The sequence below is a fragment of the Dehalococcoidia bacterium genome (assembly GCA_035310145.1).
Classification (GTDB): Bacteria; Chloroflexota; Dehalococcoidia; order CAUJGQ01; family CAUJGQ01; genus CALFMN01.
Genome location: DATGEL010000077.1, coordinates 1 through 54,837, shown reverse-complemented (window position 1 = coordinate 54,837; position 54,837 = coordinate 1). Strand labels below are relative to the sequence as shown.

Below are 54,837 nucleotides of genomic sequence, written 5' to 3'. Positions count from 1 at the left end.
CGGACCTCGATCTCCTCGCGCTTGCGTGCGTCCTCGGCCGCGTGCTGCTCGGCCTCGCGCTGCAGCCGCTCGACCTCGTCCTTGGAAAGGCCCGAAGACGCGGTGATGGTGATCTTCTGCTGCTTGCCTGTGCCCTTGTCGTGGGCCGAGACGTTGACGATGCCGTTGGCGTCGAGGTCGAAGCTGACCTCGATCTGGGGCACGCCGCGCGGCGCCGGCAGGATGCCGTCAAGGATGAAGCGGCCCAGCGACTTGTTGTCCGCCGCCATCGGCCGCTCGCCCTGCAGCACGTGGATCTCCACGCTGTTCTGGCCGTCCGAAGCGGTCGAGAAGACCTGGCTCTTGCTGGTCGGGATCGTGGTGTTGCGCGGAATCAGCGGCGTGGAGACGCCGCCCAGCGTCTCGATGCCCAGCGTCAGCGGCGTCACATCGAGCAGCAGCACGTCCTTGACTTCGCCGCGCAGCACGCCCGCCTGGATCGCCGCGCCCACCGCCACGACCTCGTCCGGATTGACGCCCTTGTGCGGTTCCTTGCCGAAGAAGTTCTTGACCGTCTCCTGCACTTTGGGCATGCGGGTTTGGCCACCGACCAGCACGATCTCGTCGATCTTGCTCGCCTGCACGCTCGCGTCATCGAGCGCCTTGCGGCAAGGGCCGAGCGTCTTCTCGATCAGGTCGCCGGTGAGCTGTTCCAGCCTGGCGCGGGTGATGTTGATCACCAGGTGCTTCGGCCCGTTCTGGTCGGCGGTGATGAAGGGCAGGTTGACCTCCGTCGACTGCGTGGTCGAAAGCTCGATCTTCGCCTTCTCCGCCGCCTCGCGCAGCCGCTGCAGCGCCGGGCGGTCGTTGCGCAGGTCGATGCCCTGATCCTTCTTGAACTCGTCGATCAGGAAGTTGATCACCGCCTGGTCGAAGTCGTCGCCGCCCAGGTGTGTGTCGCCGTTCGTCGACTTCACCTGGAAGGTGCCGTCGCCGATCTCGAGGATCGAGATGTCGAAGGTGCCGCCGCCGAGGTCGTAGACGCCGATCGTCTCGTCGCTCTTCTTGTCGAGGCCGTAGGCGAGCGAGGCCGCCGTCGGCTCGTTGACGATGCGCAGCACCTCGAGGCCGGCGATCTTGCCCGCGTCCTTGGTCGCGTTGCGCTGGCTGTCGTTGAAGTAGGCCGGCACGGTGATGACGGCTTCCGTCACCTTCTCGCCCAGGTACGCCTCGGCGTCGGCCTTCAGCTTCTGCAGGATCATCGCCGAGATCTCGGGCGGCGAGTAGGCGCGGCCACCCATCTCGACGTGCGCATCGCCGTTATTCGCGCGCACGATCTTGTACGGCACCATCTTGATGCTGCGCTGCACCTCGGCGTCGTCGTACTTGCGGCCCATCAGGCGCTTGACGGAGAAGATCGTGTTCTCCGGATTGGTCACGGCCTGGCGCTTGGCCACCTGGCCGACCAGCCGCTCGCCGCTCTTATTGATCGCCACCATCGACGGCGTAATCCGGCCGCCCTCGGCGTTCGGAATGATCGTCGGCTCACCGCCTTCCATTACGGCGACGGCGCTGTTGGTGGTGCCCAGGTCGATACCGATCACTCTGCTCATGGGTTACTTCCCCTCCGGATCCGCCGGACTGCCGCCGCCGGTCCCTGTCTCTTGGATTGCTTAGTTGTTGCCGTGTTGCGGCCCGTCCGTACCGTCTGCGCCGGTTTGCTCCGCCGGCTGCCCGTTGCCGACCACGACCATCGCCGGCCGCAGCACGCGGCTGCCGAGCCGATAGCCGCGCCGGACTTCGGCGATGACTTTGTCGTGCTCGCCGGGACCCTGGCTGACGGCCTCGTGCACGTTCGGGTCGAACGGCTCGCCGTCGGCGGGAATCTCACTCACGCCGGAAGCTTCCAGAGCGCCGTGCAGCTTGCGCTGAATCGCCTCGAAGCCTTCGAGCCAGCCGGCGCCGGCGTTCTGCTGCTCGGCCTGCTCGATCGCGCGGTCGAGGTCATCGATCGCGGGCAACAGGTTGATGAGCAGGGCGCGGTTGGCGAGCAGGGCGTACTCTTCGCGCTCCTGCTCCGTGCGGCGCTTGTAGTTCTGGAAGTCGGCGGCGGTACGCTGCCAGCTTGCCAGGTACGTGTTTGATTTTTCGAGCGCGTCGTCGAGCTGTTGCTGCAGGTTCGCTGCGTTCTCTCCCGCGCCGTTGGCGTTTGGCGTTGTACCCTCTGCGGACTCGCCAGCCCCCGGCTGCCGCGGGCCGCGATGATGTGATGACTGTGGCATTGCTGCTCCTGACCGCCGGGGTTCCGGACGGCGCGTGAATTATTCGTAGGCCTGAGAGAGCAGCCCGCTCATCAGCGAGCCGACGTAGCGGACGGTGGCGATCGCGCGGGAGTAGGGCAGCCGCGTGGGGCCGACCACCGCGATCGTGCCGCCGGGGCCGTCGGCCTCGCCGTAGCGGCCGATCACCAGGCTGCAGCCGCGCATGATGTTCTCGCGGTTCTCGGCGCCGATAATCACGACCACGTCGTTGCTCTTCACGTCTGTCTGCGGGATCGTGCGCGAGATGTTGCGCCCGTCCAGCGCTTCGAGGATGTCCAGCATGCGCTCGCTGTGCGAGAACTCGGGCTGCGAGAGCACGTTGCGGATACCATCAAGATGCGGGTCGGGGAACTCGTCCACATCCTCTGCCTGGACGATCTCGGCCGTGGCGAGCGCGATCTGCTGCTCAAGTCCCCCCAGATCGCCGGCGGCGGCGCGAATCGCTGCAGCGCCCAGGCCGGTGAACTGCTGGCTGAGCTGCCGCGCCAGCCGGTTGAGGTCGTCCTGCGTCGCGGCTTCGCCGAAAGCGAGCTGCTGCTGGCGCACCTTCACGTCCTGCAAGACCACGACCAGCAGCGCCGAGTGATCGTGCAGGCTGACGAGTTGCAGTTGCTTCAGCCGCGCCAGGCTGGCGCGCGGACCGGAAACCACCGCCATGTTGTTGAGGGTCTGCGCCAGCACGGAGGCGGCAAGCTGCAGCCACTCGCCGAGCTGGGCCGTGGACTGATGAAACTGGTGCAGAATGCGCCGCTGCTCGTCTGTGCTGACGTTGGGCTCGCCCATCAGCATCTCGACGAAGTAGCGGTAGCCCAGGTCGGAGGGCACGCGGCCGGCGGAGGTGTGCGGGTGCGAGATGTACCCATCCTCTTCCAGCCTGGCCATCTCGTTGCGGATCGTGGCGGGCGAGATTTCAAGGGCGTGCCGCTTGACGATCTGCTCGGAGCCGACCGGGGTTGCAGTCTCGATATAGTCCGATACGATAAGGCGCAAAACCTGCGCGCGGCGTTCCGTGAGCATTCGTGTACCTCTGCCGGCCGGCGGCAGATGGACTCGGCGTGTCCTTCCCTGATTAGCACTCTCACATGGAGAGTGCTAACACCGAAAGTGTAGCGGTTGAGTGTGTCATTGTCAAGTATAATGGTGTCAACTAACCCGGCCGGGCGAGGCTGGCCACGGCCCCGCCCGCGGAGCCGCGGATGACGACGGCCTCCCCCTCGGACTCGGATACCGTGCTGGTGGAACGCGCCCGCGACGACCGCGCCGCCTTCGGCGCGCTCTACGAACGCTACGTCGATCGCGTCTACCGCTACCTCTACTACCGCACGGCGTCGGCCGCCGACGCCGAGGACCTTACCGCGCGCGTTTTCTTCCAGGCGATCAGTCATCTCGACGGCTTCGAGGAGCGTGGCCTGCCCTTCGGCGCCTGGCTGATGACGATCGCGCACAATCTGCTCGCCAACTATCACCGCGACCGCTCGCGCCGGCCCACCGCGCCGCTAGAGAGCGCCCCGGAGCCGGAGGGCCCCTCCCCGATCGCCGAGGCCGAGGACGCGCAGGCGATGCGCGAGCTGATCGCCAACCTGCCGCCGGAACGCCAGCACCTGATCCTGCTAAAATACGGTGAGGAGCTGAGCAACGCCGAGATCGCCCGCGCCATGAACCGCAGCGAGGGCGCGATCAAGAGCCTGCTCAGACGCACGCTGGATACGCTGCGCCGCGATCTGGAAGCGCGCGGCGATCTCAACGATTAGCAGAGGGCGGGAGCCCGAGCCGGAGCCGCTGTGATGAAGCCAGAGCCCGACCAACCGATCGCCTGCCAGCTCTGCAACACGGGCCAGCTCGTGCGGCGCGCCCTCCCGCCCGTGCCCTGCCCGCAGCGCTTCCGCGAAGACCTGCGCCAGAAGCTGGTCGGCGCGCCGCCGCCCGGCGCCCGGCCGGAAGCGCAATCGCAGGCCCGCCTCAGCGGTCACGCCTGCTGAGTTTCGATCCGCTCCGTCAGCGGGGACGTGAGGTTGGATGCTTCCGCCGAACCACGCCGCCATCGTGGCGACGCAAACCGCTCCGGCCGGATCAAGGCGCCAACTGCCGGTACACGAGGAGCCGTCTTGGAGATCACCTGGCTTGGCCATGCCTGCTTTCGTCTGAAGAACCGTGAAACCACGATCGTGATCGATCCGTTCGGCGCGGAGACGGGCTACAACCCCCGCGCGATCGGCGAGGCCGACGTCGTGATCGTCAGCCACGATCACCCGGCGCACAACAACGCCGGCGCCGTCACGGGCAAGCCCAGGGTCATTCAAGGCCCCGGCGAGTTTGAGGTCGGCGGCGTGCTGATCACCGGCGTGCGCACCTATCACGACGGCAGCAAGGGTACGAAGCTGGGCCGCAACACGGCCTACGTCGTCGAGATGGATGAGGTGCGCGTCTGTCACCTCGGCGACCTGGGCCACATTCCCACGCCGGACCAGGCGGAGGCGCTGAACGGCGCCGAAGTGCTGCTGGTGCCCGTGGGCGGCGGCACCACACTCGACGCCGAGGCGGCGGCCGAGGTGATCAGTCTGCTGGAGCCGCGCATCGTCGTGCCGATGCACTACCAGACGCCGAACGCCACGGCGAAGCTCGATTCGCTCGACGCCTTCTGCAAGCAGATGGGCCTGGCCGAGCCGCAGCCCACCGCGAGGCTGAACGTCACCAAGACGAGCCTGCCGCTGGAAACGACCGTGACCGTGCTGGAATACAAGCGGTAGCCGTGCGGCGTGACGGCCCGCTCACAGCCCATCCCTTGACGCGGCCGGGTAGCCGCCCCGGCTCCTTCACGTGCGCCTGGGGCAGGGCCACGACGCCTGCCACGCACACGCTGCCGCGCGTATAGTCTGGGCCGGCTGGCGTTGTGACTACGGTAAGAAGTTCAGCGGGTTAAGCACCTGCCCGTTCAGGTGAATCTCGAAGTGCAGGTGCGGGCCGGTGCTGTAGCCGGTGCTGCCCGCGTAGCAGATCGTCTGCCCCTGTGCCACGTGCTGGCCGACGGAGACGACCGGCCAGCTGCGGCAGTGGCCGTAGCGCGAGCTCCAGCCGCCGCCGTGGTCGATGTCCACGTAGTAGCCGTAGCTGCAGCATGGGTCGCCGCCGGCGAAGGTGACGGTGCCGGCCTTGGCGGCGTGGATCGGCTGGCCGCCCGTGCCCTGGCCGATGTCGATGCCCAGCGGATGGCTGGGGCCGAAGTAGCTGGTAATCGGCCCGATCGCCGGCCAGGCCCAGCCGCTGCTCGAGACCTGCGGCGCTGGCGGTGCGGCCGGCGCGGGCGGTGGCGCGGCTGGTGCAGCCGGAGCCGCCGCCGTTGCCGGCGGTTGCGCCGTTGGCTGCGGAGTCGGCGCTGGCGAGGGGGTCGGGGGCGGCGGGGGCGGGGGCGGTGGTGGAGGCGGCTCGCCGCCGACCAGCAGGATCGTCTGCCCCTCGCGGATGGCGCCGCCGCTGGGCACACCGTTCGCCGCCAGCGCGATCACGTCGCTCGGCTTCACCTTGTAGGTGTCTGCAATATCGGAGAGCGTGTCGTCGAGATGCACGTTGTAGAGCACGCCGTCTGTGGTGGGCACCCGGATCGTTTGCCCCACGAACAGCGCGTCGCGGTCGGTGATCAGCGGGTTGTTCCACAGCACCGTGCTGGTGGAGACGCCGTAGCGCGCGGCGATCGTCGAGACGGTGTCACCCGGCTGCACCACGTGGTCGTAGTAGAGCGGCCGGTTGGGATCGTTCGTCGCGTACTGGCGCAGGCTGTTGTCCGGCGTGGGTGTCGGCGCCGGCGGCGTCGCCGCGGCCGGTTGGCCGTTCTGCGGGCCGCCGGCCGCAGGTGTCGGGCTCGCCTCGGCACCGCCGCTGCCGCCGTCGTCAGGCACGTTGGGCCGGTGCGGTGTATCGCCGGCGAAGCCGATCGACGGCGTCGGCGGCGGAGTGGCCGTCGCGGTTGGGCCGGCTTCCGCTGCTGCGGTGGCCGTCGCCATGGCGCTTGCCGGAGCGGCGTTGGCCGCGGGTTGGCCGCCGGCCGGCCGGTTCGCGCTGCCGGCGATGCTGTTCGCCTGCACGGGCAGCCCGGTGGTGTGCGCCTGGTTCACGCCGTCCAGCACCAGCGGCGCCCGCAGATACTGGATCTCGCCGGCAACGCGGACGGCGCCGGCGGCACTGTCCGCGGGGCCGGGCGCGAACAGCGGCGGCCGCGGTGGAATGTAGGCGGCGGCGGCGTGCGGCGAGCCGAGGTGCGCGCGGCCGCGCAGCGGCACCAGGGCGAAGGCCACGGCAGCGAAGAGCAGGATGATGGCCGCGTGGATGCGGAAACGGCGGCGGCGCCGGGCGCGTTCGCGGGCCAGCCGCTCGGGATTGATCAGGTGGTAATCGTACAGCGGGCCGCGCCTGAGCCGTTGCGTGCCGTCGATGCGCGCGCTCTCCCTCTCCGGCCAAAGCGCCGGCGGATTCGCCCCTCAGCATACACAGCTTAGCCGTTATGCGTAACGGCTTTATGGAAAACCCTACCGCCGTGCTCGACTTTACGTAACAGCGGCCACTCTGGCAAGTGCCCGGGTGTCAATACGGTTTCAGCGTCCAGCGCTGCGCCGCGTCGGCGCGCAGGCGAGCGCTAAGCCGCGCGGGATAGGCGACGCAGGCCGGGTCGCCGTCGCTGACGTAGCGGTCGTCGGGGTGCTGATCGAACCAGGTGAGCCAGTAGCTAAGCAACTGTTCGCCCGCCTGCACGCGCGGCAAGATCAGGGGATTGAAGGCAGCGCTGGCGGGCGCCGGCGCGGGCTCGGAGCCAACCTGCAGGATCGCCTGAAAGCGATATGCCGCCGTGCCGTCTGTGCCCGCCTGCGCCAGAGTGCGGTCGCGCGGCCAGTTGCCGTAGGGCAACGCCATGGTTTGCATGTCGTAGCCGCCCAGCGCCTGCCGCACGAAGGCCTGCTCCTGGCCCAGCTCGCGCTGTACGCTGGCCGGAGTGCCGCGGCTGAGATCGGCATGGCTGAGCGTATGGTTCCCCAGCTCGAAGCCATGATCGACAAGAAAGCGCAGCCGGTCCGTGCGCTGCGCTCCGGGGCCGCCGAACAGCGTGTTCCAGGTGACGTAGAAGACGCCGTGCAGGCCGAAGTCGGGGTGATCTGCGGCGAAGCGCTGCATGATGCCCACGGCGCTGTCGGCGGCCGGCGTGCCGTCCGCCGTGAACCAGAGCTGGCTCACGTAACTGTCGTCGAAGGTGAAGACCACGGGCGAGGCGCCCAGCGGCAGATCGATACGGTTGGCGAGGACGTCGTGCAGTGAGACGGAACGGAAGCCCGCCGCGTACAGCCGCTCGAGGTCGCGCCGGAACCCCGCGGTCGAGCGCTGCCAGGGTCCGTCCGGGTTCCAGATGCGGTGGTACTCCAGGATCAGCACGCGCCCCAGTTCGTTCGGCGCGCGGCCGCTGACATCAACGCGTGCCGAGGCCGGGGATGGCGCGCCGCTGCCGCCGTCCGCGACCCACACCCGCGGCACCGTGTGTGGAAACGTGTGTACAGATGAGAACGTGGCGGGCAAGGCGCGGGCGGCGGCCACTGGCGCGGGCGGTCGGGCAAGGCCGACGCCCAGGGCTGCGAGCACAAGGCAAGCGAAACAGGCGAGCCGGGCGGGCGGCATCGCGGCACGCAAACGTGAACCCCCCATCATCTCCCGGCGCTCGACGGGCCGGGGCGTCTCAGCGCGCCAGCCGCAGCAGGCTCTCGTGGTCGCGAAACGGCGGCCGGCCGGCTTGCACCAGGCTGCGCAGCTCCTGCACCGCGTCCTGCGCCCGCTGCACGACATCGGGCGGATAGCTCATGGCGGCGGCGTTGCGGCGGAAGTCGTCTTCGCCTTCAAGGCGAGCGCTGAGGCCATCGGTGACGGCCAGCTCGAGATCCAGGTCGACGTAGCTGACCTCGTTCTCGTTGAAGGCGGCAGGCATCGCCACGTTGCAGGAGTAGAAGTAGGGCGTGCCGTCGCGCAGGGCGGCGCGGATGTTGTACCAGCGGTCGCTCCAATAGAACTGCAGCGTGTCGGCCGGCCAGGGATACTGGCGCTCGCCGGAGACGACCGGATCGCCGGCGGCCGAGTGCACGATCAGCAGACTCGGCGCCCGCCCCACGAACTCGGCGTCCCAGTGCCAGCTGATCTGCCTGTCGAAGCTGCGCGACTCCACCCGGTAGGTTCGCGGAACCGCCATCGATCCTCCCGCCGTGCCGCGTGCCTCGCCGGCCACAGTATAAACGAACTGTTGCGCTGCCGGCGCAGGAGCATGACGTAATCCCGCCGGGCCGGCATGCGGGTATGCGGAAGTACCGTGCCATGCCTTCGTGGCTCCTTCAGTGAAGCGGTATCCAACCACTGGTCGGCCGCCACCGATGCAGCGTATCCACCAGCGCTCCGGCCGGCTGCGCAATCTCGACCAGCCGCCTTGCCGCGTCTTCGGCCGTCATTGGCTGGTGGAGCACCAGTCAGACCGCGTTTGCGCGCAGGCGATTGTCGATCAGGCACTTATGCCGGCGATAGTAGGCCATGGCTGCCTCGACCGCCTCGGACGGGACATCGAAGTCGCGCGCCAGCTGGGCAACGCCGATGTCGGGCTCCTGGAGTTCGCCCGCGATCGCCCAGATCGGGATCGCGTAGCGCTTCAGACGAGCTTCATCCTTGCCGCCTTTATGCGGATTGGGCTCGATCCAGCGCGATCAGTTCGTCGTCGGACATGGTTCGGCTCCTGAGACAAGTATAGCGGTGCATACGCTCAGAGAGTCGTGTGCCGCGCGTCAGAAGCCCCAGTGCGTCCACCGCGCGATCGGCTTGTCCGGGGTGATCACCAGCAGCACGCGCTGCTCGCGCGCCAGGCGTTCAAGGATCGTCTGGTCGTCCGGCGCCGCGCCGCGGTGCTTGAGCGTGATCCGGCGGAAGAAGGGCAGGCCGCGCTGGTGATCCTCCCAGATTTCGACCGTGCCGTCACAGACGATGCACTGAAAGCCCGTGGGATCGTCGAAGGCGAGCTGGACGCGCGGGTCCCTGCGGAAGTTCTTGTATTTGTGGCGCGTCTTCGTGGTCGAGATGTAGAAGCGGCTGCCGTCCCAGAGAAACCAGTTGGGAGTCATCTGAGGCCGGCCGTCGCGCCGGATCGCCGCGACCATCACGTTGCGCGGCTGCGCCAGGAACGCTTCGAGCTGGGCCCGGGTCGAATCGGCGGTCGTCATCGTTCCCTCATTTCGCGCTTCAGTGTGTGCGATCCCGCGGAGACGCACCAGCGCGGGTACGCGAGTCGGTGAAGCGTGCCCGGCAGGGAAGGCGCCCGGAGGATCGGCTACGCTGGCGCTGCGCGCTGGCCACGGCCAGCCGCACAACCAGGCCGTTCGCGACTATACTGCGTCTGATAGTCAATGACTGGCGGCGTCCCGCCGGTCTGCGGGCGGCCCTGCGATGACCTCACCGTCCGTGCCTCGTGTCGGCGGCTTCTTCGGCCGCGAGGTTGAGCTGGCGGCGCTCGATGCCGGGCTGGAAGCGGCCATCGCCGGCGTTGGACACCTGGCGTGGATCGCCGGGGAGCCGGGGATCGGCAAGACGCGCCTGGCCGCCGCGCTGGCCATGCGAGCCGGTCTGCAAGGCGTCCGCGCGCTCTGGGGCCGCTGTTCGGAAGACGCGGGGGCGCCGGCCTTCTGGCCGTGGATCCAGATCATCCGCGGCTACGTTCGCGATCACGAGCCGCATACGGTGCTGGCGCAGATGGGCGCCGGCGCAGCGGATATCGCCCAGGTCGTGCCGCAGGTGCGAGAGTGGCTGCCAGATCTGCCCGCTCCGCCGCCGCTTGAGCCCGAGCAGGCGCGGTTTCGCTTCTTCGACTCCGTGGCGGCCTTTCTCCACAACGCGGCCCGGGTCCAGCCGCTGCTGCTCGTGCTCGACGACCTGCACTGGGCCGATCGGCCGTCCTTGCTCCTGCTGGAGTTTCTCGGCTGGGAGTTGCACCGGAGCCGCCTGCTGGTGGTGGGAACCTATCGCGGCGTCGATGTGGACCGCGAGCAGCCCCTCGCCCGGACGATCGCCGTACTGATGCGGGCGCACCTGCACGAGCGGCACGTGCTTGGCGGGCTGGCCGAGGCCGATGTGGTGCGGTGCCTTGCGGAGATCACCGGCGTCGAGCCGCCGGCGGAGCTGGTCGCGGCGGTGCTGCTTGAAACCGCCGGTAATCCGTTCTTTGTCACCGAGATCGCGCGCCGCCTGGCGGCCGAAGCGCGGAGCGGTGGCGGTGCCCCCACCGCCATGCCCGGCAGCCGGGGCGATGCGCACGGGCCGCTGCAACTGCTCGAGTACCGGCTGAGCCGGCTGCCGCCCGCCTGCCGCCGCGTGCTGACGATCGCGGCCGTAATCGGCCGTGAGTTCGGCGTGCGCGAGCTTGAGCGGGTGACGGAGCTTGCCGGCGACGCGCCGCTGGAGCTGCTGGAACACGCGGAGGTCGCTCGCCTGATCGCCGCCATGCCCGGCGCTGCGGGCCGCTATCGCTTCAGCCACGCGCTGATCCGGGAGGCGCTCTACGAAGAGCTGCCGACCACGCGCCGCATGCGGCTGCACCGTCAGGTCGCGGAGGCGCTGGAGGCGGTGTACGGGGAAGCGGCCCATCCGCACCAGGGGCAGTTGGCGCACCACTTCGTGCAGGCCGCTGCCGGCGGCGACGCCGATAAGGCCGTGGCCTACGCGCGGCTGGCCGGGGAAAGCGCGCTGGCGTCCCTGGCCTACGAGGAAGCCGCGCGCTATTTCATCATGGCGCTGCAGGCGCTCGACCTGCTGCCGCGGCCAGACGAAGCGCGGCGTTGCGCGCTCCTGCTCTCGCTCGGCGTGGCGCAGAACTGGTCCGGCGAGGTGGAGGCGGCGCGGCAGACCTTTCAGAACGCGGCGGCGATCGCCCGGCGGCTCGGCGATGCCGAAGGGATGGCGCGCGCCGCGCTCGGCTACGGTGCCGTGGCCGATGCCGGCCCCGTGGACCATGTCCGGGTGGTGCTGTTGGAGCAGGCGCTGGCAGCGCTGGGCGAGCGCGACGACGCGCTGCGCGTGATGGTGCTGGCCGGGCTGTCGGCCGCGCTGTACTGGTCCGAGCAGGCGGAGCCGAGCATCGCCCTGAGCCGGCAGGCGCTGGACGTTGCCACCCGGCTCGAAGACCCGGCCGCGCTCGCCCACGCGCTCAACGCCCGGCGAGAGGCGCTCTGGCGGCCGCAGCACCTGCGAGAGCGCTTCGCCGCCGGCGAGGCGATGCGCAAGGCGGCGGCGGCGTCCGGCGACCAGGAGTTGATGCTGGCCGCCAGCCGCTGGCTGGTCGCCGACTTGCTGGAACTGGGCGACGGCGCGGCGCTTGACAAGGAGATCGCGGCGCATGCCATGCTCGCCGACAGCCTGCGGCAGCCGCTGCACCTCTGGCGCGCCGCGCGCTGGCGGGCGATGCGCGCCCTGCTGTTCGGGCGCTTTGCCGAGGCCGAGGAGCTGGTTCAGCGGGCGCTCGCCCTCGGACGCCGGACGCAGCGCCGCGACGCAACCCCCTTGTTCATCGTGCAGTGGGGCGCCTTGCGACGCCTCCAGGGCCGCGCGGCCGAGCTTGAGCCGTGGCTGCGTGAACTGGTGGAACGGTTCCCGGATACGCCGGTGTGGCGTGCCGCGCTCGCCACGGTCCGCGCGGAGCAGGGCGAGGCGGACGCCGCGCGCGGCGAGTTCGAACGCCTGGCGCGCGGGGGCTTCGAGGGCATTGCGCGCGATGCGAACTGGCTGGTTGCGCTGACCTCACTCGCCGAGGTGTGCGCCTGCCTCGGGGACGGCGAACGCGCCGCAGTCTTGTACGACCTCTTGCTTCCCTACGCCGAGCAACTCGTCGTGGCCGGAGCCGCGGTGGTCTGCCTCGGTGCGGTTGCGCACTACCTGGGCCTGCTGGCCGCGTTGCTGGCCCGCTGGGACGCGGCGGAGGGCCACTTCGCGCGCGCCCAGGCGCTGCACGCCAGGCTGGGTGCGAAGCCGTGGCTCGCCACCACGCACTACGAGCACGCCGCCATGCTGCTCGCCCGCGGCGATCCCGGCGAGCGTGCGCGGGCGCTGGAGCTCGTGGCCGAGGCGCTGACCATCGCGCAAGATCTCGGCATGGCCCGGCTCGTGGAACGGGCGCTGAACCTGCAGCAGCGCGACGCGGCGGGCCAGCGCGAAGTTGGATTCCAGGGCACGGCGCCCGCGACAGCCGGAGCCGCAGCGCCCGCCGGCGCGCGAACGGCGGCAGGGGCGCCCGCGGCGTCGCGCCCCCGCGCGGGTACGCGGCGCAGCCGCACACTCACGGCACGGGAGCAGGAGGTCGCACGGCTGCTCGCCCGCGGCCTCAGCAACCGCCAGATCGCCGCTGCGCTGGTGATCTCCGAGCGCACGGCGGATGCCCACGTCGCCAACATCTTCGACAAGCTGGGCCTGCACAAGCGCGCCCAGGTCGCCGCCTGGGCCACCGCGCACGGCCTGCATTCCCCCGCCGCCGACGCCTGACCGGAATCCCCGGCCGCTCCCGCTCGGTACCACGCGGCAAAAGATAGGTACCGTTCCTCCGCTGTTCTACCGATGTTGTGCCGGGCGTCGCACGCCATGCTGAAGCTGAGCCCGTCGAGCGGCGGGCGTTTGCTCGCAAACACAGGAGATGAAAGATGCGTGGTAAAGATACGGCCCGAATGATGCTGCCCGGCGGCGGAGTGGCCGGCCTGGGCGCCGTGCTGCCCGTCGTGCCGACGCTTGCGATCGGCGAGGAGATCCCCCAGCTCGGCGCGCGGCCGGTCCCGTTCGGCGGGCGTGTCACCAGCAGCGACTTCTAGGCGACTACCCGCTGCCCGCCGGCCGGCGGGCGGCGAACAATCCTGACGACCACAATAAACAATACGAGGAGTTCAGCCATGACCACCGAGCAGATCTGCGAGCCGTTGACCGCGGCGGAGCTGCAGGGCTTCGCGACCAAGCTCCAGGACCTGTGGGGTCAGCTCAGCGCCAAGGAACGCGCGTTCTTCGGCCGGCTCATTGCCCCGGCGGCAGAGCAGCAGGGCGAGGATGTCGAGGGCTACGGGTATGTCGAATACGGCCAGAGCAGCCTCGGCTTCATCTGGATGGTGATCCAGAACACGCCGAACCCCTTCGTCCCGCAGCCCGTTCCGGCGCCGACGCCGGTGCCCGCGGCCTCCAGCGGCACGACCGCCGGCTCCTACAACGGGCCAAGCAGCACGACGCGGCTCAACTGAGCGCCCGCCGACGGCGAGGGTGCCCCGCCGGGCTGCGGGGCCGACGATGCCGGCGCTGCCGACGGATTGCCCCCGGCGGCCTCCGGCGGCGCACCCGCCCCGGCTCGCCGGGGGCGGCGAAGCGATATGGACGCTGAAGGGAGAGAACGGATGACGACTCAACCGGCCGATACGGCGCCGCTCGACGCGGCAGTCCAGGCCTTCATCGCGGACAACCGCGAGTGGTGGAACCAGTTGAGCGCGGGGGAACGGGCGACCTTCCGGGAACTTGCCGCAGCGCTGGACCGCTCGGACGACGATGTCCGGGGCTACGAGTACGGCTTCCTGGCGGATGTCATCGCGAACCTGCCGTGCACCTTTCCCAGCCTCTACCCCCACGCGGCGACGCCGGTGCCGTCCGCGACCGGCGGCGCGACGATCGGCGGCGGGACTGCCCCGATCCGGCGGCTGAGCTGATTCCGATCCGAATAGCCGTGTTCCTCTCCAGGCGCGGCGCCGCTCCTCCCCGCGGCGCCGCGCCTTTCTCGTTGCCCGGCGTGCGAGCATGCACGCGTGCAGAGAGGGACGCCGCTTGCCGGGGTGGGCGCTTTGTGCTACTATTCTATTGTTCCAGAGTGATGGAATTAGACAACCGAGGCACGCGGGGACGGGCAGCAGCCCGCCTCGACGGGAGGGTTCCATGATCGAAGATCTGTATTTCCAGGCACGCCTGCGCGACCTATCGCGCGACGTTGCCCGCATCGCCGGCGAGCGCCGGGCGCTGGCTGCCCTGAAGGCGAACGCCGCTGGGCAGCGCATGAGCCGCGGCGCCGCCGCGCCCGCCGGGCCCGACGCCGTCGAATCCCTGGCGGCGTAGCGACAGCGGCCGAGCCGATCGCCCGCGCCGCGTTGGACAGCCGGTCGCACCGCCCGTCACGAATCGACGCCCCGCTCCGATGCCTTTCTCGTCGCCCTCACTTTTGACCCTCTGGGAGGAGGTAGCTCCATGACCGACATGGAATTTATTCGCATGCGCCAGGCCGAAGGCCGCGGTGAACGGCCCAAAGTTTCGGCGACCCTGCCGCGCCCGGCGCCCCGGCTCGCCGCGCTGATGCGCCTTGCGCGACAACCCGCCGGCCCGCGCCCCGCCGGCGACCGGCGCCGCCAGGCATAGACCGGCGACGGCAGCCCGCCGTCCGGGCTTCTTTTCCGCTGGCGATCACCCGCATCCAGCAACCACTCGCCGGCAGCATCCGGCAGAACGGCACACGTTCGTGAACACGACGAAATCAACCCTCCATCCAACCTACGGCCCGGCACGGGTCCAGTGCGCCTGCGGCAACAGCTTCGAGACGCGCTCGACCCGGCCGGAGCTTCGCACCGAGGTCTGCTCGGCCTGTCACCCCTTCTACACGGGTCAGCCGCGCAGCCTCGCCGCGGACAGCCGCATCGAGCGCTTCACCCGCCGCTGGCGTCCCGCCGTGGCGGCGAGCGCCTGATCCGCCCCGTTTCCACGTCCCTTCGTCGCCCGAGAACGCGACGGAGGGACGTTTTTTGTATCCTCCAACCGGACCGAACGCGGCGAACGGGAGCCCGCGCGGTTTGCGCGGCTGAGCCAGCCGGGCGCCCACGAAGGGGCAGGAGCATGCGAGCGCTTGTCGCCACGCCCGGCGCGGATGTCCCCGTCGCCATGGGGGACGTTGCCGAGCCGGAGCCGCACCGCGCCGAGGCGCTGATCGCCGTGCAGGCGATCTCGCTCAACCGCGGCGAGGTGCGCGGACTCAGCGGCTCGGCCGCGGGCGCGCGGCCGGGCTGGGACGTGGCCGGGGTGGTTGCACGCGCAGCCGCGGACGGCAGCGGGCCGGCGGCGGGGGTGCGCGTCGTCGGCCTGGCGCGTGGCGGCGGTTGGGCCGAGCGTGTCGCCGTGCCCACGGGGCAACTGGCGGCGCTGCCCGAGGCGGTCGGCTTCGCGCAGGCGGCGACGCTGCCGGTCGCCGGGCTGACGGCGTTCTTCGCGCTGCGCCTGGGCGGGCTGCTGCTCGGCCGGCGTGTGCTGGTGACGGGCGCGGCCGGCGGTGTGGGCCGCTTCGCCGTGCAACTGGCCGCGCTCGCTGGGGCGCGGGTGACGGGGGTTGCGGCGAACGCCGGCCGCGCGGCGGGGCTGCGCGAGTTGGGGGCGAGCGAGGTGATGACCAGCTTCGAGCGCGAGGGCGCGGAGTTCGATCTGCTGCTTGAGTCGGTGGGCGGCGCCTCGCTGGCCGCCGCCTGCGCCCGCGCGGCGCAGGACGGCCTGATCGTCTCCTTCGGCGACTCCTCGCGTGAGCCGCTGCAGATCACGGCGAACGAGATGCGCCGCCGGCCAGGGGTGCGCTTGTACGGATTCAATCTCTTCCACGAGTTGCAGCGCGAACCCGGCGCCGGGTCACGGGCGCTCGCCTACCTGGCGGAGCTGATCGCCGCCGGCAAACTCGATCCGCAGATCGCCCTGGAGGCCGACTGGCGCGAGCCTGGTCCCGCCCTCGCCGCGCTGATGGACCGACAGATCGCCGGCAAAGCCGTGTTGCACATCGCCTGAGCCTGCGTGCCGCGGTTCAGCCTGCGCCGATCACGTCCTGGCCCTCGCGCTCCGTGCCGGGCGCAAACAGCCGTACGAGCGTCTCGATCTCGGCCAGGTGTGCGCTCACCAGGCTCGGCGCGATAGCGGGCGGCGCATAGACGACGAACAGCGCCCGGCTTGTGGCGGTCGAAACGCTGCCACGCGCCGCCTGGCCGTGGATCACGGTGCAGACCGTGCCCGCCGCGTCAGCCATCAGCATGTCTCCGGCCTTCGCTTCGGCAACCTGGCCGCCGAGCGCGGCGTAGCGCTCCGTGCCGTCCGCCGCCGCGAGGCGCAGCGGCGCCGCCAGCATGTCGAGATCGTGCGTTGCTGTGAGCAGCAGGTTGTGCAGCTCGGCCATGAATGCGGTCTCCACCAGCGGGCCGGGACCGGCGATCGGGCGGCCTTTGAAGGCGACCGATTCGAGCTGCAGCAGTACGTGGTAGGTCTTCTTGAAGCGGCGATAGTAGTCGGCATACGCCCGCAGGGCCGGCAGCTCGGCCAGCAGATCGGCGCGGCTTTTGCCGGCCAAGCGTTGCCGCAACTCCTCTGCGAGCGCCGCCCGGCGCGCGGCGAACGGCCGCTGGTCGCCGGGTTCGATCGCGCCCAGCGCCAGCAGCCCGATGATCGCGCCCGGATGCGCCGCGCGCCAGGACGCGTCAACGGCAAGGTCGCTCAGCCGCGCCAATCTCGAATCCTCGCTGTGCGGGTCACCCGGCGACGGGGCCACCCCTATCATGATTGCCGCCACGGAGGCAGGGCACAACGCGCCGGCCCGCGAACGTCGCCGTTTTGTCGCTGGTCAGTTCAGTACAAATGTTCTATACTGGACTGAATCGGGCTGCTGCTGAAACCGGCGTGGACCGATGCTCGAAGGTACGGCGCAGCGGTTCGCCGAGCGCGTGGGAGGCACGAACGATGGCGGCGGTGACGGTACACGACGAGACGGCCACCGGGCAGTGCACGCGCACGTTTAGCCTGGCCTTTCTCACCGCGCAGATCACGGTCGCCGAGTTAATCAGCAAACGGGTGTGCGAAGAGGTGGACGAATATAACCGCAACGCCGGCGAGCTGTTTCAGGGGCTGGTGCAGCCGCTGGGCGCCGAGCGCACCGCCCGCGGCTACCGCATGACGGCGCCACGCCCGATCGATGCGGAAGCGCAGGCGCTGCGGGCGCTGGAGGCCTTCACGCGCAACGGCTTCATCGTGATCGTGGACGATCGCCAGGTGGAGCGGCTGGACGAGGAGATCGAGCTTCGCAGCGGCACGGAGATCAGCTTCTTGAAGCTCGTGCCGTTGGTCGGCGGGTAGCAGACGGAGGCGGGCGATGGTCACGAGCGAGGATGCGGCCCAACCCTCCTCAGACGACGGCGACGCGCTCGCCGCAGAGGCTGATCTACTGATCGACCGGCTGCCGGAGGCCGCGTTTGCCCCGCAGGCGTGCGCCTGGCGGCGCCTATACGACAGGGATTTGTACACCGATGGGTTCTTGCCCGGCCCGGAGGGCCATGCGGTCCTCTTTGCCGATCCTGGCCTGCGCGCCGAGGTCGCCCGACGGGCGCTGCTGCGCTGGGGCGAGCGCGGCGGCGCGGCGGTTGAGCGTGCAGGCAGCGAAGCCGCGAGAGTCGAGCTGACGGTACTGCATCGAGCCGGTGTGGGCCTCCTACACACCTTGCCAGCGGTTTCTGCGGAGATGATCGAGCCGTTCTTCGGTGCGGATTGGCCCGTGCCCTCTCAAGACGAGTACTGGCTGGCGTTGCTCAACCTGGTGGAGCGGCATGATCGGGTCTTCGGCCGCAGCGATTCGCTGTTCGAGGCGATTCGCCGGGTGTGGGACCGCATCGGGCAGAACGTGAACGGCTACCACCCCGGCCCAGCGGCGTTCCGCGAAGCGCTGGGCGAGGCGCCCTCGCTGCCCAGGGCCGTGCGCGCCCATATCGCCACCCTGCCGGAGGGGGAGAGCGAAGCCTGGCGGGCGTTGCTGATCCACATGAGCGAGGCGGCGCAGGCTCGCCCGTCACGGGCGTGGCTGCGCGAGGCCCGCGCGCTGCTGGACGGCGTGGGGGAGCAGGTGTTCGCCGCGCAGGCGATCGGCTGGCTGGCACTGTTGGAGCCGCCGCTGGCGCAGATCCTTTCGCCGGCGCATGCGCAGACGGTGCGCGGCTGCGCCTGGGTCTGCTCGCTGACCGAAAACGCCGAGCTGGCCCGCGCCGTGGCCCGTGCGGCCGAGGCGCTGCACCGCAAGTATGCCTACGCCACCGCGCGCTCGATCCTCGCCGCCAACGCCTGCATCTACGCACTTGGCCAGATGCCGGGCAGTGAGCCGGCCGTGCAGTTGCTGCAGCTCTCGCGCCGGCTGAAGGACGGCAACCAGCGGCCCGCGATTGAACGGGCGCTCGCGGAAGCCACGCGGCGGCTGGGCATCGCCCGCGACGAGCTTGAGGAGCAGACCGTGTCTGAGGTCGGCTTCGACGACGACGGCTGCCTGCGGCGCGAGATCGGCGCGTTCGCGGCCGAGCTGGCGATCGCCGGCTCGCGGCCGGGCGAATGGCGCTGGCGCGACGCCTCCGGTAGGCAGTACAAGTCGCCGCCCGCGACGCTCAAGGCCGAGCACGCCGAGGCGTTGAAGGCGCTGCGCCGCGAGCGCGACGAGCTGGGCAAGGCACTGACCGCGCAACGCGACCGCATCGAGCGCTTGCTGTTGGGCGAACGCGTCCTGTCTGCGGTCGCGTGGCGCGAACGGTATCTCGACCACCCGCTCGTGCGCCACATCGCCCGCCGCCTGGTCTGGCAGGTCGAAGCGAACGGCCACACGGAGACCGTGATCTGGCACGATGAGGGCCTGGTCAACGCGCAAGGCGAGCCGGTTGCCTGGCCCGGCGAAGGCGCCCTGGTTCGCCTCTGGCACCCGCTGAATACGTCGCCGGAGGTTGCGGCCGCCTGGCGTGAGTGGCTCGAGGCGCACGCCGTGGCCCAGCCCTTCAAGCAGGCGCATCGCGAGCTGTACCTGCTCACCGACGCCGAGCGTGCGACCGGCGCCTACTCCAACCGCTTCGCCGCGCACATCCTGCGACAGCACCAGTTCAAGCGGCTCTGCGACGAGCGCGGCTGGCGCTACGCGATGGTGACCATCTACGATGCGCCGCTCACCACCCGCGCCACACGTGCTCTGCCGGGCGGCGGCCGCGTCGAGTTTTGGATCGAGGCGCAGGGATTGGACGACGGCACTGCCTCGGGCGTGCTGCTCTACTGCTCGACCGACCAGGTGCGCTTCTGTGCCCGGCGGGGCGGGCCATTGCCGCTCACAGAGATTCGGCCGCTGCTCTTTTCCGAGGTCATGCGCGAGGTCGACCTGTTCGTCGGCGTCGCCAGCATCGGCAACGACCCGCAGTGGCAGGATCGCGGCGCAGGCCCGCTCGGTCAGCAGTACGGCGTCTACTGGCACGAGTACGCCTTCGGCGAGCTGAACGCCTCAGCGCTCACGCGGCGCGAGGTGCTGGCGCGGCTGCTGCCGCGGCTGAAGATCGCAGGACGCTGCACGCTGGAGGAGCGTTACCTGCTGGTGCGCGGCGAACTGCACACGTACCGTATCCACCTGGGCAGCGGCAACATCTTGATCGAGCCGGACGGCCGCTACCTGTGTATTGTGCCCTCGGCCCGCTCGCGTGGCGCGGACCCGGCCGGCGGCCTCGCGCTGCCCTTCGAAGGCGACGGCGTGCTCTCGATCATTCTGAGCAAGGCCTTCCTGCTTGCCGCCGACACCCACATCAGCGACCCGACGATCTTGAGCCAGCTACGGCGAGCATAGCGGCGGGCGGTAAAGCGCGCGGGAGCGTCCATCACCCAGGTGTTGGCGAGTCGCCTGGCTGCGCTGCGAGCGTGCGCTGAAGCTCCGCCGCGACCGCCAACCCGAGATCGATCGCCTGCTCGACCGACAGCGCCTCGCCGGCGGCCCACTCCGCCGCGAACGCCTCCTCGCCGAGCGCGGACCGCACCCGCGTGACCGCCGCCTGCTGCGCGGCCGGCAAGCCGAGCAGCTCGCCGGCGAACATTCGCCGCAGCGCGTCAACGCACGCGAGCAACCTGGCGCTCACAAGCAGCAGGCCATCGCGCTCGGCCGCCTGCGCGAGCACGTTGAGGGTTGTTGGCAGGTTGCGCGACGAACCAACCTTGCGATGAATTGTAAGGCTCTCGACGCAAGCAGCCACGGCTGCCGGGGCATCCCCTTGCCGCAACATCACCCGCGCGAGGATGGTAAGCCCCATAAGTCTGTGTGGGCTTTCCTCAACCTGCTTAGCCCCGATACTCTGAACGACCTCCTCAAGCAATGCTCGCGCCTGGGCGTCGTCACCGTGTGCCTCTGCCAGCCAGGTCTCGACCAGCAGCGGTAGCGACAAAGCATTCCGGGGGATAGGCCGGATTGCCGCGATCAGGCTTTCGGCAGTCGCAACGTCTCCGCGAGCCAACGCTGCTTCGGTGAGTTGTATCCGCGACGCCATGACTATCGGGCCGGACCCAGCTTCAAGAGCGAGGGCGAGCGCTTCTTCGGCCAGCGGCGGCACGGCATCGTACCTGCCCTGAATTGAGCGGAGCACAGCGAGAAGCGACAGCGCCTGCTCCAGGCAGCGTCGTTCCCCCAGCTCCCGGCTCAAGGCGATTGCCTCTTCAAGACCAGCCGCGCCGTGCTCCTGCTCGGCAGCGGAGAGGCCGTAAGTCAGCGAAGAGATCATGAGGAGCCACGCCCGCGACAGGTTCGGCCGCACCGCTTCCGGCAGCGCCAGCAGCCGTCGGCGCCACAGATCGTCCTCTTTGCTGAGTCCACGGTTGATCAGGTAATCCCGTAGCGCCCGCCACAGCCGCACGCCGAGGCCGAGTTCCGCTTCAGCAATGCACCAGCCCAGCACCGACCGCGCATTGGCAAGATCGGCATCCAGCCATGGCCAGTCGAGCATCATCGCGCAGCGCCGGGCGAACTGCAGCATCTGCACGGCGAGCCGGCGGCGAATGGCCTCCGCGTCGCCGCTCGTCTCCAACTCCGCTAGCGCGAACTCGCGGATCGTCTCCAGCATCGCGTAGCGCGGCTCGCCGTCCGCGCCGGTGTTCTCCCGCAGCAGGCTCTTCTCCATCAGCGAGGCGATGGTGTCGAGGATCGCATCTTTGGTAAGGGCCGGTAGGGGCGGTTCGGGAACCGCCCGCGCTGCGTTCGCGAGTGTAGGGGACAGATTCGTTGGTTGAGGGTTCGCGGAGGCCGTTGCTCGCGGCTGCGCCGCGACGGGCCGTTCACGAACGGCCCCTATCGAAGCTTGGTCGTCCGCTTGGGGTGGGCTTTGGTCGTCGGCGCAGACGGCTTCGGCGAGGTCCAGCGTGCAGCCGCCGGCGAAGACGGCGAGGCGGCGGAACAGCGCCTGCTCGGCGGATGTGAGCAGGGCGTGGCTCCAGGCGATCGCGTCGCGTAGCGTTTGCTGGCGCGCGGGCGCATCGCGCGGGCCGCCGGTGAGCAGCGGCAGCCGCTGTTCGAGCCGGGCCAGCAGCGCCGCCGGCGCCAGCGCCCGCACGCGCGCTGCAGCCAGCTCGATCGCCAACGGCAGCCCGTCCAGCCGGGCGCAGATCGCCGAAACAGACGCGGTGTTCTCCTCCGTCAGGCCGAAATCCGGGCGGACCTCGCGCGCCCGCATCACGAATAGCGCCACCGCCGGGTTGCCGGCCGTTTGCGCTGGCGTCAGCCGTTCGGACTGCGGCAGCGGCAGCGGCGCGACGGGATACTCGCGTTCGCCGCGCAGCCGCAGCGGCGCGCGGCTCGTCACCAGCGCCGTCAGTGCCGGCGCCGCCTGGAGCAACACGCCTACAAGTCCCGCGGCCTCGAGCAGATGCTCGAAGTTGTCGAGCAGCAGTAGCAGGCGCTTCTGGCGCAGCGCGTAGCCCAGGCTCTGCTGCGCCGGCACGCCGGGCTGTTCCTGCACGCCCAGCGCCTGCGCGATCGCCGAAGGCACCAGGGCCAGATCGGCGAGCGGCGCCAGATCGACGAAGAAGACGCCGTCTGGGAACGCGTCCAGTGCCTCGGCGGCTGCCTGCAAGGCCAGCCGCGTCTTGCCCGTGCCACCGGGGCCGGTCAGCGTGACCAGCCGCTGCTCGCGCAGCAGACCCGTGACCTCGGCCAGCTCGCGTTCGCGGCCCACGAAGCTGGTGAGCTGGAGCGGCAGATTGTTAGGGCGGGCATCGAATGTCGCCAGCGGCGGAAAGGTGTCCGGCAGGCCCGGCTCACTGAGCTGGTGGATCAGCTCCGGCTCGCGCAGATCGCGCAGGCGGTGGCGGCCCAGCTCGGTGAGCGTTGCGCCGGCGGGCAGCGTGCCGCGCACCAGGTCGGCAGTGGTCTGGGAGAGAAGGATTTGGCCCCCATGCCCGGCGCCGCGGATACGGGCGGTGCGATTGACGGCACTGCCGTAGTAGTCGCCCTCGCGCAGGTCCGCTTCGCCCGTGTGCAGGCCCATCCGCACCCGCAGCGGCCCAATCGCGCCCCAGTCCTCGGCGGCGAGCGCCCGCTGCCCCGCCAGCGCCGCCGCTGCGGCGTCGGAGGCGCGCACGAAGACGGCGAACAGCGAGTCGCCCTCGCCGCGCGGGCGCACGACCACGCCCTCGTGCCGCTCGAAGACTGCTGTCAGCAGCGCGTCGTGGCGGGTCATGGCCCGGCGCATGGCGGCGGGATGCTCCTCCCAGGCGCGGGAGGAACCCTCCACGTCCGTGAAGAGGAAGGTGATCGTGCCGGTGGGCAGCTCGGGCATGGCCGCCTCACGCGCTGGCGCCGAACGGTTCGGCTCATTCTAGCAAGCCAGCGATCACGGTGCGCACACCGCCATCCACGATGCCGGCGCTCCCTTTGGCGCGTGCGCAAGCGTGGGTGCGGCTCCGCCGTGCCGGCGCGGTATATCATCGATGCGCACGGACCGGCTCGACCCGAGATACGGTCAGCCGTCGGAGGAAGCCATCATGGCCGCCGATCTGAGCGACGCGGCGCTGATCGTCGTCGACGTGCAGAACGACTTCTGTCCGGGCGGCTCGCTGGCCGTGGCCGAGGGCGATGCCGTCGTGCCGGTGCTGAACGAGTACGCGAGCCGCTTCGCCGCGGCCGGCCGGCCGGTGTTCGCCACGCGCGACTGGCACCCGGCGCGCACCACGCACTTCCAGGCGTTTGGCGGCGTCTGGCCGCCGCACTGCGTGCAGGAGACTCAAGGCGGCGCCTTCCATCCCGATTTGAAACTGCCGGCCGGCACACAGATCGTTTCGAAGGGTATGGGCGCGGAGGAGGACGCCTACTCCGGCTTCCAGGCGCGTCTTGCGGACGGTACGGGGCTGGCGGCGCTGCTGCGGGCGGCCGGCGTGCGGCGCGTCTGCGTCGGAGGGCTTGCCACCGACTACTGCGCGAAGGCCACGGTGCTGGACGCGCTGGCAGAGGGCTTCGCCGCCACACTGCTGCTCGACGCCAGCCGTGGCGTCAACCTGCAGGCCCACGACGCCGAGCTGGCGATTGAGCAGATGGTCGCGGCCGGCGCCGAGACGGCCACGCTGGCGCGGCTCGCGGGCTGAGCCGGCGCGATGGCTGAGGACGAGCCGCTGATCCGCCTCGCGCGCTGGGCCGGGCCGTGGCCGGAAGACGACCCCGACGCCAACTTCAAGCACGAGGTAGCGCTCTACTCCCTGGTCGAGCCGCTGAGCACGCTGCGGACGCTGAGCCGCAACACCGGCATTCCGCTCGGCGCGCTGTGCCGCTACGTGCTGGCCCGCTGGGCCGCCGGCGGCAGCGAGGGGCTGCTGGAGCTTGGCCCGTCCACCGTTGGCCGCATGTGGCAGGCGTGCGTCGCGGCCGAAGCCGAGGGCAGCGACGCCGCCCGCCTGCGGGCGTATGAACAGATCCGGCAGATGCTGGGCTGGCTGCGGGCCGGCCTTGATCAGGAGCCGCCATGAGCATCGAGTATCGCCAGCCGCGGCCGGACGAAATGGCCCGCGTGCTCTACACCCGCCAGCTCGGCTTCGGCAACTCGACGGCGCAGGCGGAGATCGACAGGCGGCTCGGCGACGCGGGCTGGTATCCGGCGGACGCACACCTGGCGGCGTTCGCTGGAGATGAGGTGGCGGCGAGGCTCACCGTGCGTCCCTTCACCGTCGTCTGGGGCCGGCGTGAGATCGCCTGTGGCGGACTGACCGGTGTGGTCACCTCGCCGGCGCACCGCCGCCGCGGCCACCTGCGGGAACTGTTGCGCCGCGCCTTCCAGCGCCAGCGCGAGCAGGAGCAGGCGCTCTCCATGCTCTGGGCGAGTATGGCCGCGATCTACCAGCGCTTCGGTTACGGCCTGGGTTACGCCTGCCAGATGCCGGCGTTCGATGCCCGCCGCCTGGCCTTCGTGGACGAGGTCGCCACGCCGGGCCGCGTACGCCTCGTGCCGCATGCTGAGGTGATGGACCGCATCGCCCCCGCGTACGAACGCTTCGCCACGCCGCGCACGCTGATGCTGCGCCGCAGCAGTCACTGGTGGCTCGGCGGCCTGCTGCGGCAATGGGATCCGGATGATGCCCCGGAGTTGATCGCCGCCTACGAGGAGGCGGGCGAGGTGCGGGGCTATCTGCTTTACCACGTAGAGCAGGCGCCGGCCGAGCACGGCAGCGGCAACGTCAAGATCGAGGTGCGCGACCTCGTCTGGCACAGCCCCGCGGCGCACCGGGCGCTGATCCAGTATCTCGCCGCCTACGACCGTGCCCACACGGTGCTGTTCAACGCGCTGCCGGCCGACGATCCGCTCTTCTGCAGTGTGCAGGAACCCCGCGATCTGCACACGCGGGCAGTCGATGGATCCTGGCTGCGACTGGTCGATCTTCCGGCCGCGCTGGAAGGCCGCGGTTACGCTGCCGACGGGCGGCTGCGCTTCGCCGTCGATGACGAGCTGTGCCCCTGGAACAGCGGCGTTTGGGAGCTTGCGGTCGAAGGCGGGGCGGCGCGGGTGCGGCGCAGCGGACACGAGCCGGAACTCACCCTCTCGCCGCGGGCGCTGGCGATGCTGTCCTGCGGCAGCGCGACGGCCACGCTGCTCGCCCGCCTCGGCCTGCTGCACGGCGCCGTCGTTCCGCGGACGCTGGCAACCGCGGACGCGCTCTTCCGCGGCGACTTCCTGCCCTACTGTATGGATCACTTCTGAGTGGGACCAATGTTGCCCACATCAGCGAGCCGTGGGTCGCGGCTGCGGCCGGCCGTTGGCTTGGAAGTCTCCGACGGTTGCGCCGCGCTCCGGCGGCCGCGCTCGAACGGGTGCACAGGCTCCGCAGCACACCTCGCCAGGTGATGGCGGTTCATCCTCACTCTTGGTGAGAGTCAGTCCGCCGCTCCTCACAGCAGGCCAACCGGGTGTACAAAGCGCGGCACCGGGTGGTAGAGCGAGCGTTTTCCTGGAGCAACCGACCTTCGCCGGCTGCTGGTCTACTTTGAGCAGCTAACTGCCACACACGACGCGCTGCTCCGCCTTGATTGCGCCTGCCACACCTTCAAACGCGCCGATCTTCTGTGAACAGACTCTCAGTCACGGCTGAATCGGGCAGAGGAAGTCTGCCGCCGGAGCGCGGGTCACCGTCACGTCGCCTTTCGACAGCGCACTCTGCACCGCTGCTGCAGAGGTCAGCAGATAAGGAACGACCCCCACATGAAAGCTGACGGTACTGACTGCCCAGTGACCGCCGTGGTAGCCAGGGCTCCCTGGGGCCACCCCCGCGACACCAAGTTGGCCGGCGACGCCGTTTGTCACCTTGTAAAAAGGATCCGTTCCTTCACCCGGGATGCTGACAGGAGTAACAACTGTGCCCACTATGTTTCCGTCGAAGAACAAATTGCCCTTTGTGACAGAGGCCGACGCATGTGGCGCGGACACCCCCAAAACTTGGGCGCTGAATGCCACAACCGCTACAAGACTGACGGCCAGAAGAACGCGTTTCACTTTCAATCCTCGTTCTTGCTTATCATTCGACCAAGCAGACCATAGGCAAACTTTCTTACGAAACGATTACGTCGCTTACAGAGCTGGTAACCACACCTCGCCAGATGGTGGTGGCTCTCCCTTACACTTGGTGAGAGCCAGGTCAGCATGGTCACCAGTGGGTGTCAGGGTCGTCGCTTGCCCCCACAGAGGCGCGGCACGACCCGCACCCACGGCTGCTGACGGTCGTTCGCCGGCGCGAACACCGGACGTCGCGCTCAGGGTGGTGCGGTACCAAGCCCCGGCCGACCGTCGTCAGCAAAAGTGAGGGTGAACCACCATCACCTGGCGAGGTGTGCTCCGCAGCGGCCAGCCGGCCATCGGCGCGCTACTCGTCGATCCAGAGGGGGCGAGGTCGATCGACGCTGTGCCAGCTCGTGGTGATGTCGTCGCTCTCGGCCATGCGGCGTACGAGCAGATCCGGCGCGTTGATCAGGCGCGCCTGCATGTCGATGCGCGGCTCCTCGGCGCCGCGCTGCGGGCGGCGGTAGATACCGTCCGGCCCCAGCAGCGTGGCCTGCACGTTGTCATGCAGGTAGCCGTTGAGCACGTCGTCGACCAGGTAGCGCTTGATGCCCGCGTCTTCGACCGGCGCCAGCGTCTCCACGCGGTAGTCGAGGTTGCGCGGCATCAGGTCGGCGCTGCCCAGCAGCAGCTCCTCTTCGCCGCCGCCGCCGTTGTGGAAGTAGTAGAGACGGCTGTGCTCCAGCAGGCGGCCGACGATGCTGACCACGCGGATGGTCTCGCTCAGGCCAGGCGCGCCGGGCCGCAGGCAGCAGATGCCGCGCACGATCAGATCCACCTGCACACCCGCGGCCGAAGCGCGGTAAAGCGCGTCGATCATCTCCGGGTCCACCAGGGCGTTCATCTTGAAGATCAGGCGGGCATGGCCGCCGCGGCGGGCGTGGCCGATCTCGCGGTCGATGCGGCGCAGCAGCTCGTGCCGCATGTTCACGGGCGCGACTAAGAGCCGCCGGTACTCGGTCTGGCGCGAGTAGCCGGTGAGGTAGTTGAAGATCTCGGAGACGTCGGCGCCGATCTCCGGCCGGCAGGTGAGCAGCCCCAGGTCGGTGTAGGCGCGGGCGGTGGCGGCGTTGTAGTTGCCTGTGCCGATGTGCACGTAGCGGCGCAACCCCTCGCGCTCGCGCCGTACCACCAGGGCCAGCTTGCAGTGCACCTTGAGGCCGAGCAGACCGTAGACGACGTGCACGCCCGCCTGCTCCAACCGCCTGGCCCAGTCGATGTTGTGCTCTTCGTCGAAGCGCGCCTTCAGCTCGACCAGGACCGTGACCTGCTTCTCCCACTCCGCCGCCTCCAGCAGCGCCTCGACGATCGGCGAGTTCTGGCCGACCCGGTAGAGCGTCTGCTTGATCGCGACCACGCCGGGGTCCAGCGCCGCCTTGCGGATGAACTCGACCACGGGGTCGAAGCTGTCGAAGGGATGGTGCAGCAGCACGTCCTGCTGGCGGATCGCCTCGAACATATCCTCGTGGCCCGTCAGCTCGATCGGCGTACGCGGCACGAAGGGCGCGTCTTTGAGGTCGGGGCGTGGCAGCGCCGTCAGCTCCATCAACGAGCTGAGCCCGGGCACGCCGTCGATCACGTAGAGATCCTGCTGCTCGACCTCGATGGATTCGAGCAAAAGCGTGCGCAGCGCGGCCGGCATCGAGGGCTGCACCTGCAGCGCCGTCACTTCGCCGAAGCGCCGCTGCTGCACGCCGCTCTCCACCAGCTCCAGCAGGTCGGCGGCCTCAAGCTCCTGGATCGCCAGCTCGGCCTGGCGCAGCACACGGAATGGATGCGCCTCCTCGATCGCGACGCCGGGGAAGAAGGCGCCCAGGTGCGCCGCCAGCAGATCGTCGAGCCAGATGAAGGTGTGCTGCTGCGGCAGGGCCGCGCTCAGCGGCGTGGCCTCGGCGTCCGGCGGCACCTCCACCAGGCGCGGCAACACGGTGGGAATCTTGACGCGGGCGAAGCGGCGGCCCAGTTCCGGGTCGAGCAGCAGCACCGCGAGGTTGGTGCTCTGGTTGGAAATGAAGGGGAAGGGGTGGGCCGGGTCGAAGCCGAGCGGCGTGCAGACGGGGAAGACGTCCTGCTCAAAGTAGTCGCGCAGCGCCGCCTGCTGGCGCGGGTTCAGATCGGCGTGGCGCACGAGCAGCACACCCTGCTCGGCAAGGGCCGGAATCAGCACTTCGCGCAGCAGCCGCGCCGCGTTCTCAAGGCAGCGGGCGACGATGGCGCGCAGCTCGGCCAGCAGGCGCGAGGGTGGAATGCCGTCGGGCCCCGGCTCGGAGACGCCGGCCTTGACCTTGCTGCGCAGGGCGGGCAGGCGCACCATCATAAACTCGTCGAGGTTGGAGCCGTAGATCGCTAAAAACTTGATGCGCTCCAGCAACGGCCGCGCCGGGTTCTCCGCCTCGGCGAAGACACGCTGGTTAAAGTCGATCCAGCTCAGCTCGCGGTTGGTAAAGCGGGCGCTGCCGGCCGCTTCCGGGACACCGCGCAGGTTCGAGGGCAGCGGCGCGGCCACCGCGGCCGCCGCCATGCCCACCGCTCGCGCCTCGGCCGCGGCGGCGGAGCTGCTCGCCGGCGCCGCGGCGGCGCTGGCTTCCGGCGACCACGCCGCGCTGCTGCCGTTCAGCCCGGGCGCCGCGCCGCCCTCGTTGTGCAGCGCCATGGCTGCTGCGGGCGGCGGGCCGAACGCGGGAATGGTTGCGCGAGCCTCTCCGTCGGGCTGATCGCCGTGCGGCGCCCGCGACGAGTGCTCGTTCATCGAGACACCTCTCTCCGCGCAGTATCCCACATCCGCGAAAGCGGAGAGCAAGGAACGCCGGCCCGCGCCGGGACAACTGTGTCGTGCCGCACGCGAGAGGCACGGAACGGTAAACCACTTATGTGCGAGCGTTACTATCTTGAAACGGATCGCGGCCAACTGGCGTATGCTGGAGGGAGCACGCCACGCGCAGCCCGGGGGGCGGCTTGACGCCAGCGAGATCACCTGCAGCAAGCAACCGGGCGCCAGACGCTCGTGCGATCGCCGAAGGCGCCCTGCTGGGCGACCTCGCGGTGCTGATCGTGCTGATCAGCCTGTACGTGCCCTACGCCGGCCCGGCGATGGCGACGATCTCGCCCGTGCCCTTCCTGCTGCTGCTCGTGCGGCGCGGCTGGCGCGTGGCGATCGAGTCCGCGGCCGTGGCCTCGTTGCTGGTCGCCTTCCTGACCGGGCCGTTCAGCGCCTTCGCCGTCGGCACGCTCTTCCTGCGCGGCGCCTCACTGGGCATCGGGCTGCGCCGCGGCTGGCGCGTGAGCCGCACGATCTTCACGGGCGCGGCCTTCCTCTGGGTGTTCCTCTGCATCGGCGTGATCGCCTGGGCGCTGCTGATCCCGTCCTGGCGCACGGCCACGGAGCACGGTATCTCGCTCACCCTGCATCAGATCGCCAATCTCGGGGGGGCGCTGCTGGGCCTGGCGGGCCTCGGCGCCTGGTGGCAGCAGATCCATCCGCGCGTCAACGACGGCATCGCCTGGTTCATCCGCTACTGGCTGTACCTGTTGCCCGTCGTGGCCTGGCCGGTGCTGCTCGTGGCCGAGACGGCCGAGTACATCATCCTGGAAGTGATCATGCCGCGCTTCGGCGTGCAGCCGCCGCCGCTGCGCTTCCCCTGGGCACATGGCTCGGCGCGCGGCGAGCGCCAGCGGCCGGCAGGCGTACGCGGCCGGGCGCTGGCGGGGCTGGAGCGGCGGCTGAACCGTGCGGGCGAAGCCTCTGGCGATGCGCGGCCACGGGGCCGTGCCTTGCGCCTCGCGCAGCGTGTCGCCGTGCCGGCGCGGCCGTTGCCGCAGGAGGCCGAAGCCGCGCACAACGCGACGGGCAGCCGTGAGGGCGAGGGGCGCTGGGCGATGGAGGCGCGCCCGCTCGCCGGCCCGGCGCTGCCGCCCGAGCAGACGGGGCGCGAGTGATGCGTTCGATCAGGCGCCGCCTGTGGCCGGGTAAGCCGCAGCCTCCGTCGAGCAGCGGCATCCAGGTGGCCGGCCTGAGCTATACGCCGCCGGGAGCGGAGCGGCCCGCGCTGAGCGATGTCTCCCTCAGCCTGGCGCCGGGCGAGTTCGTGGCCCTGCTTGGCCACAACGGCTCGGGCAAATCGACGCTGGCGCGCCACCTCAATGGCCTGATCGCGCCGCAGCGGGGCAGCGTCTGCGCGGATGGCCTCTCCACCGCGGAGCCACGCGATCTGCCGGCGATCCGCCGCCGCGTCGGACTGATCTTCCAGAACCCCGACCATCAGATCGTCGGCGCCAGCGTGCTCGAAGACGTGCTCTGGGGCATGCCCGCGGGCCTCGACCCGGCGGAGGGCCGCCGCCGCAGCCTGGAGGCGCTGCGCTCCGTGGGGCTGGAGGGCTTTGAGGCGCACGCGACCTGGCGCCTTTCGGGCGGGCAGAAGCAGCGGCTGGCGCTGGCCGGCGTGCTGGCGCGCGGCCCGCACTATCTCGTCTGCGATGAGCCGACCGCCTTGCTCGACGGCGCCTCGCGCGAGGAGGCGAAGCGCCTGCTGCTGGGCTGTCGCGAGCGCGGCATCGGCCTGCTGTGGATCACGCATCGCCTGGAGGAGGCGCTGCCGGCCGACCGGCTTGTTGTCCTGAAGGCGGGCCAGATCGTCGCGCAAGGTACGCCACGCGAGCTGATCGGCGCTCACCCCGAGGTCGTGCTGTCGCTGCCCGCGCCCGTGGCGCTGGCGCGGCGGCTGCGCGAGCTGGGCGTCGACATCGATCCGTTGCCGACTTCAACCGACGCCCTCAGCGCCGAGCTTGTCGCCCTGCTGGAGCAGACCTCGGTCAGCGGAGGTGCGCGATGACACTTTGCGTCGAGCACCTGCGGCACATGTACCTCAAAGGCACGCCAATGCAGCACACGGCGCTGGTCGATGTCTCCTTCGACCTCGCGCCCGGCGACTGCGTGGCCGTGGTCGGCGTCAGTGGTTCGGGCAAGTCCACCCTCTCTCGCATCGTCGCCGGCCTGCTGGCGCCGACGGGCGGCAGGGTGCTGCTGGACGGCGCGGACGTGACCGCGCCGCCAACGTTGAACGCGTGGGGCCGGCGTCTGAAGGCATTCGGCCGTTGGTTGCTGCGCCTGCTGAATCCGCGGCGCTGGTTGGCCCGCCACAATTGGACGCTGCAGCCTGGCCGGCGCGGACCGAAGCCGGTGGCCAACTCGCGGCCGCGCGCGGTGATGCTCGCCTTCCAGAACCCCGAAGACCAGTTCTTCACCACCTGCGTGATGGAGGAAGTCGCGATCGGCCTCGTGCCGATCCTGCCGCCTGGCGTCGCCGGGAACGGAATGACGATCGGCGAGCTGCTGGCCAGGCCGCCGCCGGCGGTGCTCGAAGCGCTGCGTCTTGTGGAGCTGGACCCGACACAGTACGGGGCGCGCGATCCGTTCACGCTGAGCGGCGGCGAGCAGCGGCGCCTGGCCCTGGCCGTGCTGCTGGCGCGCCGCCCGCGCGTGCTGGTGCTGGACGAGCCCTCGGCCGGGCTCGACGATCCGGGCCGCGCCCGGCTCTACGCCTGCATCGAGCGGGTGCGCGAGGAGCAGAACACGGCGGTGCTGATCGTCTCCCACGACCTGGAAGAGGTGGCGGCGATTGCGGAGCGCGTGATCGTGCTGGCCGACGGCCGCGTGGCGGCGGCCGGGGCGACGGGCGAAGTCCTGCGCGACGCGGACTTGCTGACCAAAGCTGGGCTGGCGCCGCCGCCGCTGGTGCGCTTGCGCGCAGAGCTGGCCGCGCGTGGCCATGCCTTCGGCGGCGACTGGCTGGACGTGGAGCGGGCGGCGGCCGTGCTGGCGCCGGCGCTTGGCGCGGCCGGGCCCGAGCGAAGGGGCGCGGCCGGTGCTTGAGGGCATTCTCGAGATCGGCGCGGTGCCGGGGAACACGCCGGTGCACCGGTTGTGGGCCGGCACCAAGCTGCTGATGACCCTGATCCTGGCGATGACGCTTGCGCTGACCGGGCGCGTGTGGGCGCACTTCGCCGTCGCCGCGCTGCTGCTCTGCGCACTGATGCTGGCCCGGCTCTCGCCCGCGCTCATCTGGCGCGGCATCCGGCCGCTGCTCTTCGCCTTGAGCCTCGGCATTGTGTTGCTGGTGTTCACGACGGACGGCGCGCCGCTGCTGCGCCTCGGTCCGGCCGTGGCCACCGACAAGGGGCTGGCCGATGCGGTGCGACTGCCGGGCTTCCTGCTGCTGCTGGCGCTGGCTGCCTCGGTGGTGAACCGCACGACGCCGACCTCCGAGTCGGTGACGGCGCTGGGCGTGCTGCTGCATCCGCTGCGCTGGCTACGCGTGCCGGTGGACGAGCTGCTGACGATGTGCGCGATCAGCCTGCGCTTCCTGCCGATCATGGCGGAAGAGGTCACGCGGCTGCGCCAGGCGCAGGCGACGCGCGGCCTGGCGCTGGGGCAGGGCAGCATCGAATCGCGCAGCCGCGCCGTCGAAGGCTGGATCGCCGCGCTGATCAACGCCAACCTGCGCCGCGCCGCCGAGCTGGGTGAAGCGATGAATGCCCGCGGCTACGGCGATGCCGAGGCGCGCGAGTTTCCGGTGCAGCGCCCGCGCCTGGGCCCGGGTGACGGCATGGCGGCGCTGCTCTGCCTCGCCCTGGTCCTGGCCATCATCTTCGTGCACTGAGCGTGCGGCCCTCATCCTCACCCCCGACCCCCTTTCCTTCTCCCGATGATCCCTGTCGCCTGGAGCGCGATGTCCAATCAAGAGAAGCAGAGGGGCGATCCCGGGCAGTGCGTTCCATAGCCGGTGCGGTTAACTACACGTCGATGGAGCAGTACCCAAAGGATCGCCCCTCGCCCATCGTGCAACGAATGGGAGAGGGGGGTGAGGGCCGCACGCCGCGGCTCCACTTCACACCACCATGCTCGCGCGGCCGCCGACGCTGACGAACAAGTAGCCGGGCGGCGTGAAGCGGCGAAACAGCACCTCGACGCCCGGATACAGCTCCACCTGCGCGATCTGCTTGAAGACCATGCTGGAATCGCCGATGCGCACATCGGCGCGGCCGAGTCCGGTCCAGAGCAGCAGCGAGACCGGCACGCCCAGCGAATGCGAGGGCACGGTCAGCTCGAACACAGGCGCACCGCCGGCGCGGTAGGAGGCCGCATGCAGCGCACAGCCCAGCAGGGCGGCGATCTGCTCGGCCACCGCGACGGTGAGCGCAGGGTACTGTTCCACGCCCGCACCTCAGCTCAAACGCCGCCGCCGTCTTGTCGCACCGCCTATAATGCACCGCGGGCGCGTGCAGCGCGGGAGGCAGGACGATGCCATTGGCGGCGGTGAACGGAATTCAACTCTACTACGAGAGCCAGGGGAAGGGACCGGCGATCGTCTTCGCCCACGGCGCGGGCGGCAACCACATGAGCTGGTGGCAGCAGGTGCCCGTCTTCAGCGCCAACTACCGCTGCGTGACCTTCGATCACCGGGCCTTCGGGCAGTCGCTCGACTCAACCGGAGGAGGCCGGGCGCAGTTCGCCGCCGATGTGTTGGAGCTGCTGGACCAACTCGATATCGATCGCTTCGTTTTCGTCGCGCAGTCGATGGGCGGCCGTACAGCGGCGGGGCTGATCCGGCGGGCGCCGCAGCGGCTGCGCGGCGTGATCTTCGCGGGCAGCACGGCCGGCTCGGTGAGCGACGAAGTCCGCGAGCTGCAACGCCGGCACACGGCGAGCCTGCCCGCCGGCAGCACCTTGCTCGAGCGCGCCCTCTGGCCGAGGTACGCCGAGGCCAACCCGTGCATGGCCTTTCTCTATCGCCAGATCAACCGCCTCAATCCGAAGCGGCCGGCCGACTTCCTCGCGCTGCAGCCCGGCTACCGCGGCACCTTCTCGCCCTTCCTGGCCGAGTGCGGCGTGCCGATCCTCTTCCTCGTGGGCGAGCACGACGCGATCACGCCGCCGCACATCGTGCAGCGGGCCGCGGCGCTGGTGCCCCACGCCGAGTACCAGATGATTGCCGGAGCAGGGCATTCGGCCTACTTCGAACGGCCGGAGGCGTTCAACGCCGCGGTGCTGGGCTTCGTGCAACGCGTCGAGGCGATCGAGGCGAAAGACGCCGGCGAGCCGCCGGAGGCCGCGGCTGCCTCCTGAACTGCTCAGGCGCTGCTGAAACGGATCTCCGTGCGCGTGGCTGCCGCGTGGTAAACGGCATCGACCAGCTCGTGGGCACGCAGGGCGACGGCGAAATCGGGGAAGGCCAGCCGGTGTGCCGCCGCGGCACGCAGGAAGGCGAGGTCCTGCAGCGACCAGCGTTGCGCCGCCTGCTGCTCCGCCTCGCCCTCGATGCCGGCCAGGGCGAAGTAGCGGTCGAGCACCTGCGCCTCGCTCAACTCGGCCGGCCCGGCCCAGCTCGTGTGCATGCGGATCGGGCCGAGAAAGTCGTGATCGACCGTGAAGTAGCCGTTTTCGAAGAAGACTTCGATCCGGCGCAGCGAGGGCCGGCTCAGCACGTTGTGCCAGATCGAGACCAGCGTGGCCACGCAGCCGCCGTCGTAGCCCAGGGTGACGTGCGCCAGATCCTCGATGCCCGCGTGGCCGGCGTAGTTGCGCGTCTCGGCGCGCAGCCACTCGGGCTCGCCCAGCAGCCAGCGCAGCAGGTCGAGGTCGTGAATGCTGTGCTCGATCAAGGCGCCGCCGCCGGCCAGCGCCACGTCCTTGCGCCAGGCGCTGGCGTAGTGGCCCTGGATCGGGAAGAACTGATCGTCGCGGAAGATCAGCGCCATCGGCCGGCCGAGGCGCGCGTCGCCCGTCAAATCCTTCAGCACGGTGAGGATCGGCGAGAAGCGCAGCACGAGGCCGACCTGGTTGGTCACCCCTGCGGCCTGCACGGCCGCGGTCATCTCCCGCGCCGTGGCGAGATCCACCGCCAGCGGCTTCTCAGAGAAGATCGCCTTGCCCGCCCGCGCCGCGTGCAGCACCAGCTCGCGGTGTTCGCGCGTCGGCGTGCAGACGTAGACGGCGTCCACCTCGGGATGGCCGATCAGCGCATGCCCGTCGGCAAAGACGTGGCGCAGCGCGGCCAGCTCGGCGAAGCGGCGGGCGCGATCGATCTCGCGGTCGGCCACGGCCACGTACTCGGCGTCCGCCAGCTCGCGCCGGATCACGCCGCGGATCGCCCGCGCGTGCGCCCCGCCAATGTGGCCGGCGCCGACCAGTCCCACCCGCAGGGGCATCGCCGCTTCCTCCGGCCGACGTGGCCTCCCTGATCTGATCAAGCTCCCTCCGCCGCCTCGGCGCAAGCGCCGGGCGCCCGCCCTTCCCGGTTTGGTCGTGACGCGGTGTATGATCGGCGTGCGGCGCGGCGCCTGCCGCGGCAGGAGCGGCGTGGCAAGCACAGAGCAGGAGACCGGGTGCGTGAGGCGGGTGGATTGGGCGGCCGCGCTGGCCGGCGCGGCGATCGTGGTGCTGACCGTGGCCTGCGGCGGCTCCGCGAAGGACGACACGGCGAAGATCAAGGACCGGGTCAGCAGCCTGGTCGGCCACTACAACAGCGGCGACGCGAAGGCGATCCTGGATGACGACGTGCCCGCCTCGGCGCGGCGCACGTGCAGCGATAAGGACGCGAAGGACTTCCTGACGCAGGAGAAGCAACTGGCGCCGCGCTACTCGGTGCGAAGCGTGGACAACGTGAACGTGACGGGCAAGAACGCCAGCGCCACGGTTTCGCTGCTCACCGACGCGGCGAAGGCGACGCAGGTGCCCTTCGCGCTGGTGAAGAGCGGCGGCAACTGGCTGCTGGACACCAGCGGCATGGACGGGTGCAACGGGCTTTTCCCCGGCGCCACCGGGTGAGCCGTGGCGCGACCGGGCATGGATCGCATGATGAACGAAACGACAGAGCGACCGGCAAACCAGGCGAGGCAGGAGAACCTGGGCCGCGTGCTCGGCCTCTCGCTGGCGCGCAAGCTGCGGCTGGCCTGGCGGCTGCGCCGCGATCAGCGCGTGCCGCGCTACGCCCGGCTGCCGCTGATCATCGTGATCGCCTACGTGCTCTCGCCGCTGCACATTCTGCCGCCGCACTTGAAGGCGCTGCGGCGGCTGGACAACTGGTTGATCGCGCTGATCGGGCTCTGGTTGTTCGTGCGGTTGATACCGCACGACTTGCTGGAAGAGCATCTCAGCCGCGTCGAAAAGCGGCCGCGCGTGATCGACACCACGGCGCGGCTCACGTCCTGAAACGAGCGGCGGGCCTTACTCGGTCTTGAACGGGTTGACCATGCCGGCGTAGAGGTCGCTCCAGAATTTCAGCGTTTTCTGGTAGTTCTCAATCGCCGTGGCCCAGCCGTTCAAGAAGGCGTTACCGGCATCGGTCAGCGTGTAGGTGCGCCGCGCCGGGCCGGCCTCACCCGTCTCCCAGCTCGAACGGATGAAGCCCTGCCGTTCGAGCTGGCGCAACTGGCGGTAGATGCTGCCCGGATCGTTCGTTTGGTAGCCGAAGAGCATGAGCTGCTGCATTAGCTGGTAGCCGTGCATGTTCCAGTTGCGTAGCAGCAGTAGCAGATAGGCGGTCAGCAGATCGCGCGGCGGCGTCAGCGCCGGCGGCGGTTGCGGCCCGGCGGGCGCGCCGGACGGCGCCGTTTCCTCCGGGTTCGCCTCTTCATGCTCGTCGTCGGGAGTGGGCATCTGCGGCTCAGCTAGGTGCTTGGTACCCATAGGTGTGTTCCGAAACCAGTATACCACGTTGCCTCACCCCCGCGGCAGGCCGCGTCTCCCCAACCGGGAAAGGGGAGGATCCGTCCGAGGAACCAGTGACGCGCGGCACGCTAGATCACGCCGCTCTGCCGCAGGCCGGCCAGTTCGTCGGGGGCAAGGCCCAGCAGGCCGCCGTAGATCTCGGCGTTGGCGTCGCCCAGCAGCGGCGCCGGCCGGCGGATCGTGCCGGGCGTGGCGGAGAGATGCGGGTAGATGCCCGGCTGCGCCACCTCGCCCAGCAGCGGATCTTTGACGCGCACGATGTTGCCGCGGGCGGCGAAGTGCGGGTCGGCGAAGATGTCGGCGATGTTGAACACCGGGCTGCCCGGCACGCCGCCCGCGTCGAGCTTGCCCAGGCACTCCGCCTGCGTGAGCCCGCGCACCCAGACCGCGATCTCGGCGTGCAGCGCGTCCTGGTGCTGGCGCCGCGCGGCCGGCGTGGCGAAACGCGGGTCCGTGCGCAGCTCGGGCCGGCCAATCGTCTCGCAGAGGCGAGAGAAGACGCGGTCGGTGCCGGCGTGGACCACGACGTAGCGGCCGTCGGCCGTCTCGAACTGCTCGGCGGGCACCACGCCGGGCACCGTGTTGCCGTTGCGCTCGCGGATTTGACCGCTGCTGGCGTACTGCGCCGCCACCGTGCCCGACATCTTCCAGACGGTTTCGTAGAGCGAGACGTCGATCATCTGGCCGCGCCCGCCCTGGGCGATGTCGCGGTTGTAGATGGCCGTGAGCACGGCGAAGGCGCCGAAGAGGCCCGTGCCGTAGTCGGCGACGAAGTAGCCGGGCCGCGCGGGGGGCCGGTCGGCGAAGCCGGTGGCGTAGGTCATGCCGCCGATGGCGAGGCCGATGCGGTCGAAGCTGTACTTCTGCGCATAGGGGCCGGTCTGGCCGAAGCCGGAGCAGCGCAGCATGATCAGGCGCTCGTTCACCGCCGCCAGCTCGTCGTAGCCCAGGCGCCAGCGCTCCATCGTGCCGGGCAGGAAGTTCTCGATCACCACGTCGGAGACGGCGACCAGCCGCTTCAGCAGCGCCTGGCCCTCCGGCCGGCGCAGGTCGAGCGTGATCGAACGCTTGTTGCGGTCGTCCGCCGCCCAGCCGAAAGAACTGCCCTGCTCGCCGCGGTAAGCGTCGCCGATGCCCGGCTGCTCGACCTTGATCACGTCGGCGCCGAAGTCTGCCAGCAGGCAGGCGGCGAAGGGCGCGGCGATGATCTGGCCGCAATCGAGCACGCGCAGGCCGCGCAGCGCGCCCGGCTGCAGGTCCGCGGTCGTTTGCCCGGTGATCGCCCCGTTCGCGTGCTCGGCCACGGCTTAGCGCCCGCTGAAGACCGGCTCGCGCCGCTCGGTGAAGGCCTGCAAGCCCTCGCGGAAGTCGTTGCTGCGGAAGAGCGGCAGCAGTTGCAGGTAGACGTGATTGACGTTCGCCTCGAACGACTCTTCCAGGCCGAGCCGCATCATGCGCTTCGTCGCCTGCACGGCCAGCGGCGCGTTGTTGGCGATCTCCTCGGCCCAGGCGCGGGCCGTCTCCAGCAGCGTCTCGTGCGGCACGACCGTGTTCACCAGCCCGTACTCCAGGCAGCGCTGCGCGTCCAGGATCATGCCGCGGTAGGCGATCTCGGCCGCCTTCGCCCAGCCGATCAGCCGCGGCAGCAGCCAGGTGCCGCCCGACTCGGGCAGCACGCCGCGCTTGGCGAAGACGGCCGCGAGCTTCGCCTGGTCCGAGGCGATGCGGATGTCGCAGCCGAGCGCGAGGTCCATGCCGTAGCCGGCGGCGGCGCCGTTGAGGGCGCAGATGATCGGCTTGTCGACGTTGTGGATCACCATCGGCGGCGCGTTGCGCAGGTCGAACATGCGTCCCGGACCCTCGCCCACGCTGTCGCTGCCCTCGTTCTGGCGCTTCAGATCGAGGCCGGCGCAGAAGCCGCGCCCGGCGCCGGTGAGGATGATCACGCGCGTCTCTGCATCGGCCTCGGCGGCCATCAGCGCCCGCGAGAGGCCGGAGAGCATCGGCCCGGAGATGGCGTTCAGCCGCTCCGGCCGGTTGAGCGTGACCGTGGTGACGTGGCCCTCGCGCTCGACGATCAGGTCTTCGTAGCCCGGCTGTGTGCCCATGCGTTTCCCCCGCTTGCGGCCCGGTGAAAGTAGCTTGCTTTGCTCAAGTCACGGGCAGTGTGGCACGGTGGCCGGAGCAAGGTCAACGCGTCACCGCCGAAGGCGGCGTGCGCACCAGCAGGCATTGAGGAGCAGGACGATGAGCGAACAGCAGGTCCGGCCGCAGCGCAGCGAGCGCTTCCTGCGCGGCGCCGAGGTGGTCCGCCAGATCTTTCCCAACCGTGAGACCAACGCCGCGCTCGCGGCGCCGGAAGAGATCCGGCGTGACTGGGGCGCCTGGACGCTGGAAGTGGCGATGGGCGACGTTTGGTCGCGGCCGGGCCTCTCGCTGCGCAACCGCAGCCTGATCACCGTGGCGGCGTTGACGGCGCTGCACAGGCCGGAGGAGCTGCGGCTGCACGCCCTCGGCGCCCTGCGCAACGGCCTTTCGCGCCGCCAGGTGAGCGAGATCGTGATGCACGTCGCCGGCTACGCGGGCTTTCCCGTCGGCGTGGAGGGCATGCGCGTGCTGCGCCAGGCGTTCGACTCGGCGCCTGATCTCGATCCGCCTGAAGTGGCCGACACCGCCGGCCCCGCGCTCGCGGACCTGCCCGAGGACCGCTGGGAGCGCGCCCGCGCCGTGCTGCGCGTCCTGTTCCCACAGCAAAACCGTGCCCCGCTGCCCGTCCCCGCCGAGATCACGCCGGACTGGGGGCGCTGGGTGGCGATGAGCGCCTTCGCTGACCTCTGGGCTCGGCCGGGACTGAGCCTGCGCGAGCACAGCCGCGTCGTGCTCACGGTGCTGACCGTGCTGCACCTGCCGGAAGAGCTGCGGCTGCATATCGGCGTGGCGCGGAACATCGGCATCAGCCGCGAAGAGATCGCGGAGCAGATCATGCACCTGGCGGTCTACGGTGGCTTCCCCGTCGCGGTGGAGGCGATGCGCGTGGCGCGTGCCGTCTTCGACGCGGAGGATGGCAGCGGGGAGGACACGGCTACGGCTCGATCAGCACCTTGAGCGAGCCGCGCCGGCCCGCGCGTTCGTAGGCGGCGAGGCCGTCGGAGAGCGGAAAGCGCGCCTCGATCAGCTCGGCGAGGCGCACGCCGGCCGCCTCCAGGCGGGCAAAGCCGGCCAGCGCCCGTGGGAACGGGCCGCAGCGCGAGCCGATCACCGTCACTTCATCCACCACGATCGGCGCCAGCGGGGCGCGCGGCGGTTCCGCCACCGTCGTCTTCAGCACGATCGTGCCGCGCGGCCGCACCAGCGCCAGCGCACGCTCCAGGCCGTCCGCGGCGCCAGTCGCCTCGACCACGACATCCCAGCCGCGCTCGTTCAGCGATTCGGCCGGCGCCGTGCGCACGCCCCAGCCCGCCGCGATCGCCAGCTTCCGCGCATGGCGGCCGGCGAGCACGGGCGCCGCGCCGTCGCTGTGCAAAACGGCCGCGACGAGCAGGCCGAGCTTACCGTCGCCCAGCACCAGCCAGCGCTCGCTGGCCCGTGGCGGCCGCTGCTCCACGACCTCGTAGGCAGCCGCGAGCGGCTCCGTGAGCACGGCGAGCTCGTCGTCGAGGCCGGCGGGTATGCGGTGCAGGTTCTCCAGCGGCAGGCTGAGAAACTGCGCGTGGGCGCCGTTCCGGCCGAGGATGCCGAGCACCGTGCGGTCGGGACAGTGCCGCTGCCAGCCGGCGGCGCATGCCTCGCAGCGGCCGCAGCCGGCATTGATCTCGCCGGCGACGCGGGCGCCGATCAGCGACGCATCCAGCGCGGCGGCCACCTCGCCCACGAACTCGTGGCCGGGCACGCCGCGGAAGCCCATGTAACCGCGCACGAGCTGCAGATCGGTGTCGCAGACGCCGGCGAGCCGCATGCGCACCAGCGCCTCGTTTGGCCCGGGCCGCGGTTCCGCGGCCGCGGGATCCAGGCGCAGGCCGTCAGCGATGCGCAGCGCGAGCATGGCGCGTCTCTCCTCGGTGGCGGCGCCCGCCCGCGCGGCGTAGCGGACGGGCGGCCGCTGGCCCGTATACTAGCGCCATGCACGTACCCTTCGTCATCGCTCTGATCGCCATCGGCCTCGGCGTGCTGCTGATCGTCGTCGCCTTCGATCTGCTGACGATCTCGTTCGAGCATCTGGGCATCTCGCCCTGGGCCACGTTCCTGATCTTCGTCGCCTCGGCGATCGGCAGCCTGATCAACATCCCGATCTGGGCCAGCCATCCCGAGTTTCAACCGGGCGGCTTCTTCCGCATCCGCGAGCACATTTACTACGTGCACCCGCACATGGCCAACAACCAGATCGTGGCGATCAACGTCGGCGGCGCGGTGATTCCCATTCTGCTCAGTCTCTGGCTGCTGCCGCGGGCTCCCCTGCTGCGCACACTCGCGGCGACGGCGATCGTCGCCGTGATCGCGCACATCTCGGCCACGATCGTTCCCGGCCGGGGCATCACGATGCCCTTGCTGCTGGGACCGATCGTGGCGGCGGTGGCGGCGCTGCTGCTGACGGGCGGTCGGCGGGCGGCGCCGGTGGCCTACATCGCCGGGGCGATGGGCATCCTGATCGGCGCGGACCTCAGCAACCTGGGGCGCATGTCGGAGATCGGCTCCGGCGTGCTCAGCATCGGCGGTGCGGGCGTGTTCGACGGCGTTTTCCTCACCGGCCTGATCGCGGCCTTGCTGAGCTTCGACACCTCCTCGAAGAAGGCGCCGCCGGTCGAGATGCACGGATGAGCCGGCGACGCGCGGCGCGGCGTCGCGGCTGAGCGATGGCGAGCGTGGATGCGCAGGCCGTCTTCGCCCTGTCGCCGGCGGCGGCGTTCGCGGCGCTGGCCGACCTGCCGCGGCGGCCGGCGCTCGATCCGACGGTCGGCTCGATCGAGGCGCCCGCGTTTGTGCCCGAAGCCGGCGCCGCGTTCAGCGGCTGGGCCTCGCTCACGGGCAGCGACGAGGCATTTGAGGGCTCGATCACGGCGTACGAGCCGGACAGCTTCCTGGCGATCGGCTTCGCTTTCGGCAGCGGCGCCCGCTTCCACGAGGAGTGGCGGCTCAGCGCCACGGCTTCCGGCACGCTGGCGCGCTACCGCGCCGATCTGCGCCTGCCCGGCGGCTTCGTCGGCAAGCTGCTGGACCGCGTGATGGTCGGCGGCGGCTTCCGCAAGCAGCGCGAGGCGGTGCTGCTGCGCATCAAGGCGGGGCTGGAAACGGGCGGCCCTCACTCCCCCTGACCCCTCTCTCCCATACACCGAGTGCTGGAGATCTCCATCGGTTCAAGAGCGTATGGGAGAGAGGGGCGAGCCAGTGGCGGGCGTTCCGGCGCGATTGCGGAACGTGCGGCGTCGGAGCTGCGCACGGTGATGCCGCGGTTGGGGATGATGGCCTCCGCTGACCGCGGTCCGATGACGGCAAGGCATCGCGCCAAACGCTATGCTGTTGGCGATGAGTAGCTGGCCGAGTCCGACGCTGCCGACGGGCACGATCACGTTCCTGTTCACGGACGTGGAGGGCTCGACGCGCCTCTGGGAAGAGCATTCTCAGGCGATGCGCCAGGTGATGGCCCGCCACGACGCCCTGCTGACACAAGTCTTCGAGCGGCATGACGGGGTGGTCGTCCGCCCGCGCGGCGAAGGCGACTCGCTCTTCGCCGTCTTCGTCCGTGTCTCCGACGCCGTGGCCGCCGCGCTCGCCGGCCAGCGGGCGCTCGCCGCCGAGGATTGGGGCGAGATCGGTCTGCTGCGGGTGCGGATGGGGCTGCATACGGGCGAGGCGGACCTGCGTGAAGGTGACTACTACGGCTCAGCGGTCAACCGCTGCGCCCGCCTCCGCTCTGCTGGCCACGGCGGCCAGATCCTGCTCTCCGAGGCGACGGCGGTGCTGGTACGCGGGACTGTGCCGCAGCACGTCCCATTGGTGGATCTGGGCCGGCACCGCCTCAAAGATCTCAGCGAGGCGGAACCGATCTTCCAACTCCGCGCCCCGGATCTGCCGGATGCCTTCCCGCCGCTCGCCACGCTCGACGCGCATCCGAACAACCTTCCGTTCCAGCTCACCAGCTTCATCGGCCGCGAGCAGGAGCTCTCCGATCTCGTTCATTTGCTGGGCGCGGCGCGGCTGATCACGCTCACCGGTCCTGGCGGCAGCGGCAAGACCCGGCTCGCTCTGCAGGTCGCGGCCCAGATGCTGGACGCGTTTCCGGACGGCGTCTGGTTCGTGGACCTTTTCGGCGTGCTGGACGCGGTGGGCGTGATTCCGGCTATCGCCCAGGTGCTGACGGTGCGGGAGAGCGAGGGCCGCTCGTTGGCCGTCTCGCTCGCCGCCTATCTGCGGCGCAAACGGCTGCTGCTGTTGCTGGACAACTTCGAGCAGGTGGTGGCGGCGGCGCCGCAGCTTTACGAGCTGCTGACGGCGGCGCTCGGGCCGACCATACTCGTGACCAGCCGCGTGCTGCTCCGCGTGGGCGGCGAGCATGTTTACACCCTGCAGCCGCTGCCGCTGCCTGATCTCGCCGGAGACGCCGCGCCCGAGCGGGTGCGCCACAATCCAGCGGTGCAGCTCTTCGTCGCGCGGGCGCAGGCACTGGAGCCGGACTTTGCGCTGACCGCGGACAACGCCATCGCCATCGCGACCATCTGTACCCGGCTCGACGGTCTGCCGCTGTCAATCGAACTCGCCGCCGCACGGGTGCGGCTGCTGCCGCCGCGTGCCTTGCTGGAGCGTCTGGACCAACGGCTGCCGCTGCTAACCGGCGGCGAGCGCGAACGTCCGCGGCGGCAGCAAACCTTACGCGATACGTTGCAGTGGTCATGGGAGCTGCTAGAGCCGGCCGAGCAAGCGCTGTTCCGACGCTTGGGGGTGTTTGCCAGCGGCTGGACACTGGCGGCGGCCGCGGCGATCTGCGACCGGGCGGGGGAACTCGACCTCCTGGAGGGACTCACTTCGTTGGTGGACAACAGCCTCGTGCACCAGCGCGGGCTGGACGGTGAGACGCGCTTCGGCATGCTGGCGACGCTACGGGAGTTCGCGCTCGAACAGTTAGAGGCGAGTGGCGAGGCAGCGGCGCTGCGCCGCCATCACGCGGAGTATTACACCGACCTGGTCGAGCGGGCGGCCGCGACGTATCGGCGTACCGGCTGCGCGCTGGACCTCCTGCGCGCCCTGGATCCCGAGCACGATGAATTCTCCGCGGCGCTGGAGTGCTTGGCTGAGCAGCAGGACGCGGCACTGGGGCTGCGGCTAGCCGGTTCGCTGGGCACGTGGTTCTTGATGCGTGCACTCGGCGAGGGACAGCGGTAGCTAGCGCGGATGCTCGGCATACGCGGAGTAGAGGAGCTTCCCCTCGCTCGAGGCGTTGCCCTTAGCTGGGCGACGCAACTCGCCATTTTTCTGGGCGAATCGACGGTGGCGGCGGACTATGCCGAACAGACTGTGGCGACCTTCCGAGTAGTCCGGAATGTGCGCGGGTTGAGCCTTGCTCTCGGCTCTCTGGGTGATTCGTTATCAACAATCGATCGGCCTCGGGCGCAGCAGTTGGTGGATGAAGGGCTGGCGTTAGCTCGGACCACGGGCGATCGTCGCGTGATGGCGTACGCCGAGGGCTACGCCGGGTGGCCCCGCTGGCAGGCCGGCGACGCCGCCGGCGCCCGGCCCCATTTCGAGGAGGCCGTACGCCTCGCCCGCGAGTCGGGCGCCGATTACCTCATCATGCACACGCTCGGGCTTCTGGCTTGGCTGGAGCGGCTCGAAGGGCATCCTGACGAGCTACGCCGCCTGCTCCTGGAGGCACGCCCGCTCGCCGAGGCATTCCGAGACCGCTTCCGGCTCGCGATGTACGGCATCGACCTGGGACTGCTGGCGAGCAGTGAGGGGGACTTCGAGCGGGCAGTGGTCGAACTGCAAGCTGGTCTGCGCGCGGCGACCGAAATCGGCAGCATGCCGTTCACTACCACCGGTCTCGCGGGGCTGGCGGGTGTCCTCACCGCCCGGAGCGGGCCGGCGGCGGCGGCACGGTTGCTGGCCGCATGCGAAAGCACGTGGCGGGACGCAGAGCAGTACGGCTTCTGGCGGTCCTACTTTGACGCCGCCTTCGAAGCAGCCCTAACGCGGACGCAGACGGCGCTCAGTTCGGAGGAGTTTGCGCAGGCGTGGGCGGAGGGGCAGGCGCTGTCGCTGGACCAGGCCGCCGACCTCGCGCTGGCCGAGCTTGCGGCGTTGTCGCCTGATCCGAGCTTTTCGGCTGACGCGGGCGCGTAGCCGTCCGGATGTCCTGCACGAGTCGTACAACCTCGGTCGGCCGGTGCGTCACCGTTCCGGGTGGCTGTGCGGAACGCCGCTGGTCGCGGCTGCGGCCGCGACGGGCCGTTCGCGAACGGCCCCTACCATGCCGGGGTAATCGCAAATCGCTCGGACTGCCCGACGCCGGATCGCCCCTCTCCTTCTCTCCAAGATTGGGAGAAGGATCAGTGGAATATCACGGGGGTGAGGATGAGGGCCGAGCCGCTACCGCTTGGTGTACTGCGGCGCTTTGCGGGCGCGCTTGAGGCCGTACTTCTTGCGCTCCTTCATGCGGGCGTCGCGGGTGAGCAGGCCGGCTTTGCGCAGCGTCGGCTTCAGGGTTTCGTCGGCCACGACCAGCGCACGGGAGATGCCGTGCGAGATCGCGCCCGCCCAGCCGGTGATGCCGCCGCCCTCGACCTTGATCTGCAGGTTGAAGCGACCCGCCTGGCCGGTGATGCGCAGCGGTTGCTGCACGACGGCCTGATGCAGCGGGCGTGTAAACACCTCTTCCAGCGCCTTGCCGTTGACCACGATCGTGCCGGTGCCGGGGTAGAGGCGGCAGCGCGCCACCGAGGTCTTGCGCCGGCCCGTGCCGTGGAAGTAGTGCTCGTGCTGCATCATGACCGGTCGGCCTCCTCGGCGTTGTGAGCCGTCGCGTTCTCTTCGGTTGCCGGCGCCTCGGCTGCCTCCTCGGGCGCGGCCAGCTCGGCCACCGGCTCCTCGCCCGCGGGCAGCTCGGCAGCAGGCTCTTCGGCCGCCGGCAGTTGGGCCGAGGGCGCCTGGGTGAGCGGCGCGGCCATCGCGGCCGGCGCCGTCGCGCTCGCCGTGGCAGCCGGCTTCGCTGCGGCCTTCTTCGCGCGGGCGCGGTCGGGCGGTGGCGGTTGCGAGAGCGCGGGCTGCGCCGGACCGTTCACCTGCGCCGCGTGCGGGTGCTCCGGGCCGACGTAGACCTTGAGATGGCCGTGCAGCGAGCGGCCGAGTCGGTTGTGCGGCAGCATGCCGAACACCGCCTTCTCGACCACGCGCGCCGGGTTGCGCTCGATCTGTTCGCGTACCGAGCGGATCTTGAGCCCACCCGGGTACTGCGAGTGGCTGTAGTACTTCTTCTGCTCCAGCTTCTGGCCCGACAGCGCGACCTTCTCCGCGTTGATCACGACGACGTAGTCGCCCGTGTCCAGGTGTGGCGCGTAGGTCACCTTGTGCTTGCCGCGGATCAGGCTCGCGGCGTGCGTGGCCAGGCGGCCCAGCGGAATGTTGCTGGCGTCGAGCACGTGCCAGGTGCGGCGCACCTCGGTTCGCGTCGTGCTGTAGGTCTTCATGCGTCCTCACCCGCCTCGAATCGCAGCTCGGCGTAGGCTACGTCCACCAGGCACAGCCCCTGCGGCGGCGCCGCGGGCCCGGCCGCGCCGGGCTGGGGCTGCCGCAGCCACGCCTCGATCTGCTGCTCACTCAGCTTGCCTCTGCCCAACTCCACCAGCGCGCCTACCATTCGCCGCACCTGGTGCGGCAGGAAGGCGTTCGCCCTGAACTCAAACCGCAGCAGCCGCCCCTCCCCGGCAACGGCCGCTTCCTCCATCGTGCGCACCGTCGCGGCGTTGGGCTGCTTCAGCGGCGCCGCGAACGAGGCGAAATCGTGCTCTCCCACCAGCAGCGCCGCCGCTCGCCGCATCGCCCCAGCGTCCAGCGCATAGCGCACGTGCCAGGCCGTGCGCAGCAACAGGGGCGAACGCACCGGCGCGTTCCAGACCCGGTAGCGGTAGCGCCGCCAGAGCGCCCTGCGCCGCGGATCGAAGCCCGCGGGCGCTTCAGCCACCGCCAGCACCGCGATCGCGGCCGGCAGCCGCGCGTTCAGCGCCCGTTGCAACTCGCCTGCCGACCAGCGCCGCGGCAGCTCGAGCACCGCCACCTGGCCCGTCGCGTGCACACCGGCATCGGTTCTGCCGGCGAACCGCGCCCGCACGGCTCGTCCTGCCAGCGGCTCCGTGGCCCGCTCCAGCTCACCCTGGATCGACGGCCCGTTCGCCTGCAGCTGCGAGCCGCGGTAGTTCGTGCCGTCGTAGGCCAGGCGCAGCGCAAAGGTTCGCTCGTGCTCCTCCAGTTTCGTGCCCCGCCGCCGGGCCGGCGCTAGACCAGCTCGATGATCGCCATGTCCGCGCCGTCGCCCAGCCGTGGCCCGAGCTTGATAATGCGTGTGTAACCGCCGGGGCGATCGGCGTAGCGCGGCCCCAGCTCGGCGAAGACGTGCGTCACCACGTCCGTGTCGTAGACCACGCGCAGCGCCTGCCGGCGCGCGTGCACGGTGCCGTCTTTGCCGAGCGTGATGATCTTTTCCGCCATGGGCCGGATCTCCTTCGCCTTCGGCGCGGTGGTCTTGATCCGGCCGTAGCGCAGCAGGTCGGTCACCAGGTTGCGGAACATCGCCGTGCGGTGGCCGGTGTTCCGGTCGAACTTACGGCCGCTTACGCCGTGTCGCATCGCAGATCTCAGCAGCGCGTCGCGGCGCTACTCCTCCTCGTCGTCTTCGCGGCGGCGCAGGAAGTCGATCCCGCTCGACGCGTCGGATTTGCCGCGCAGCGCCTCCATCAGCGCCGCGCCCAGCGTGCCCAGCTCTTCCTCGTCTTCTTCGCCTTCCTCATCGCCCAGCGCGGTCGAAGAGGAGCCGGCGGCAAGCGCCGACGGGTCGAGGAAGCCCATCTCCACCAGCTTGTCGCGCAGCTCGTCGTAGGACTTGCGGCCGAAGTTGCGCAGCGAGAGCAGCTCGTCCTCGCTCTTCTCCAGCACCTGGCCCACGGTCATCAGGCCGCTGCGCTTCAGGCAGTTGTAGGCGCGGACGGAGAGGTTGAGGTCTTCGATCGGCGTGTTGTAGCGGTCGGGCGGCAGCATCGAGACGGGGCCGAGCCCCTTGTCGTCGCGCTGCACCGTGGGGCGGCCGAGATGGCTGAACAGCGAGAAGTGCGCGATCAGCATATCGGACGCCTGGGCCACGGCCTCCTGCTCCGTGATCGTGCCGTCCGTCCAGACCTCGAGGATCAGCTTGTCGTAGCTGGAGGCGGCGCCCTCGCCGCGGATGCGCTCGACGTTGTAGTTGACGCGGCGCACCGGCGTGAAGATCGCGTCGACCGGGATCATGCCGATCTGCATGCCGCCGGCGGCGCCGGCGGGCACATAGCCGTGGCCGCGCTCGACCGTCAGCTCCACGGTGAGGCGGGCGCTGTCGTCGTCCAGCGTGGCGAGGTGCAGCGCCGGATTGACGATCTCGAAGTCGGCGGTGGGCTGGATCTGGGCAGCGGTAACCTCGCCCGCGCCCTGTACCTCAAGGTAGAGCTTGCCGGGCCGGTCCGAGTACGCCTGCAGGCGCACCTCTTTGAGGTTCAGCAGGAACTCGGTGGTGTCCTCCTTCATGCCGGCGATCGTGGAGAACTCGTGGTCCACTTCGTCGATGCGCACGGCGGTGATCGCCGCGCCGGGCAGCGAACTGAGCAACACGCGCCGCAGCGCGTTGCCGAGGGTCGTGCCGAAGCCGGCGGGCAGCGGCTGCACGACGAAGCGTGAGGGGCGGCCCTCCTCGCTCTCTTCGATTTCGATTTGCGGTGTCACTAGCTGGGTCAACGATGTTCCTCCCCGGGCGGCCCGCCCGGTCTCCAAGTCCTCCGCCGCAAATCCCAGGGCGAGTGGGTAGTTAGCGAGAGTAGTATTCGACAATGACGCTCTCATCAAAGGTGCGGTCGGCGTCGGCACGGGCGGGCATGCCGGTGACGCGGCCGATCATCTGCTCGCGTTCGAGGGCCAGCCAGCTCGGCGTGGCGGCCGACTGCGCCATCGCCTCGCGGACCTTGAAGTACTCGGTGCGGCGCCCGCCCGGCGTCCAGCCGATCACGTCGCCGATCTTCACCTGGGCCGAAGGGATGTCCGTCTTGCGGTTGTTGAGCGTGATGTGGCCGTGGCGCACGATCTGCCGGCCCTGGTCGCGCGAATCCGCCCAGCCGAGGCGGTGCACGACGTTGTCGAGCCGCTGTTCGAGCAACCGCACCAGGTTCTCGCCGGTCACGCCCGGCCGGCGCACGGCCTGCTCGTAGTAGATGCGGAACTGCTTCTCCAGCACGCCGTAGGCGAAGCGCGCCTTCTGCTTCTCGCGTAGCTGCAGGCCGCGGTCAGAGACCTTGCGGCGGCGCGTGCTGCGCGGCCCGGGCGGCTGGTTGCGCCGCTCGATCGCGCACTTCGGCCCCATGCAGCGCTCGCCCTTCAGAAACAGCTTCTCACCGTGCCGGCGGCAGACCCGGCAGTCCGGGCCCGTGTATCGCGCCATGGACGAAATCCTCTCCAGTTGCCCTGATCCCGTGAGACAGACGGCCCACCAGCCCCGCGGTCCTGCCGGCCGCCGGGCCGCTTTGGGCCGCGGAAGCGCCAGAAGTGGGTGGTTACACCCGCCGCCGCTTGGGCGGGCGGCAGCCGTTGTGCGGCACGGGGGTCACATCGCGGATGCTGAGCACCAGCAGGCCGGCGGATTGCAGGGCGCGGATCGCCGCCTCGCGCCCGCTGCCGGGCCCGCGCACGAAGACATCGACCTGGCGCAGCCCGTGCTCCATCGCCCGACGGGCGGCGCCCTCGGCCGCGACCTGGGCGGCGTAGGGTGTGCTCTTGCGCGAGCCCTTGAAGTTGGAGCTGCCCGCGCTGCCCCAGGAGAGCGCGTTGCCGTTCGGGTCCGTCAGCGTGATGATCGTGTTGTTGAAGGTCGACTGCACATAGGCGCGCCCGCGCGGCACCGACTTCCGCTCACGCCGCTTGCCGCGCTGCGCGCTGCGGGCCCCCGCACGCTGCTGTCTCTCTGCCATACCGTCTCCATCTGCCGCCGGGGGATGCTGCCGCCGCGGCGTGTCTGACCGTCTCCCCCGCACACGGGCACGCCGGCGCTGCTGCCGTCAGCAGAACGCTGCCAGGCTTACTTCTTGCCGGCGCGCCGCTTGCCGGCCACGGTGCGGCGGGCGCCGCGCTTGGTGCGGGCATTGGTGCGCGTGCGCTGGCCATGCACCGGCAGGTTGCGCCGGTGGCGCAGGCCGCGGTAGCACTGGATGTCGATCAGCCGCTGGATGTTCTGCCGCACCTCGCGCCGCAGATCGCCCTCGACCACGTACTGCTTGTCGATGATCTCGCGCAGGCGGTTGACCTCGTCGTCGGTCAGGTCGCGCACGCGCGTGCTGGGTACGACGCGCGCCTGGTCGATGATCTTGAGCGCGTTGCTCGGCCCGATGCCGTAGAGATAGCGCAGCGAGATCGCCACGGGCTTGTCGCGAGGAATGTCGACGCCGGCGATACGTGCCATCAGTCCCGTTCTCCTGGCCCCGCGGGGCCAAACCCGGCCGCGCGTGCAGGCAGCACGCGCGGCCGGGAGCGTTCTCCGCTATCCCTGGCGCTGCTTGTGCTTCGGTATCTGACAAATCACGCGCAGCACGCCGTGCCGGCGGATCAGCTTGCACTTCTCGCAGCGCGGCTTCACCGACGCTTGAACTTTCATCACCAACTATCCCTGCCGCGGGCGCCGGGGCTGCCCGCCGCTCACGCAAACGCACGTCCGACGCCGAGCCGTGCGCGAAGGCACGGCGCGTCGGGCGCTCCAAACGCCAATGTTAGCACAGCGTTCTATTTGAAGCGATAGGTGATGCGCCCGCGCGAAAGGTCGTAGGGCGACAGCTCTACCAGCACGCGGTCGCCCGGCAAGATCCGAATGAAATGCAGCCGGATCTTGCCGGAGATGTGCGCCAGCACCTCATGCCCGTTCGCCAGCTCGACCTTGAACATGGCGTTCGGCAGGGGCTCTCTCACCGTGCCTTCAACTTCGATCCCGTCTTTCTTTGCCATATACCCCCACGGTTAGTGATGCAGGTTCATGCGCAGCGGCCTCTTGCTACTGCTTCAAGTCGCATTGCCGTATTGTCGCACTGTACCGCCCCGGTGGCTACGGCAGGGTCAGCACTTCGGCGCCGTTTTCGGTAATCGCGATCGTGTGCTCGAAGTGGGCCGAGAGGCTGCCGTCGGCCGTGGAAACGGTCCAGCGGTCCGGCTGTTCCTGCGTCAGATAGGTGCCGACGTTCACCATCGGCTCGATCGCGATCACCCAGCCCGGCCGCAGGATCCGTCCCGTGCCCGGCTCCCCGTAGTTCGGTATTTGCGGCTCTTCGTGCATGCGCCGGCCGACGCCATGCCCCGCGTACTCGCGCACCACGCTGTAACCGCGAGATTCGGCGTACTGCTGCACCGTGGCGCCGATGTCGCCGATCCGCGACCCGGCCCGCGCCGCCTCGATGCCGGCCTGGAGGGCGCCGCGCGTCGTCTCGATCAGCCGCGCCGCCTCGGCAGAGACCGTGCCGCAGGGCACGGTAATCGCCGTGTCGCCGACGAAGCCCTTGAATGTCGCGCCCAAGTCGAGCGAGACGATATCGCCGTCCTTCAACACGCGGCTGCCGGGGATGCCGTGCACGATCTGCTCGTTGATCGAGACGCAGACCGTGGCCGGGTACGGCGGCTTCCCGCCGGGCGCGTAGTTCAAGAAGGTCGGCGTGACGCCGCGACGCTTGTATTCGTCCAGTACGATCTCATCCAGCTCGCGCACCACGAGGCCGGGCCGCACCGCCTGCCCCAGCAGTTGCAGCACCTCGGCCACGTGCCGGCCGGCCTCACGCATCACCTTGATCTCGTCGCGTGACTTGACCTCGACCACGACTTCCGCCTGCCTTCGCGCCTCGCGCCGTTCCGTGCCGTTCGTCCAGCGCCGCCGGCGCGGCAGCGGGAGGTTAAACCGCCGCGCCATCGCGCAGTCCCCGCACGGCGGCGATCAGCTCACGCCCGACCGCGTCGGGCGCCTGCTCGCCATTGACCCGCTTCAGTTTGCCCTGGCCCTGGTAATACTCCACCAGCGGCATGGTCTGGTTGAAGAACACCTGCAGCCGTTCGCGCGCCGTCTCCGGCTTGTCGTCCACGCGCTGGTACAGCTCGCCGCCACAGATGTCGCAGACGCCGGCGACTTTGGGTGGGTGCGTGACCTCGTGGAAGACGTGCAGGCCGTTGTTCTTGCAGATCAGGCGGCCGGAGAGGCGCGTCATCAGCTCCGGCTCGGAGACCTCGATGTAGAGCACGACCTCGATCGCCTTGCCCTCGCGCGCGAAGGCCGCGTCGAGCGCCCGCGCCTGCTCGAGCGTGCGGGGGAAGCCGTCCAGCATGGCGCCGTTGGCCGCGTCCGGCTCGGCCAGCCGCTCCAGGAACATGCGGATGGTCACGTCGTCCGGCACGAGCTGGCCCTTGTCGTAGTAGGAGCGCACCAACGCGGCCAACTCGGTCTGCTGCGTGCGCACGGCGCGAAACAGATCGCCGGAGGCGATCTGCGGCAGGCCCGTTTCGCGCATCAGCGTCTCGGCCTGGGTGCCTTTGCCGGCGCCCGGGGCGCCGAGGAGGAGGATGTACATGCGTCCGTCCGGCGCGGCGCCAACGGCGCCGCTAGCGTATGAAGCCTTCGTAGTTGCGCATCAGGAGCTGCGCCTCAAGCTGTTTCATCGTGTCGATCACGACGCCGACGACGATCAAAAAGCCGGTGGCGCTGATCGTCAGCGCCTGCACGCCGGTGAGCCGCGTGGCGAAGTAGGGCACGATCGAGACGATGCCCAGGAACAGCGCCCCAGCCCAGGTGATGCGGAAGAGCACGCGGTTAATATACTCCGAGGTCGGCCGGCCGGGGCGGATGCCGGGAATGAAGCCGCCTTGCTTCTGCAAATTCTCCGCCACGTTCTGCTGCTGGAAGATGATGATCGTATAGAAGAAGGTAAAGATCATCACCAGGAAGAAGACGGCCACCTGGTAGATCAGGCCGTTGGGCTGGAACGCCGTCTGCAGCCAGTGGGCGAAGTCGCGCACCCAACCCGTGGCCGAGGTGGCGAAGTATTGGGCGATGAAGCTGGGCAGGATCATGAGCGAGAAGGCGAAGAGCAGCGGAATCATGCCCGCCGAGTTGACCTTCAGCGGAATGTAGGTTTGGCCCGACTGGCGGTACATGCGCCCGCCGCGGAAGACGCTGCGCGAGTACTGCACCGGCACGCGGCGCGTCGCCTCGTTGAAGATCACGATCGCGAGAATCAGGATGAAGGTGAGCACCGCGAGCAGCATGATCGCGGCCACGCCAGAGGCCGAAAAGATGTTGTTGCCCGCGAGGCTGGGAATGGCCGCGACGATGCCGCCGAAGATCAGGATCGAGATGCCGTTGCCGATCCCCTTCTCCGTGATCAGCTCGCCGATCCAGATACAGAACAGCGTGCCGGCGAGCACCGAGGCGAGCGTGGCGATGGTCGGCACAAAGGTACCAGCGCTGAACAGGCCGAAGTCGCGCAGCACCGGGCCAGCCGGCGTGCTGGTGCGCGTGAGCAGCGAGAGCTGCGCGTAGGCCTGGAAGAGGCAGAGCGGCACCGTCAGCCAGTGCGTGTAGAGCTGGATCTGGTTCTGGCCGCGCTCGCCCTCCTTGGAGAGCGCCTGCAGACGCGGCACCACCGGCACCAGCACCTGCATCACGATCGAGGCCGTGATGTAGGGGTAGACGCCCGTCGTCGCCACGCTCAGCCGCCGCAGCGTGTTGCCGCTGAAGACGTTGAGGAAGCCGAGCACCGCGTTGCCGTTGAAGGCGTCGGTGAGCGCGGCCTGGTTGACATTCGGCAGCGGCACGTGGGCGATCGCGCGGAACACGACCAGCATGGCGAACGTGAACAGCAACTTCTCGCGCACGTCCGGCTGGCGGAAGGCATCGATGCAGGCTTGCAGCAGGCGCGGGCGGTTGCCCTGCGCTGCCGTCGGCGGCTGTGCCACCCTACTCCTCCGCTTCCCCTGGCGCTTCCCCTGGCGCTTCCCCTGGCGCTTCCGTTGCTGCCGCGGGCGCGGCCGCCTCGCGCACCGGCCGCGGCTCCAACTCGTCCACCGTGCCGCCGGCTGCCTCGATCTTCTGGCGCGCCCCGCTGGTGAAGCGTTGCGCCCGCACCGTGAGCGGATGCGTCAGCTCGCCTTCGCCCAGCACTTTGAGCGGCTTGTCGTCGCGCTTGATCACGCCGGCCGCGAGCAGCGAATCCTTCGTCACGACGCTGCCAGCCGGCAACGCCGCGAGCTGGCGAAGGTTCACCCACTCGTACTCGACGCGGAAGATGTTGGTGAAGCCGCGCTTGCGCGCCATGCGCCGCACCAGCGGCAACTGGCCGCCCTCGAACCCGAGGCGGATGTCGTTGCCGCTGCGCGCTTTCTGGCCTTTGAGACCCTTGCCGGCGTAGGTGCCCTTGCCCGACGCATTGCCGCGGCCGACGCGGATCCGCCGATGCCGCGCCCCGGGCGCGGAAAGCTGACTAAGATCCACGGCGTCGCTGCTCCTGCCTTGCGCTCTGGTCGCTCTCGTCGACGAGGACCAGGTGCCGGACCTTGTGGATCATACCACGCACGGTCCGGCTGTCGGAAAACTCGACCGTCTGCCCCAGCTTGCGAAAGCCGAGCGATCGGATCGTCTGCTTCTGGTCCTCTTGGCAGCCGATCGCGCTGCGTTTCCAGGTAATCCGTA

61 protein-coding genes are annotated in these 54,837 nt (G+C 70.0%); 29 read left to right on the top strand and 32 right to left on the bottom strand.

The features are described from left to right. The 3 genes from dnaK to hrcA form a co-directional block, all read right to left on the bottom strand. A partial coding sequence (dnaK, locus tag VKV26_14530) for a molecular chaperone DnaK (GenBank protein HLZ71115.1) occupies positions 1 to 1,592 on the bottom strand: 1,592 nt, incomplete at its 3' end. A 60-nt stretch (positions 1,593 to 1,652) separates the two neighbouring features. After that, positions 1,653 to 2,261, bottom strand: coding sequence for a nucleotide exchange factor GrpE (locus VKV26_14525; GenBank protein ID HLZ71114.1), 609 nt, complete (start codon positions 2,259 to 2,261; stop codon positions 1,653 to 1,655). Between the two features lie 39 nt (positions 2,262 to 2,300). After that, positions 2,301 to 3,317, bottom strand: a complete 1,017-nt coding sequence (gene hrcA / locus VKV26_14520) for a heat-inducible transcriptional repressor HrcA (protein ID HLZ71113.1) — start codon at positions 3,315 to 3,317, stop codon at positions 2,301 to 2,303. Positions 3,318 to 3,496: 179 nt separating this feature from the next. Between hrcA and VKV26_14515 the strand changes: the two genes are divergently transcribed. The 3 genes from VKV26_14515 (at position 3,497) to VKV26_14505 (ending at position 5,047) form a co-directional block, all read left to right on the top strand. Then, positions 3,497 to 4,051 (top strand): sigma-70 family RNA polymerase sigma factor, encoded by a 555-nt coding sequence (locus VKV26_14515; protein ID HLZ71112.1) that lies wholly within the window; start codon positions 3,497 to 3,499, stop codon positions 4,049 to 4,051. Positions 4,052 to 4,084: 33 nt separating this feature from the next. Continuing rightward, positions 4,085 to 4,279 (top strand): hypothetical protein, encoded by a 195-nt coding sequence (locus VKV26_14510; GenBank protein HLZ71111.1) that lies wholly within the window; start codon positions 4,085 to 4,087, stop codon positions 4,277 to 4,279. Positions 4,280 to 4,405: 126 nt separating this feature from the next. Then, complete coding sequence (locus tag VKV26_14505) at positions 4,406 to 5,047, top strand: MBL fold metallo-hydrolase (protein HLZ71110.1); 642 nt, start codon at positions 4,406 to 4,408, stop codon at positions 5,045 to 5,047. A 147-nt stretch (positions 5,048 to 5,194) separates the two neighbouring features. Here the strand turns inward: VKV26_14505 and VKV26_14500 are convergent, their stop codons facing one another. The 3 genes from VKV26_14500 to VKV26_14490 form a co-directional block, all read right to left on the bottom strand. After that, entirely contained in the window at positions 5,195 to 6,589 is a 1,395-nt protein-coding gene (locus VKV26_14500) for a M23 family metallopeptidase (protein HLZ71109.1), read from the bottom strand. A 286-nt stretch (positions 6,590 to 6,875) separates the two neighbouring features. Beyond that, on the bottom strand, positions 6,876 to 7,805 hold the full coding sequence (locus VKV26_14495) for a polysaccharide deacetylase family protein (GenBank protein ID HLZ71108.1): 930 nt from the start codon (positions 7,803 to 7,805) through the stop codon (positions 6,876 to 6,878). Between the two features lie 208 nt (positions 7,806 to 8,013). Further along, entirely contained in the window at positions 8,014 to 8,517 is a 504-nt protein-coding gene (locus VKV26_14490; protein ID HLZ71107.1) for a DUF402 domain-containing protein, read from the bottom strand. A 178-nt stretch (positions 8,518 to 8,695) separates the two neighbouring features. On the opposite strand from VKV26_14490, the gene VKV26_14485 reads away from it, so the two are divergent. Then, positions 8,696 to 9,052, top strand: coding sequence for a hypothetical protein (locus VKV26_14485; protein HLZ71106.1), 357 nt, complete (start codon positions 8,696 to 8,698; stop codon positions 9,050 to 9,052). Positions 9,053 to 9,097: 45 nt separating this feature from the next. Here the strand turns inward: VKV26_14485 and VKV26_14480 are convergent, their stop codons facing one another. Then, positions 9,098 to 9,529, bottom strand: a complete 432-nt coding sequence (locus VKV26_14480) for a PPOX class F420-dependent oxidoreductase (GenBank protein ID HLZ71105.1) — start codon at positions 9,527 to 9,529, stop codon at positions 9,098 to 9,100. Positions 9,530 to 9,752: 223 nt separating this feature from the next. On the opposite strand from VKV26_14480, the gene VKV26_14475 reads away from it, so the two are divergent. From VKV26_14475 to VKV26_14440, 8 genes are all read left to right on the top strand, one after another. Next, positions 9,753 to 12,833, top strand: coding sequence for an AAA family ATPase (locus VKV26_14475; GenBank protein HLZ71104.1), 3,081 nt, complete (start codon positions 9,753 to 9,755; stop codon positions 12,831 to 12,833). A 155-nt stretch (positions 12,834 to 12,988) separates the two neighbouring features. Further along, a complete protein-coding gene (locus VKV26_14470; GenBank protein ID HLZ71103.1) occupies positions 12,989 to 13,153 on the top strand; it encodes a hypothetical protein in 165 nt (54 codons plus the stop codon). A 78-nt stretch (positions 13,154 to 13,231) separates the two neighbouring features. Next, entirely contained in the window at positions 13,232 to 13,570 is a 339-nt protein-coding gene (locus tag VKV26_14465; protein HLZ71102.1) for a hypothetical protein, read from the top strand. 150 nt (positions 13,571 to 13,720) lie between these two features. Further along, positions 13,721 to 14,026 carry a hypothetical protein gene (locus tag VKV26_14460; GenBank protein HLZ71101.1) on the top strand — a complete coding sequence of 102 codons (306 nt, stop codon included), beginning with the start codon at positions 13,721 to 13,723 and terminating at the stop codon, positions 14,024 to 14,026. 223 nt (positions 14,027 to 14,249) lie between these two features. Further along, complete coding sequence (locus tag VKV26_14455; protein ID HLZ71100.1) at positions 14,250 to 14,426, top strand: hypothetical protein; 177 nt, start codon at positions 14,250 to 14,252, stop codon at positions 14,424 to 14,426. A 129-nt stretch (positions 14,427 to 14,555) separates the two neighbouring features. Beyond that, complete coding sequence (locus VKV26_14450) at positions 14,556 to 14,723, top strand: hypothetical protein (GenBank protein HLZ71099.1); 168 nt, start codon at positions 14,556 to 14,558, stop codon at positions 14,721 to 14,723. Between the two features lie 100 nt (positions 14,724 to 14,823). After that, positions 14,824 to 15,048 carry a 50S ribosomal protein L31 gene (rpmE, locus tag VKV26_14445; GenBank protein HLZ71098.1) on the top strand — a complete coding sequence of 75 codons (225 nt, stop codon included), beginning with the start codon at positions 14,824 to 14,826 and terminating at the stop codon, positions 15,046 to 15,048. A 146-nt stretch (positions 15,049 to 15,194) separates the two neighbouring features. After that, on the top strand, positions 15,195 to 16,124 hold the full coding sequence (locus VKV26_14440; GenBank protein ID HLZ71097.1) for a zinc-binding dehydrogenase: 930 nt from the start codon (positions 15,195 to 15,197) through the stop codon (positions 16,122 to 16,124). 16 nt (positions 16,125 to 16,140) lie between these two features. On the opposite strand, the gene VKV26_14435 is transcribed toward VKV26_14440, so the two are convergent. Further along, positions 16,141 to 16,833 carry a hypothetical protein gene (locus VKV26_14435; protein HLZ71096.1) on the bottom strand — a complete coding sequence of 231 codons (693 nt, stop codon included), beginning with the start codon at positions 16,831 to 16,833 and terminating at the stop codon, positions 16,141 to 16,143. Between the two features lie 230 nt (positions 16,834 to 17,063). Between VKV26_14435 and VKV26_14430 the strand changes: the two genes are divergently transcribed. Together VKV26_14430 and VKV26_14425 are read left to right on the top strand one after the other, a co-directional pair. Then, entirely contained in the window at positions 17,064 to 17,456 is a 393-nt protein-coding gene (locus VKV26_14430) for a hypothetical protein (GenBank protein ID HLZ71095.1), read from the top strand. A gap of 16 nt (positions 17,457 to 17,472) precedes the next feature. Continuing rightward, positions 17,473 to 19,953 (top strand): DUF4132 domain-containing protein, encoded by a 2,481-nt coding sequence (locus VKV26_14425; GenBank protein HLZ71094.1) that lies wholly within the window; start codon positions 17,473 to 17,475, stop codon positions 19,951 to 19,953. A 31-nt stretch (positions 19,954 to 19,984) separates the two neighbouring features. Here VKV26_14425 and VKV26_14420 read toward each other — a convergent pair whose 3' ends face one another. Next, a complete protein-coding gene (locus tag VKV26_14420; protein ID HLZ71093.1) occupies positions 19,985 to 22,924 on the bottom strand; it encodes an adenylate/guanylate cyclase domain-containing protein in 2,940 nt (979 codons plus the stop codon). A 205-nt stretch (positions 22,925 to 23,129) separates the two neighbouring features. On the opposite strand from VKV26_14420, the gene VKV26_14415 reads away from it, so the two are divergent. The 3 genes from VKV26_14415 to VKV26_14405 are packed head-to-tail and all read left to right on the top strand — an operon-like array spanning position 23,130 to position 25,330. Further along, entirely contained in the window at positions 23,130 to 23,726 is a 597-nt protein-coding gene (locus VKV26_14415; protein ID HLZ71092.1) for a nicotinamidase, read from the top strand. A 9-nt stretch (positions 23,727 to 23,735) separates the two neighbouring features. Then, positions 23,736 to 24,104, top strand: a complete 369-nt coding sequence (locus VKV26_14410) for a DUF6027 family protein (GenBank protein ID HLZ71091.1) — start codon at positions 23,736 to 23,738, stop codon at positions 24,102 to 24,104. After that, positions 24,101 to 25,330: a GNAT family N-acetyltransferase gene (locus VKV26_14405; GenBank protein HLZ71090.1), complete on the top strand. Its 1,230-nt coding sequence runs from the start codon at positions 24,101 to 24,103 to the stop codon at positions 25,328 to 25,330. The genes VKV26_14410 and VKV26_14405 overlap by 4 nt, the downstream gene beginning before the upstream one ends. Positions 25,331 to 25,708: 378 nt before the next feature. Here VKV26_14405 and VKV26_14400 read toward each other — a convergent pair whose 3' ends face one another. Further along, positions 25,709 to 26,119, bottom strand: coding sequence for a hypothetical protein (locus tag VKV26_14400; protein ID HLZ71089.1), 411 nt, complete (start codon positions 26,117 to 26,119; stop codon positions 25,709 to 25,711). 367 nt (positions 26,120 to 26,486) lie between these two features. After that, a complete protein-coding gene (gene ppk1, locus VKV26_14395) occupies positions 26,487 to 28,931 on the bottom strand; it encodes a polyphosphate kinase 1 (protein HLZ71088.1) in 2,445 nt (814 codons plus the stop codon). 206 nt (positions 28,932 to 29,137) lie between these two features. On the opposite strand from ppk1, the gene VKV26_14390 reads away from it, so the two are divergent. From VKV26_14390 to VKV26_14375, 4 genes are read left to right on the top strand one after another with little or no spacing between them, the layout of a single operon-like run. Further along, on the top strand, positions 29,138 to 30,118 hold the full coding sequence (locus VKV26_14390; protein ID HLZ71087.1) for a DUF2232 domain-containing protein: 981 nt from the start codon (positions 29,138 to 29,140) through the stop codon (positions 30,116 to 30,118). Beyond that, entirely contained in the window at positions 30,118 to 31,011 is an 894-nt protein-coding gene (locus VKV26_14385) for an ATP-binding cassette domain-containing protein (protein HLZ71086.1), read from the top strand. Before VKV26_14390 ends, VKV26_14385 begins: the two co-directional genes overlap by 1 nt. Further along, entirely contained in the window at positions 31,008 to 32,051 is a 1,044-nt protein-coding gene (locus VKV26_14380) for an ATP-binding cassette domain-containing protein (protein ID HLZ71085.1), read from the top strand. Before VKV26_14385 ends, VKV26_14380 begins: the two co-directional genes overlap by 4 nt. Then, a complete protein-coding gene (locus tag VKV26_14375) occupies positions 32,044 to 32,838 on the top strand; it encodes an energy-coupling factor transporter transmembrane component T (protein HLZ71084.1) in 795 nt (264 codons plus the stop codon). The genes VKV26_14380 and VKV26_14375 overlap by 8 nt, the downstream gene beginning before the upstream one ends. Positions 32,839 to 33,066: 228 nt before the next feature. On the opposite strand, the gene VKV26_14370 is transcribed toward VKV26_14375, so the two are convergent. Continuing rightward, on the bottom strand, positions 33,067 to 33,393 hold the full coding sequence (locus VKV26_14370; GenBank protein ID HLZ71083.1) for a hypothetical protein: 327 nt from the start codon (positions 33,391 to 33,393) through the stop codon (positions 33,067 to 33,069). 86 nt (positions 33,394 to 33,479) lie between these two features. On the opposite strand from VKV26_14370, the gene VKV26_14365 reads away from it, so the two are divergent. After that, a complete protein-coding gene (locus VKV26_14365; GenBank protein ID HLZ71082.1) occupies positions 33,480 to 34,304 on the top strand; it encodes an alpha/beta fold hydrolase in 825 nt (274 codons plus the stop codon). A 5-nt stretch (positions 34,305 to 34,309) separates the two neighbouring features. Here VKV26_14365 and VKV26_14360 read toward each other — a convergent pair whose 3' ends face one another. Next, entirely contained in the window at positions 34,310 to 35,386 is a 1,077-nt protein-coding gene (locus tag VKV26_14360) for a Gfo/Idh/MocA family oxidoreductase (GenBank protein HLZ71081.1), read from the bottom strand. A 181-nt stretch (positions 35,387 to 35,567) separates the two neighbouring features. On the opposite strand from VKV26_14360, the gene VKV26_14355 reads away from it, so the two are divergent. Further along, complete coding sequence (locus VKV26_14355) at positions 35,568 to 36,005, top strand: hypothetical protein (protein HLZ71080.1); 438 nt, start codon at positions 35,568 to 35,570, stop codon at positions 36,003 to 36,005. A 30-nt stretch (positions 36,006 to 36,035) separates the two neighbouring features. Beyond that, positions 36,036 to 36,389, top strand: a complete 354-nt coding sequence (locus VKV26_14350; GenBank protein HLZ71079.1) for a hypothetical protein — start codon at positions 36,036 to 36,038, stop codon at positions 36,387 to 36,389. A 15-nt stretch (positions 36,390 to 36,404) separates the two neighbouring features. Here the strand turns inward: VKV26_14350 and VKV26_14345 are convergent, their stop codons facing one another. The 3 genes from VKV26_14345 to VKV26_14335 form a co-directional block, all read right to left on the bottom strand. After that, entirely contained in the window at positions 36,405 to 36,836 is a 432-nt protein-coding gene (locus VKV26_14345) for a helix-turn-helix transcriptional regulator (GenBank protein ID HLZ71078.1), read from the bottom strand. A 140-nt stretch (positions 36,837 to 36,976) separates the two neighbouring features. Then, positions 36,977 to 38,212, bottom strand: coding sequence for a CoA transferase (locus tag VKV26_14340; GenBank protein ID HLZ71077.1), 1,236 nt, complete (start codon positions 38,210 to 38,212; stop codon positions 36,977 to 36,979). A gap of 3 nt (positions 38,213 to 38,215) precedes the next feature. After that, entirely contained in the window at positions 38,216 to 39,016 is an 801-nt protein-coding gene (locus tag VKV26_14335) for an enoyl-CoA hydratase-related protein (protein ID HLZ71076.1), read from the bottom strand. A 139-nt stretch (positions 39,017 to 39,155) separates the two neighbouring features. On the opposite strand from VKV26_14335, the gene VKV26_14330 reads away from it, so the two are divergent. After that, positions 39,156 to 40,013, top strand: a complete 858-nt coding sequence (locus VKV26_14330; GenBank protein HLZ71075.1) for a carboxymuconolactone decarboxylase family protein — start codon at positions 39,156 to 39,158, stop codon at positions 40,011 to 40,013. On the opposite strand, the gene VKV26_14325 is transcribed toward VKV26_14330, so the two are convergent. After that, positions 39,991 to 40,950 carry an alcohol dehydrogenase catalytic domain-containing protein gene (locus VKV26_14325; protein ID HLZ71074.1) on the bottom strand — a complete coding sequence of 320 codons (960 nt, stop codon included), beginning with the start codon at positions 40,948 to 40,950 and terminating at the stop codon, positions 39,991 to 39,993. The genes VKV26_14330 and VKV26_14325 overlap by 23 nt on opposite strands. A gap of 77 nt (positions 40,951 to 41,027) precedes the next feature. On the opposite strand from VKV26_14325, the gene VKV26_14320 reads away from it, so the two are divergent. From VKV26_14320 to VKV26_14305, 4 genes are all read left to right on the top strand, one after another. Then, a complete protein-coding gene (locus VKV26_14320) occupies positions 41,028 to 41,723 on the top strand; it encodes a DUF1614 domain-containing protein (GenBank protein ID HLZ71073.1) in 696 nt (231 codons plus the stop codon). A gap of 35 nt (positions 41,724 to 41,758) precedes the next feature. Then, positions 41,759 to 42,217, top strand: a complete 459-nt coding sequence (locus VKV26_14315; protein ID HLZ71072.1) for an SRPBCC family protein — start codon at positions 41,759 to 41,761, stop codon at positions 42,215 to 42,217. A 211-nt stretch (positions 42,218 to 42,428) separates the two neighbouring features. Next, positions 42,429 to 44,282 (top strand): adenylate/guanylate cyclase domain-containing protein, encoded by a 1,854-nt coding sequence (locus tag VKV26_14310; protein ID HLZ71071.1) that lies wholly within the window; start codon positions 42,429 to 42,431, stop codon positions 44,280 to 44,282. Between the two features lie 285 nt (positions 44,283 to 44,567). Next, positions 44,568 to 45,239, top strand: coding sequence for a hypothetical protein (locus VKV26_14305; protein ID HLZ71070.1), 672 nt, complete (start codon positions 44,568 to 44,570; stop codon positions 45,237 to 45,239). Between the two features lie 246 nt (positions 45,240 to 45,485). On the opposite strand, the gene rpsI is transcribed toward VKV26_14305, so the two are convergent. The 15 genes from rpsI to rpmD form a co-directional block, all read right to left on the bottom strand. After that, on the bottom strand, positions 45,486 to 45,881 hold the full coding sequence (gene rpsI, locus VKV26_14300) for a 30S ribosomal protein S9 (GenBank protein ID HLZ71069.1): 396 nt from the start codon (positions 45,879 to 45,881) through the stop codon (positions 45,486 to 45,488). Then, positions 45,881 to 46,582 carry a 50S ribosomal protein L13 gene (gene rplM / locus VKV26_14295; GenBank protein HLZ71068.1) on the bottom strand — a complete coding sequence of 234 codons (702 nt, stop codon included), beginning with the start codon at positions 46,580 to 46,582 and terminating at the stop codon, positions 45,881 to 45,883. Before rplM ends, rpsI begins: the two co-directional genes overlap by 1 nt. Next, positions 46,579 to 47,334, bottom strand: coding sequence for a tRNA pseudouridine(38-40) synthase TruA (gene truA, locus VKV26_14290; protein ID HLZ71067.1), 756 nt, complete (start codon positions 47,332 to 47,334; stop codon positions 46,579 to 46,581). Before truA ends, rplM begins: the two co-directional genes overlap by 4 nt. Before the next feature lie 53 nt (positions 47,335 to 47,387). After that, positions 47,388 to 47,738: a 50S ribosomal protein L17 gene (rplQ, locus tag VKV26_14285; GenBank protein ID HLZ71066.1), complete on the bottom strand. Its 351-nt coding sequence runs from the start codon at positions 47,736 to 47,738 to the stop codon at positions 47,388 to 47,390. A 27-nt stretch (positions 47,739 to 47,765) separates the two neighbouring features. Next, positions 47,766 to 48,872, bottom strand: coding sequence for a DNA-directed RNA polymerase subunit alpha (locus tag VKV26_14280; GenBank protein ID HLZ71065.1), 1,107 nt, complete (start codon positions 48,870 to 48,872; stop codon positions 47,766 to 47,768). Positions 48,873 to 48,942: 70 nt separating this feature from the next. After that, on the bottom strand, positions 48,943 to 49,569 hold the full coding sequence (gene rpsD / locus VKV26_14275; GenBank protein HLZ71064.1) for a 30S ribosomal protein S4: 627 nt from the start codon (positions 49,567 to 49,569) through the stop codon (positions 48,943 to 48,945). A gap of 112 nt (positions 49,570 to 49,681) precedes the next feature. Beyond that, entirely contained in the window at positions 49,682 to 50,095 is a 414-nt protein-coding gene (gene rpsK / locus VKV26_14270; protein HLZ71063.1) for a 30S ribosomal protein S11, read from the bottom strand. 107 nt (positions 50,096 to 50,202) lie between these two features. Next, positions 50,203 to 50,583, bottom strand: a complete 381-nt coding sequence (gene rpsM / locus VKV26_14265) for a 30S ribosomal protein S13 (GenBank protein HLZ71062.1) — start codon at positions 50,581 to 50,583, stop codon at positions 50,203 to 50,205. Between the two features lie 78 nt (positions 50,584 to 50,661). Beyond that, a complete protein-coding gene (rpmJ, locus tag VKV26_14260) occupies positions 50,662 to 50,775 on the bottom strand; it encodes a 50S ribosomal protein L36 (protein ID HLZ71061.1) in 114 nt (37 codons plus the stop codon). 125 nt (positions 50,776 to 50,900) lie between these two features. Then, positions 50,901 to 51,119 (bottom strand): translation initiation factor IF-1, encoded by a 219-nt coding sequence (gene infA, locus VKV26_14255; GenBank protein HLZ71060.1) that lies wholly within the window; start codon positions 51,117 to 51,119, stop codon positions 50,901 to 50,903. Between the two features lie 97 nt (positions 51,120 to 51,216). Next, on the bottom strand, positions 51,217 to 51,978 hold the full coding sequence (gene map / locus VKV26_14250) for a type I methionyl aminopeptidase (protein ID HLZ71059.1): 762 nt from the start codon (positions 51,976 to 51,978) through the stop codon (positions 51,217 to 51,219). Between the two features lie 73 nt (positions 51,979 to 52,051). Next, complete coding sequence (locus tag VKV26_14245; protein HLZ71058.1) at positions 52,052 to 52,720, bottom strand: adenylate kinase; 669 nt, start codon at positions 52,718 to 52,720, stop codon at positions 52,052 to 52,054. A gap of 31 nt (positions 52,721 to 52,751) precedes the next feature. Next, complete coding sequence (gene secY, locus VKV26_14240; GenBank protein HLZ71057.1) at positions 52,752 to 54,104, bottom strand: preprotein translocase subunit SecY; 1,353 nt, start codon at positions 54,102 to 54,104, stop codon at positions 52,752 to 52,754. Position 54,105: 1 nt separating this feature from the next. Beyond that, on the bottom strand, positions 54,106 to 54,639 hold the full coding sequence (rplO, locus tag VKV26_14235; GenBank protein HLZ71056.1) for a 50S ribosomal protein L15: 534 nt from the start codon (positions 54,637 to 54,639) through the stop codon (positions 54,106 to 54,108). Beyond that, on the bottom strand, positions 54,629 to 54,837 hold a 209-nt coding region (rpmD, locus tag VKV26_14230), incomplete at its 5' end, for a 50S ribosomal protein L30 (protein HLZ71055.1). The genes rpmD and rplO, both read right to left, overlap by 11 nt.

Bases quoted from the DNA above. Each gene is read 5' to 3' on its own strand.
- VKV26_14450 (HLZ71099.1), top strand. From the start codon at position 14,556: ATGACCGACATGGAATTTATTCGCATGCGCCAGGCCGAAGGCCGCGGT.
- VKV26_14385 (HLZ71086.1), top strand. From the start codon at position 30,118: ATGCGTTCGATCAGGCGCCGCCTGTGGCCGGGTAAGCCGCAGCCTCCG.
- VKV26_14360 (HLZ71081.1), bottom strand. From the start codon at position 35,386: ATGCCCCTGCGGGTGGGACTGGTCGGCGCCGGCCACATTGGCGGGGCG.
- VKV26_14430 (HLZ71095.1), top strand. From the start codon at position 17,064: ATGGCGGCGGTGACGGTACACGACGAGACGGCCACCGGGCAGTGCACG.
- VKV26_14420 (HLZ71093.1), bottom strand. From the start codon at position 22,924: ATGCCCGAGCTGCCCACCGGCACGATCACCTTCCTCTTCACGGACGTG.
- rpsD (HLZ71064.1), bottom strand. From the start codon at position 49,569: ATGGCGCGATACACGGGCCCGGACTGCCGGGTCTGCCGCCGGCACGGT.
- VKV26_14325 (HLZ71074.1), bottom strand. From the start codon at position 40,950: ATGCTCGCGCTGCGCATCGCTGACGGCCTGCGCCTGGATCCCGCGGCC.
- VKV26_14440 (HLZ71097.1), top strand. From the start codon at position 15,195: ATGCGAGCGCTTGTCGCCACGCCCGGCGCGGATGTCCCCGTCGCCATG.
- VKV26_14475 (HLZ71104.1), top strand. From the start codon at position 9,753: ATGACCTCACCGTCCGTGCCTCGTGTCGGCGGCTTCTTCGGCCGCGAG.
- rpsI (HLZ71069.1), bottom strand. From the start codon at position 45,881: ATGCAGCACGAGCACTACTTCCACGGCACGGGCCGGCGCAAGACCTCG.
- rpsM (HLZ71062.1), bottom strand. From the start codon at position 50,583: ATGGCACGTATCGCCGGCGTCGACATTCCTCGCGACAAGCCCGTGGCG.
- hrcA (HLZ71113.1), bottom strand. From the start codon at position 3,317: ATGCTCACGGAACGCCGCGCGCAGGTTTTGCGCCTTATCGTATCGGAC.
- VKV26_14310 (HLZ71071.1), top strand. From the start codon at position 42,429: ATGAGTAGCTGGCCGAGTCCGACGCTGCCGACGGGCACGATCACGTTC.
- VKV26_14455 (HLZ71100.1), top strand. From the start codon at position 14,250: ATGATCGAAGATCTGTATTTCCAGGCACGCCTGCGCGACCTATCGCGC.
- rpsK (HLZ71063.1), bottom strand. From the start codon at position 50,095: ATGGCAGAGAGACAGCAGCGTGCGGGGGCCCGCAGCGCGCAGCGCGGC.
- VKV26_14490 (HLZ71107.1), bottom strand. From the start codon at position 8,517: ATGGCGGTTCCGCGAACCTACCGGGTGGAGTCGCGCAGCTTCGACAGG.
- VKV26_14510 (HLZ71111.1), top strand. From the start codon at position 4,085: ATGAAGCCAGAGCCCGACCAACCGATCGCCTGCCAGCTCTGCAACACG.
- VKV26_14315 (HLZ71072.1), top strand. From the start codon at position 41,759: ATGGCGAGCGTGGATGCGCAGGCCGTCTTCGCCCTGTCGCCGGCGGCG.
- VKV26_14245 (HLZ71058.1), bottom strand. From the start codon at position 52,720: ATGTACATCCTCCTCCTCGGCGCCCCGGGCGCCGGCAAAGGCACCCAG.
- VKV26_14470 (HLZ71103.1), top strand. From the start codon at position 12,989: ATGCGTGGTAAAGATACGGCCCGAATGATGCTGCCCGGCGGCGGAGTG.
- VKV26_14485 (HLZ71106.1), top strand. From the start codon at position 8,696: ATGCAGCGTATCCACCAGCGCTCCGGCCGGCTGCGCAATCTCGACCAG.
- rplQ (HLZ71066.1), bottom strand. From the start codon at position 47,738: ATGCGACACGGCGTAAGCGGCCGTAAGTTCGACCGGAACACCGGCCAC.
- VKV26_14365 (HLZ71082.1), top strand. From the start codon at position 33,480: ATGCCATTGGCGGCGGTGAACGGAATTCAACTCTACTACGAGAGCCAG.
- infA (HLZ71060.1), bottom strand. From the start codon at position 51,119: ATGGCAAAGAAAGACGGGATCGAAGTTGAAGGCACGGTGAGAGAGCCC.
- VKV26_14525 (HLZ71114.1), bottom strand. From the start codon at position 2,261: ATGCCACAGTCATCACATCATCGCGGCCCGCGGCAGCCGGGGGCTGGC.
- VKV26_14415 (HLZ71092.1), top strand. From the start codon at position 23,130: ATGGCCGCCGATCTGAGCGACGCGGCGCTGATCGTCGTCGACGTGCAG.
- VKV26_14380 (HLZ71085.1), top strand. From the start codon at position 31,008: ATGACACTTTGCGTCGAGCACCTGCGGCACATGTACCTCAAAGGCACG.
- VKV26_14330 (HLZ71075.1), top strand. From the start codon at position 39,156: ATGAGCGAACAGCAGGTCCGGCCGCAGCGCAGCGAGCGCTTCCTGCGC.
- VKV26_14515 (HLZ71112.1), top strand. From the start codon at position 3,497: ATGACGACGGCCTCCCCCTCGGACTCGGATACCGTGCTGGTGGAACGC.
- VKV26_14320 (HLZ71073.1), top strand. From the start codon at position 41,028: ATGCACGTACCCTTCGTCATCGCTCTGATCGCCATCGGCCTCGGCGTG.
- VKV26_14345 (HLZ71078.1), bottom strand. From the start codon at position 36,836: ATGCCCACTCCCGACGACGAGCATGAAGAGGCGAACCCGGAGGAAACG.
- VKV26_14460 (HLZ71101.1), top strand. From the start codon at position 13,721: ATGACGACTCAACCGGCCGATACGGCGCCGCTCGACGCGGCAGTCCAG.
- VKV26_14405 (HLZ71090.1), top strand. From the start codon at position 24,101: ATGAGCATCGAGTATCGCCAGCCGCGGCCGGACGAAATGGCCCGCGTG.
- VKV26_14480 (HLZ71105.1), bottom strand. From the start codon at position 9,529: ATGACGACCGCCGATTCGACCCGGGCCCAGCTCGAAGCGTTCCTGGCG.
- VKV26_14425 (HLZ71094.1), top strand. From the start codon at position 17,473: ATGGTCACGAGCGAGGATGCGGCCCAACCCTCCTCAGACGACGGCGAC.
- rplM (HLZ71068.1), bottom strand. From the start codon at position 46,582: ATGAAGACCTACAGCACGACGCGAACCGAGGTGCGCCGCACCTGGCAC.
- VKV26_14410 (HLZ71091.1), top strand. From the start codon at position 23,736: ATGGCTGAGGACGAGCCGCTGATCCGCCTCGCGCGCTGGGCCGGGCCG.
- VKV26_14335 (HLZ71076.1), bottom strand. From the start codon at position 39,016: ATGGGCACACAGCCGGGCTACGAAGACCTGATCGTCGAGCGCGAGGGC.
- VKV26_14350 (HLZ71079.1), top strand. From the start codon at position 36,036: ATGAACGAAACGACAGAGCGACCGGCAAACCAGGCGAGGCAGGAGAAC.
- VKV26_14305 (HLZ71070.1), top strand. From the start codon at position 44,568: ATGGCGTACGCCGAGGGCTACGCCGGGTGGCCCCGCTGGCAGGCCGGC.
- rpmJ (HLZ71061.1), bottom strand. From the start codon at position 50,775: ATGAAAGTTCAAGCGTCGGTGAAGCCGCGCTGCGAGAAGTGCAAGCTG.
- VKV26_14465 (HLZ71102.1), top strand. From the start codon at position 13,232: ATGACCACCGAGCAGATCTGCGAGCCGTTGACCGCGGCGGAGCTGCAG.
- ppk1 (HLZ71088.1), bottom strand. From the start codon at position 28,931: ATGAACGAGCACTCGTCGCGGGCGCCGCACGGCGATCAGCCCGACGGA.